Source organism: Marinobacter sp. (assembly GCF_041984545.1).
In the GTDB taxonomy this organism is placed as follows: Bacteria; Pseudomonadota; Gammaproteobacteria; order Pseudomonadales; family Oleiphilaceae; genus Marinobacter.
In genome coordinates, this window is record NZ_JBHIXV010000030.1 from 1 (window position 1) to 50,741 (window position 50,741).

General features: G+C 59.6%; 45 protein-coding genes. 14 read left to right on the plus strand and 31 right to left on the minus strand.

All coding sequences use genetic code 11. The features are described from left to right. Window positions 1–362 (plus strand): transposase (locus ACFC20_RS13545; RefSeq protein WP_375193483.1); only part of this gene is annotated, 362 nt, incomplete at its 5' end. A gap of 156 nt (window positions 363–518) precedes the next feature. Here the strand turns inward: ACFC20_RS13545 and ACFC20_RS13550 are convergent. From ACFC20_RS13550 to ACFC20_RS13575, 6 genes are all read right to left on the minus strand, one after another. After that, entirely contained in the window at window positions 519–1,229 is a 711-nt protein-coding gene (locus ACFC20_RS13550) for an amino acid ABC transporter ATP-binding protein (protein WP_375193517.1), read from the minus strand. A 92-nt stretch (window positions 1,230–1,321) separates the two neighbouring features. Then, window positions 1,322–2,407 carry an amino acid ABC transporter permease gene (locus tag ACFC20_RS13555; RefSeq protein WP_375193484.1) on the minus strand — a complete coding sequence of 362 codons (1,086 nt, stop codon included), beginning with the start codon at window positions 2,405–2,407 and terminating at the stop codon, window positions 1,322–1,324. Further along, window positions 2,407–3,594: an amino acid ABC transporter permease gene (locus ACFC20_RS13560; protein WP_375193485.1), complete on the minus strand. Its 1,188-nt coding sequence runs from the start codon at window positions 3,592–3,594 to the stop codon at window positions 2,407–2,409. Before ACFC20_RS13560 ends, ACFC20_RS13555 begins: the two co-directional genes overlap by 1 nt. 92 nt (window positions 3,595–3,686) lie before the next feature. Further along, on the minus strand, window positions 3,687–4,718 hold the full coding sequence (locus tag ACFC20_RS13565) for an amino acid ABC transporter substrate-binding protein (RefSeq protein WP_375193486.1): 1,032 nt from the start codon (window positions 4,716–4,718) through the stop codon (window positions 3,687–3,689). Between the two features lie 254 nt (window positions 4,719–4,972). Next, entirely contained in the window at window positions 4,973–7,336 is a 2,364-nt protein-coding gene (locus ACFC20_RS13570) for a PQQ-dependent sugar dehydrogenase (protein ID WP_375193487.1), read from the minus strand. Window positions 7,337–7,492: 156 nt separating this feature from the next. Beyond that, on the minus strand, window positions 7,493–8,263 hold the full coding sequence (locus ACFC20_RS13575; protein WP_375193488.1) for a ferredoxin--NADP reductase: 771 nt from the start codon (window positions 8,261–8,263) through the stop codon (window positions 7,493–7,495). A gap of 143 nt (window positions 8,264–8,406) precedes the next feature. Here ACFC20_RS13575 and ACFC20_RS13580 point away from each other — a divergent pair, with 143 nt between their 5' ends. Further along, window positions 8,407–9,291: a LysR substrate-binding domain-containing protein gene (locus ACFC20_RS13580; protein ID WP_375193489.1), complete on the plus strand. Its 885-nt coding sequence runs from the start codon at window positions 8,407–8,409 to the stop codon at window positions 9,289–9,291. Here the strand turns inward: ACFC20_RS13580 and ACFC20_RS13585 are convergent. Then, window positions 9,283–9,888, minus strand: a complete 606-nt coding sequence (locus tag ACFC20_RS13585; RefSeq protein WP_375193490.1) for a tRNA-(ms[2]io[6]A)-hydroxylase — start codon at window positions 9,886–9,888, stop codon at window positions 9,283–9,285. The genes ACFC20_RS13580 and ACFC20_RS13585 overlap by 9 nt on opposite strands. Window positions 9,889–10,146: 258 nt before the next feature. On the opposite strand from ACFC20_RS13585, the gene ACFC20_RS13590 reads away from it, so the two are divergent. After that, window positions 10,147–12,741, plus strand: a complete 2,595-nt coding sequence (locus ACFC20_RS13590; RefSeq protein WP_375193518.1) for a bifunctional aconitate hydratase 2/2-methylisocitrate dehydratase — start codon at window positions 10,147–10,149, stop codon at window positions 12,739–12,741. Window positions 12,742–12,811: 70 nt separating this feature from the next. Here ACFC20_RS13590 and ACFC20_RS13595 read toward each other — a convergent pair whose 3' ends face one another. From ACFC20_RS13595 to ACFC20_RS13670, 16 genes are all read right to left on the minus strand, one after another. After that, the gene (locus ACFC20_RS13595) at window positions 12,812–13,795 is read right to left on the minus strand and encodes a zinc-dependent alcohol dehydrogenase family protein (RefSeq protein WP_375193519.1); all 984 of its coding nucleotides are present in this window, start codon (window positions 13,793–13,795) and stop codon (window positions 12,812–12,814) included. A gap of 33 nt (window positions 13,796–13,828) precedes the next feature. After that, complete coding sequence (locus tag ACFC20_RS13600; RefSeq protein WP_228143545.1) at window positions 13,829–14,581, minus strand: sulfite exporter TauE/SafE family protein; 753 nt, start codon at window positions 14,579–14,581, stop codon at window positions 13,829–13,831. A 12-nt stretch (window positions 14,582–14,593) separates the two neighbouring features. Then, window positions 14,594–16,750 carry a TRAP transporter permease gene (locus ACFC20_RS13605; RefSeq protein WP_375193491.1) on the minus strand — a complete coding sequence of 719 codons (2,157 nt, stop codon included), beginning with the start codon at window positions 16,748–16,750 and terminating at the stop codon, window positions 14,594–14,596. A 2-nt stretch (window positions 16,751–16,752) separates the two neighbouring features. Beyond that, window positions 16,753–17,760, minus strand: coding sequence for a TAXI family TRAP transporter solute-binding subunit (locus ACFC20_RS13610; protein WP_375193492.1), 1,008 nt, complete (start codon window positions 17,758–17,760; stop codon window positions 16,753–16,755). Between the two features lie 242 nt (window positions 17,761–18,002). Then, entirely contained in the window at window positions 18,003–19,493 is a 1,491-nt protein-coding gene (gene putP, locus ACFC20_RS13615) for a sodium/proline symporter PutP (RefSeq protein ID WP_375193493.1), read from the minus strand. Between the two features lie 221 nt (window positions 19,494–19,714). After that, entirely contained in the window at window positions 19,715–20,494 is a 780-nt protein-coding gene (locus tag ACFC20_RS13620) for an AraC family transcriptional regulator (protein ID WP_375193494.1), read from the minus strand. 92 nt (window positions 20,495–20,586) lie between these two features. Next, entirely contained in the window at window positions 20,587–21,216 is a 630-nt protein-coding gene (gene tmk / locus ACFC20_RS13625; RefSeq protein WP_091986179.1) for a dTMP kinase, read from the minus strand. Next, window positions 21,213–22,289, minus strand: coding sequence for an endolytic transglycosylase MltG (gene mltG / locus ACFC20_RS13630; RefSeq protein ID WP_375183507.1), 1,077 nt, complete (start codon window positions 22,287–22,289; stop codon window positions 21,213–21,215). The genes tmk and mltG overlap by 4 nt, the downstream gene beginning before the upstream one ends. A gap of 4 nt (window positions 22,290–22,293) precedes the next feature. Further along, window positions 22,294–23,109 (minus strand): aminodeoxychorismate lyase, encoded by an 816-nt coding sequence (gene pabC, locus ACFC20_RS13635; protein WP_375183508.1) that lies wholly within the window; start codon window positions 23,107–23,109, stop codon window positions 22,294–22,296. A 7-nt stretch (window positions 23,110–23,116) separates the two neighbouring features. Then, on the minus strand, window positions 23,117–24,364 hold the full coding sequence (gene fabF / locus ACFC20_RS13640; protein WP_375193495.1) for a beta-ketoacyl-ACP synthase II: 1,248 nt from the start codon (window positions 24,362–24,364) through the stop codon (window positions 23,117–23,119). Between the two features lie 130 nt (window positions 24,365–24,494). After that, entirely contained in the window at window positions 24,495–24,728 is a 234-nt protein-coding gene (gene acpP, locus ACFC20_RS13645; protein WP_008174976.1) for an acyl carrier protein, read from the minus strand. A gap of 134 nt (window positions 24,729–24,862) precedes the next feature. Next, complete coding sequence (gene fabG / locus ACFC20_RS13650; protein WP_375193496.1) at window positions 24,863–25,606, minus strand: 3-oxoacyl-ACP reductase FabG; 744 nt, start codon at window positions 25,604–25,606, stop codon at window positions 24,863–24,865. Between the two features lie 18 nt (window positions 25,607–25,624). Continuing rightward, complete coding sequence (gene fabD / locus ACFC20_RS13655; protein WP_375193497.1) at window positions 25,625–26,563, minus strand: ACP S-malonyltransferase; 939 nt, start codon at window positions 26,561–26,563, stop codon at window positions 25,625–25,627. Between the two features lie 116 nt (window positions 26,564–26,679). Next, complete coding sequence (gene plsX, locus ACFC20_RS13660; RefSeq protein WP_375193498.1) at window positions 26,680–27,681, minus strand: phosphate acyltransferase PlsX; 1,002 nt, start codon at window positions 27,679–27,681, stop codon at window positions 26,680–26,682. Between the two features lie 43 nt (window positions 27,682–27,724). Continuing rightward, window positions 27,725–27,904, minus strand: coding sequence for a 50S ribosomal protein L32 (rpmF, locus tag ACFC20_RS13665; RefSeq protein ID WP_008174968.1), 180 nt, complete (start codon window positions 27,902–27,904; stop codon window positions 27,725–27,727). 99 nt (window positions 27,905–28,003) lie between these two features. Next, window positions 28,004–28,558, minus strand: a complete 555-nt coding sequence (locus tag ACFC20_RS13670) for a YceD family protein (protein WP_375193499.1) — start codon at window positions 28,556–28,558, stop codon at window positions 28,004–28,006. A gap of 140 nt (window positions 28,559–28,698) precedes the next feature. Here ACFC20_RS13670 and ACFC20_RS13675 point away from each other — a divergent pair, with 140 nt between their 5' ends. Next, window positions 28,699–29,316, plus strand: coding sequence for a Maf family protein (locus ACFC20_RS13675; protein ID WP_375193500.1), 618 nt, complete (start codon window positions 28,699–28,701; stop codon window positions 29,314–29,316). On the opposite strand, the gene ACFC20_RS13680 is transcribed toward ACFC20_RS13675, so the two are convergent. The 3 genes from ACFC20_RS13680 to rluC all read right to left on the minus strand — a co-directional run bounded on the left by ACFC20_RS13680 (window position 29,313) and on the right by rluC (window position 32,144). Further along, window positions 29,313–30,362 carry a S49 family peptidase gene (locus ACFC20_RS13680; protein ID WP_375193501.1) on the minus strand — a complete coding sequence of 350 codons (1,050 nt, stop codon included), beginning with the start codon at window positions 30,360–30,362 and terminating at the stop codon, window positions 29,313–29,315. The two genes, ACFC20_RS13675 and ACFC20_RS13680, sit on opposite strands and share 4 nt — an antisense overlap. A 76-nt stretch (window positions 30,363–30,438) precedes the next feature. Then, the gene (locus tag ACFC20_RS13685) at window positions 30,439–31,086 is read right to left on the minus strand and encodes an HAD family hydrolase (protein WP_375193502.1); all 648 of its coding nucleotides are present in this window, start codon (window positions 31,084–31,086) and stop codon (window positions 30,439–30,441) included. Further along, window positions 31,083–32,144 (minus strand): 23S rRNA pseudouridine(955/2504/2580) synthase RluC, encoded by a 1,062-nt coding sequence (rluC, locus tag ACFC20_RS13690; RefSeq protein ID WP_375193503.1) that lies wholly within the window; start codon window positions 32,142–32,144, stop codon window positions 31,083–31,085. Before rluC ends, ACFC20_RS13685 begins: the two co-directional genes overlap by 4 nt. Before the next feature lie 593 nt (window positions 32,145–32,737). Between rluC and rne the strand changes: the two genes are divergently transcribed. Both rne and ACFC20_RS13700 read left to right on the plus strand, forming a co-directional pair. Beyond that, window positions 32,738–35,956, plus strand: coding sequence for a ribonuclease E (rne, locus tag ACFC20_RS13695; RefSeq protein ID WP_375193504.1), 3,219 nt, complete (start codon window positions 32,738–32,740; stop codon window positions 35,954–35,956). A gap of 3 nt (window positions 35,957–35,959) precedes the next feature. After that, complete coding sequence (locus ACFC20_RS13700; RefSeq protein ID WP_375193505.1) at window positions 35,960–36,502, plus strand: YecA family protein; 543 nt, start codon at window positions 35,960–35,962, stop codon at window positions 36,500–36,502. Here ACFC20_RS13700 and ACFC20_RS13705 read toward each other — a convergent pair. Next, window positions 36,499–37,377 carry a PHP domain-containing protein gene (locus tag ACFC20_RS13705; RefSeq protein WP_375193506.1) on the minus strand — a complete coding sequence of 293 codons (879 nt, stop codon included), beginning with the start codon at window positions 37,375–37,377 and terminating at the stop codon, window positions 36,499–36,501. The two genes, ACFC20_RS13700 and ACFC20_RS13705, sit on opposite strands and share 4 nt — an antisense overlap. A 127-nt stretch (window positions 37,378–37,504) precedes the next feature. On the opposite strand from ACFC20_RS13705, the gene ACFC20_RS13710 reads away from it, so the two are divergent. From ACFC20_RS13710 to ACFC20_RS13720, 3 genes are all read left to right on the plus strand, one after another. Next, window positions 37,505–37,804, plus strand: coding sequence for a YciI family protein (locus tag ACFC20_RS13710; protein WP_091986211.1), 300 nt, complete (start codon window positions 37,505–37,507; stop codon window positions 37,802–37,804). 121 nt (window positions 37,805–37,925) lie between these two features. Continuing rightward, window positions 37,926–38,597: a TIGR04211 family SH3 domain-containing protein gene (locus tag ACFC20_RS13715; RefSeq protein ID WP_091986212.1), complete on the plus strand. Its 672-nt coding sequence runs from the start codon at window positions 37,926–37,928 to the stop codon at window positions 38,595–38,597. A gap of 4 nt (window positions 38,598–38,601) precedes the next feature. Continuing rightward, window positions 38,602–38,892, plus strand: coding sequence for a PilZ domain-containing protein (locus tag ACFC20_RS13720; RefSeq protein ID WP_375193507.1), 291 nt, complete (start codon window positions 38,602–38,604; stop codon window positions 38,890–38,892). A 55-nt stretch (window positions 38,893–38,947) separates the two neighbouring features. Here ACFC20_RS13720 and rraA read toward each other — a convergent pair whose 3' ends face one another. Then, window positions 38,948–39,427 carry a ribonuclease E activity regulator RraA gene (rraA, locus tag ACFC20_RS13725; RefSeq protein ID WP_375193508.1) on the minus strand — a complete coding sequence of 160 codons (480 nt, stop codon included), beginning with the start codon at window positions 39,425–39,427 and terminating at the stop codon, window positions 38,948–38,950. Between the two features lie 30 nt (window positions 39,428–39,457). After that, on the minus strand, window positions 39,458–41,830 hold the full coding sequence (ppsA, locus tag ACFC20_RS13730; RefSeq protein WP_375193509.1) for a phosphoenolpyruvate synthase: 2,373 nt from the start codon (window positions 41,828–41,830) through the stop codon (window positions 39,458–39,460). Window positions 41,831–41,988: 158 nt separating this feature from the next. Between ppsA and ACFC20_RS13735 the strand changes: the two genes are divergently transcribed. Further along, window positions 41,989–42,804 (plus strand): pyruvate, water dikinase regulatory protein, encoded by an 816-nt coding sequence (locus ACFC20_RS13735; protein ID WP_375193510.1) that lies wholly within the window; start codon window positions 41,989–41,991, stop codon window positions 42,802–42,804. A gap of 58 nt (window positions 42,805–42,862) precedes the next feature. On the opposite strand, the gene ACFC20_RS13740 is transcribed toward ACFC20_RS13735, so the two are convergent. Next, window positions 42,863–45,787 (minus strand): insulinase family protein, encoded by a 2,925-nt coding sequence (locus tag ACFC20_RS13740; protein ID WP_375193511.1) that lies wholly within the window; start codon window positions 45,785–45,787, stop codon window positions 42,863–42,865. A gap of 100 nt (window positions 45,788–45,887) precedes the next feature. Between ACFC20_RS13740 and ACFC20_RS13745 the strand changes: the two genes are divergently transcribed. The 3 genes from ACFC20_RS13745 (at window position 45,888) to ACFC20_RS13755 (ending at window position 48,987) form a co-directional block, all read left to right on the plus strand. After that, window positions 45,888–46,349 carry a hypothetical protein gene (locus tag ACFC20_RS13745; protein ID WP_375193512.1) on the plus strand — a complete coding sequence of 154 codons (462 nt, stop codon included), beginning with the start codon at window positions 45,888–45,890 and terminating at the stop codon, window positions 46,347–46,349. Window positions 46,350–46,462: 113 nt separating this feature from the next. After that, window positions 46,463–47,842, plus strand: coding sequence for a PEGA domain-containing protein (locus ACFC20_RS13750; RefSeq protein WP_375193513.1), 1,380 nt, complete (start codon window positions 46,463–46,465; stop codon window positions 47,840–47,842). Between the two features lie 53 nt (window positions 47,843–47,895). Continuing rightward, complete coding sequence (locus ACFC20_RS13755) at window positions 47,896–48,987, plus strand: response regulator (protein ID WP_375193514.1); 1,092 nt, start codon at window positions 47,896–47,898, stop codon at window positions 48,985–48,987. On the opposite strand, the gene ACFC20_RS13760 is transcribed toward ACFC20_RS13755, so the two are convergent. Further along, window positions 48,947–49,522 carry an NTP transferase domain-containing protein gene (locus ACFC20_RS13760; protein ID WP_375193515.1) on the minus strand — a complete coding sequence of 192 codons (576 nt, stop codon included), beginning with the start codon at window positions 49,520–49,522 and terminating at the stop codon, window positions 48,947–48,949. The genes ACFC20_RS13755 and ACFC20_RS13760 overlap by 41 nt on opposite strands. 205 nt (window positions 49,523–49,727) lie before the next feature. Here ACFC20_RS13760 and ACFC20_RS13765 point away from each other — a divergent pair, with 205 nt between their 5' ends. After that, a complete protein-coding gene (locus tag ACFC20_RS13765; RefSeq protein ID WP_375193516.1) occupies window positions 49,728–50,579 on the plus strand; it encodes a 6-carboxytetrahydropterin synthase in 852 nt (283 codons plus the stop codon). Window positions 50,580–50,741: the final 162 nt, after the last annotated feature.

Consider the following 50,741-nt stretch of genomic DNA (forward strand, 5'->3'; position numbering starts at 1 on the left):
TGTTGCCTCACAAGACCGTGAGCAACAAGGACCGGATGCACCTGTATGCGCGCTCCGGTTGCAATCAGTGCCCGCTTCAGACCCAGTGCACCAAGGCCGATCGACGCTGGGTCACGCGGCACTTTGATGAGCAGGCTCTGGAAACGGCGAGCAAAGCCGCGACACCTGAGCGGATGATCCGCCGGATGGCCACCGTTGAGCCGACCTTTGCCACACTCAAACGACTGCTGAACAACGGACGATTTACCTGCTGGGGTCTGGGTTCTGCCAGTAGTGAGTACGGTCTGGGTGTTCTGAGTTATAACCTGATGCGGGCGATCAACGTGTTGGGTGTGAAGGGAATGCTGGCAAGACTGGCTTGAGCTTGCTCCCAGCGCTTTTATTGTCTGGAAATACCAACGGACTTAAAACAAAAATGCCCCGGACGGTGTCCGAGGCATTTTGTGGGCCCGCTCAGAAGCTATGTAAATCGAGTTTTCACACAGCCTCATAGTCCCGGCTTTTTTTGTCTTCCGGCCTCAGTGCGCCAGAATCTGCTTGAGAAACTTCTGGGTTCTCGCTTCCTGCGGATTGTTGAAAAACTCGTGGGGCGGCGCCTCCTCAACAATCTCACCACCGTCCATGAAGATCACCCGGTCGGCCACGGTCTTGGCAAAACCCATCTCGTGGGTTACACAGAGCATGGTCATGCCGCTGCCGGCCAGCTCGATCATGACATCCAGAACCTCCTTGATCATTTCCGGATCCAGTGCCGATGTAGGCTCATCAAAGAGCATGATCTTCGGTTTCATGCACAGGGCCCGGGCAATCGCCACCCGCTGCTGCTGACCACCAGACAGTTGACCGGGGTACTTGCGCGCCTGGTCGGGTATCTTGACCCGCTCCAGGTACTCCATGGCCGTGGCCTCGGCTTCCTTACGGGGAATCTTGCGCACCCAGATTGGCGACAGGCAGCAGTTCTCCAGCACGGTCAGGTGAGGAAACAGGTTGAAGTGCTGGAACACCATGCCCACTTCCCTGCGCACGCTGTCGATCTGGCGGACATCGTCGGTGAGTTCCACGTCATCAACAATAATCTTGCCCTGCTGGTGCTCCTCCAGACGGTTGATACAACGTATGAAGGTGGATTTGCCGGAGCCCGACGGGCCACAGATAACGATTCGCTCGCCCTGCTCCACGGTCAGATTGAGGTCCTTCAGCACGTGGAAATCCCCGTACCACTTGTGCATCCCTTCCACCCGGATAATGTCCGGCTTCTTGCCCGCCTCACCCTGGGCAGACGACTGTTTTTCTGGGGTTTGTTCTGTCATTGGGTTACCCATCAGGTTTTGTGACCGGTGTCGAGTTTGCGTTCAAGGTTCTGGCTGTAACGGGAGATCCCGAAACAGAAAATCCAGAAACAGAAGGCCACGAAGACATAGCCCTCGATCGCGACGTTCTGCCAGGCCGGATCCGTTACTGTGGACTGTACCGTGCCGAGCACGTCGAACAGGCCGATAATCAGCACCAGCGTGGTGTCCTTGAACAGCGAAATAAAGGTATTCACGATGCCCGGGATGACCATCTTCAGGGCCTGGGGCAGGATAACCAGCCCCATTTTCTTCCAGTAGCCGAGACCGAGGGCATCTGCGGCTTCGTACTGGCCCCGCGGAATGGCCTGCAGGCCACCACGGATAACCTCCGCCATGTAAGCCGACTGCCAGAGCGTGATGCCAATCAGGGCGCGCGCGAGTTTCTCGAAATTGACGCCTTCCGGAAGGAACAGCGGGAGCATCACCGAGGCCATGAACAAAACCGTGATCAGGGGCACGGCCCGCCAGACTTCGATAAATACTACGCTCAGGCCACGGATAATCGGCATCTCGGAGCGTCGTCCGAGAGCGAGCAGAATGCCGATAGGCAGCGAGGCAAGAATACCGATGTAGGCCAGGATGAGCGTCAGCATCAACCCGCCCCACTTGGTGCTCTCAACAACTTCGAGGCCGAAGGTGCCGCCCGGGATCAGGAAATAGCCAACCAGTGGCAATCCCGTCATGCCGAAAATGCCCAGCCACTTGCGCCCCGGGAACCGCTCAATGAACTGCGGCACGAAGGCAATGGCCAGCAGCGCGAACATCACGTTCACCCGCCATTGCAGCTCATCGGGGTAGAAGCCGTAGATAAAGAAGTTCAGGCGCTGGCTGATAAACAGCCAGCAGGCTCCTGCCCCGGTACAGTCGCTGGCGTCCTGGCCGGTAAAGTTGGCCTCCAGGAACACCCAGTTCACCAGGGGGCCGACACTGGTGACCAGCAGATAGCCCACCGCAATAGTTAACAGGGTGTTGTACCAGGTAGAGAACAGATGCTCCCGCATCCACTTGACCGGACTGAGAGCCTTCTTGGGTGGTTTCATGGTTGACTCAGCCATCATCGCTCCTTAATCGCCACGGCCCGGTTATAGATATTCATGAACAGGGAGATTGTCAGACTGATGGTGAGGTACACCGCCATGGTAATCGCAACCACCTCCACTGCCTGGCCCGTCTGGTTCAGGGTGGTTCCCATGAACACGGCCACCAGATCCGGGTAGCCGATGGCCGTTGCCAGCGAGGAGTTCTTGGTCAGGTTCAGGTACTGACTGGTGAGTGGCGGAATGATCACCCGCATGGCCTGGGGGATAACCACCAGGCGCAGAGTGAGACCGTTGGGCAGCCCCAGGGCCTTGGCCGCTTCGGTTTGCCCCTTGCTCACCGACAGGATGCCGGAACGCACGATCTCGGCTATGAAGCTGGCGGTGTACAGAGACAGCGCCAGCCACAACGCGGCCAACTCGGGAATGATGGTAATGCCACCACCAAAGTTGAAGCCCCGAAGTTCCGGCATTTCCCACTGCAGGGGACTGCCTGCGGCAAAATAGGCCAGCATGGGCAATACCACCAGAATGGCGACCCCCACCTTGAAGGTGGGAAAGATTTCCCCGGTCGCCAGCTGCCGCTTTTTGGCCCAGATGCGGATGCCGACTACCGCGGCAATGGCCACCAGAAGAGCAAGCCAGACCACGCCGAATCCGTCCTGAGTGAGCGGCTCCGGTACGTACAGGCCCCGGTTGTTGAGGAACACCGTGCCGCCGACATCGATACTCTGTCTTGGCGAGGGCAGCGCGCCCAGGACTGCGAAATACCAGAAGAAAATCTGGAGCAGAAGCGGAATGTTACGGATGACTTCGATGTAGACCAGTGACACCTTGGCCACCAGCCAGTTGCTCGACAGCCGGGCCACACCGATGATGAAACCGAGAATGGTGGCGGCGACGATACCGAGAGCAGATACGAGGAGCGTATTGGTCAGACCTACCCAGAAGGTCCTGCCGTAGCTCATGGTGGCATCGTAGGGTATCAGGCTCATGATGATGCCGAAGCCAGCCGTCTCATCGAGGAAGCCGAAGCCTGTGCTGATACCCCTGCTCTCCATGTTGGCAAGGGTGTTGTCGACCAGGGTCCAGCCGGCCCAGAAGACCAGTGCAATGGCAACGACCTGGAAAAACAGTGCTCGTACGCGAGGATCGTACCAGGGCTTGGCGGCCGCTGGTTTGTTTACGTTAGTTGGTTTTTTCATGGAATGTCCCGAAAAGCGTCCCTGCAAATTACCTCATCAGAGATTGCGTAGCGCGCCCCGTCGAGCGGGGCGCGCCTGCGTGCTTTCAGGTCTTAGCGAACCGGCGGCGCATACATGATGCCGCCTTCGGTCCAGAGGGCGTTGATGCCACGGTCCAGGCCGAGCGGGGTGTCCGGACCCACGTTGCGGTTGTACATTTCGCCGTAGTTGCCCACCTGCTTTACGACCTTGTAGCCGTAGTCTGCCGGGAGGCCAAGCTTGGCGCCCATGTCACCATCCGTGCCGAGCAGGCGCTGGACGTTCGGGTTTTCCGATTTCAGCATGTCATCGACGTTGGCGCTGGTCACGCCCAGCTCCTCGGCGTTGACCTGAGTGAACAGAACCCATTTGACGATGTTGAACCACTGGTCATCGCCCTGGCGCACCACCGGACCCAGCGGCTCTTTGGAAATGGTGTTGGGCAGAATGACGGCGGCGCTCGGATCCTGCAGCTTGGAGCGCAGGGCTGCCAGCTGTGAACGGTCAGAAGTCAGCACGTCGCAACGACCTGCAGAGAAACCCTGAACGGTTTGCTCGGACGTATCGAAGACGATCGGCTTGAACTCCATGCCTTTGGCACGGAAGTAGTCAGAAAGGTTGAGCTCTGTGGTGGTACCTGCCTGGATACATACGGATGCGCCATCCAGCTGCGTGGCATCGGTTACCCCAAGGTTCTTCTTGATGAGGAAGCCCTGGCCATCGTAGTAGTTTACGCCGGCAAAGTTCAGACCCAGGGACGCATCACGGGTCAGAGTCCAGGTGGTATTACGGGAGAGCATGTCGATCTCGCCGGACTGCAACGCAGTAAAGCGCTCCTTGGCAGTCAGGGGCGTAAATTCAACGGCAGAGGCGTCGCCAAAAATTGCGGCTGCGACGGCCCGGCAGGTGTCTACATCGATCCCGGTCCAATTGCCTTTATCATCTGGCTGTGAGAAACCCGGCAGGCCGGTGGTGACACCGCACTGCAGGTGACCTTTCGATTTCACATTCTCAAGCGTGGTAGCGGCCATCGAGCTGGTTGCACCCAGTGCGCCTACAGCCAGAGCAATCCCCAGGGCAATCGATTTCGTCTTTCTCATTGTCATTTCTCCGAACATCTGTTGGTTTTTGCAACATGCTGGCTCAGCAATTTGCGAGCCATTCATCGCAACCAATTGATTTGTATTGTTTTTATCCAGCACTGAGTTCGTCCAGAAAGTTCTGGCGCCCGGTGAGTCGATAATTTGCACTCATACAGTGCCAGCCTGCGCCCGCACGCTCCCAAACGAAGCGACCTCGGGGCCAGTGCCCTATAAAGGTAGATCAAAGTTCGGAAACACAACCAGCTTTTTTCGGGAATTTATTCAGGAATGGCCGTTGAAGCCGGCTCCACGTAGGTTTCGACACGCTTGAGCCATCCCGGTAGCCACCGTTCCCGCTCAATGGGCGCCTCGGCATTGTCTGCCCTGCGGGTGAGCACACGGGCCGCCGCCTCCCGGAACTGATCCAGCGCGGTATCGGCCGGATGGCCAGACATGGCCAGCAACACCTGCAAAAGGCCCCAGCCCTCACCGTTGTAGCGCTCGGACTCGGCCAACCCCTCACCCTTGAAGTTGACATAGTCGATCAGGGCATAGACACCGCCGGGCGTCTCGCTGAGAGCAGCCACGCGCGCCGTCACCACGTCCGTTTTCGACTCCGGGGCAGCGCCAATGACCCGGCTCAGGGACTCCCTGGCCCGGTGATAGATAAATTCCGTCTGAACGGCCCGGGTCTTCATCAGAAATGCACGAAGATCCTCAACGCTCGCGGAATCCGATACCTGCAGAAAAGCGTCACGGTTGGGCCAGGGCGCATCAAACGGGCGAAGTTCAGCCAGCGACTCCGGCAGTTCGACGTTGCGCCGACGCATGAAATCTACCAGGGCAGGGAAGCTCTCCACAAACCGGCCTTCAACTGCGGCCGGATACCAGATGAAATGCCCGATACCCAGGGACGGAAAGGCCTCCCCGGCGTTCCAGTGAACCAGGCACCGGGTTTGCCCGGCGCATTCGTTCCGGAATATCTGCTCACCAATCCAATCAAGCTGTCCCGGCGACAGTGCCAGTTCGACTTCAGAGGACGGAACGTCGCTCCCTGCCAAAGGTGTCACCCGCAGCAATTTGCCGTCGGGGCTGTCCGTTAACAGGTACAGGGCGCCATCGGGCCCGGTGGCGACATCCCGGATACGGGCATCGAGCTCCCCGAAAAAAGTGCCGGCGTCGTTCGCCTGCAAGCGGTTCAGTGTCACCCGGTGAACATTCCTGGCCGCGAGGGCGCCTACCAGCAGGTCGCCCTGCCATTCCGGAAACAGATGCCCCCGGTAACGGGTCATGCCCGACGGGGCGATCGACGGGGTCCACTGCAGGAGCGGCTGCTTCATGCCTTCCCGCGCCGTATACGGGGTAATCATCGCCCCGGTGTAGTCGATGCCATAGCTGATAATCGGCCATCCATAGTTCTTGCCCGGCTCGATCACATTGATTTCATCCCCACCCCGGGGGCCGTGTTCGTGAGCCAGCAAAAGGTCCTCCTGGGCGTCGTAAACCAGGCCCTGAACATTACGGTGGCCGTAGCTGTATATTTCAGGAAGAGCCCCCTCGCGGCCAACAAACGGATTATCCGCCGGCGCCGAGCCGTCCGGATTCAGCCGAATGATCTTGCCAAGGTGGCTTGACAGTTTCTGGGCCTGCTCCCGGTAATCAAACCCGTCACCGAGCGTGACGATGAGGGTGTCGTCCGGTAGCCATACCATCCGGCCACCGTAATGGGCACTGCCCTCCTTGGCAGGCCTGGCGCGAAAGATCTCCACCACTCCGGTGAGCTGGCTTTGCTGCAACTGCGCCCTGGCAACGCACAGATGGTTGGCCGCTTCGGTGCCGCAGGCATAGGCCAGGAAAATCCGACGATCGTCGACAAAGTCTGGCGAAAGCACTACATCAAACAAGCCTGCCTGGGCACTGTTGAACACCGACGGCACACCCTTGATCGGCGCCTTCACCAGTTGACCTTCCGGCGTGATCCGGCGCAGCCGCCCTGCTCTCTCGGTCACCAGGGCACCGCCATCCGGGAGAAAGGCAACGGACCAGGGGTGCTCCAGACCCGAGGCGACGGTCTCTACCTGGTAGTCTTCAACGACTTTCTGGGCTCGGGCAGTGTCGGTAAACCCCAAGGAACCCAGCACCAGGGCGCACGCCACGACTGGAGACACAGCGCCCCTACGTGGCCTTCTGGTTGCGGCCAGCCTCACAAACAGCCAACCTGCCCACGCAGCTGTGAGCAACATGGCCAACAAGCCCGTAACCGAACGGGTTGCGGCAATCAGGGTCGGCATCGGCAGCAGCGCGTTAGTAATCGCGAAAGCAGTCCACAGACCGGCCGCCCCGGCAACAGCGTGCCCCGGGCCGCGCATCCACCCTGGAAGCCGGGTAAGTAAAGGTGCGGCAAGGGCCTGGGACAACAGGAAACTGGTGCCAAACAGGGCGGCATACAACGGAGCAAAATTCAGCAGGTCATGCAATGTGGCGGTCCAGCGCGCCTCCAGACTGATGGCTACCCCGAGATTCTGCAATGCCAGCAGGTTGAACTGGGTCTGGACCACTGTTCCGATCAATGTGCCGGCCACCCATGCAATCAGGAATGCGATGATGACAGCCCCCATCCGCGAGCCCATTCTCTTTACCACTAATGCCTCCTTGTTGCCTTTCCGCAGGTACACGCCGTGTCGCCATTGGTACAGTCAGACCGCACCAAGGCCCGCGCCATCCATACAAGCATAAAAAAACCGGAGCATCACGCTCCGGTTTATTGATTATGGGGTTATGGCCTCGAGAGAACCCGTTTACTGTTCCACAAAGGCCCGCTCGATCACATAGTGCCCCATCTTGCCGCCCCGGGCCTCTTCAAAGCCCATGTCGTTCAGGATGGCGCAGGTATCCTTGAGCATGCTCGGGCTGCCACAGATCATGAAGCGGTCGTTTTCCAAATCAAAATCAGGCAGACCCAGGTCTCGGGTAATCTTGCCGGTCTCCATGGCATCGGTCAGCCGGCCCTGGTTACGGAACTCTTCCCGGGTGACGGTCGGGTAGTACACCAGCTTGCCCTTGACCATATCGCCAAAGTACTCGTTTTCCGGCAGCTCTTCGATTTCCTTCTGGTACGCCAGCTCGGAGACATAGCGAACGCCGTGGGTCAGGATCACCTTGTCAAAGGCCTCGTAAACTTCCGGATCCTTGATAATGCTCATGAAAGGCGCAAGGCCGGTGCCAGTGCTGATCAACCAGAGGTTCTTGCCGGGCAGCAGGTTATCGAGAATCAGGGTGCCGGTTGGCTTGCGGCTCACCAGGATTTCATCGCCCACCTGGATTCTCTGCAGACGCGAAGTCAGCGGGCCGTCCTGAACCTTGATCGAGAAGAACTCCAGTTCCTCCTCGTAGTTGGCACTGGCGATACTGTAGGCACGCATCAGCGGCTTGCCGTCGGTTTCCAGGCCAATCATGACAAAATGGCCGTTCTTGAAACGAAACCCGGGGTCCCGGCTCGTGGTAAAGCTGAACAGGGTGTCGTTCCAGTGATGGACGCTGGTCACTTTCTCTTTGATCAGGTTGCTCATGTAAACCTCTTGCCTGTTCGTTGCGCTGTTACGGCGACAGTTTCAATTTCAGATTGCGTCTAGTGTAACCCGGCATTAACCTATCGGGAAAATGGGATATTCTCATAACCTTATTCGAGCGAGCCGATATAGAGCGAATCGTTATGAAATACAGTTTCCGACAGCTGGAGGTGTTTCTCGCAGCGGCCCATTTCCAGAACATTACCCGGGCCGCGGATTCCCTTGCCATGTCGCAGTCAGCGGCCAGCAGCGCCCTGAAAGAGCTCGAAAACCAGTTCGACATCCAGCTGTTCGATCGGGTCGGCAAACGACTCCAGCTCAATGAACTGGGCCGTCTCTACCGGCCGAAGGTCGAAGCAGTGCTCGCCCAGGCCAACGAACTGGAGCAGGCCCTCAGTAAACACACCGAAGTGGGTGCCCTGAAGGTTGGCGCCACACTCACTATCGGAAACTATCTGGCCGTGGGTGTCATGGCCCAATACATGAATACCCCTACCCATCCACGGGTGTCGCTGGAAGTGGCGAATACCAGCACCATCGCCCGGCGGGTCAAGGATTTCGAGCTGGACATCGGGTTGATCGAGGGGGAGCTGCAATCGCCCGAGCTGGAGGTGATACCCTGGCGAGGTGATGAGCTGGTGGTTTTCTGCTCACCCACTCACCCCCTGGCCGCAAAAGGTGCACTGACCGATGAGGATCTGGTGGAGGCAACCTGGATCATGCGGGAACCGGGGTCCGGAACCCGTCAGAGCTTTGAACGGGGCATGCACGGCCTGCTTCCGGATCTGAACGTATTGCTTGAGCTGGAGCACACTGAGGCCATCAAACGCGCTGTCGAAGCCGATCTGGGTATCGGCTGCCTGTCCGAAGTGGTGCTGGCCGATGCGTTCCGACGGGGCAGCCTGGTACCGCTGTCGGTACCCGAGCACCGCCGTTTCGACCGCCAGTTCTATTTCATACTGCATAAACAGAAATACCGGAGCGCCGGGATTGACGCCTGGATCGACCTCTGCCGGAACCTAGGCTAACGGCCCGCTATGAAACCGGAACTCCGAATCCGGCGCCTCGATCAGGGCCCGCTCCAGTTCGAGGAAGCGCTGCACACGTCCAGTCACTGACTCGCCCGCCGCCTGCTCGGCGAGAGTCAGGTAGTCCCGGTAATGCCGGGCCTCCGACTTCAGCAGGCTGGTGTAAAACGCCGCGAGCGTGTCATCCAGATGTGGCGCCAGCGCCGCAAAACGTTCACAGGAGCGGGCTTCAATAATCGCACCGACCACCAGAACGTCCACCAGGCGCCCCGGATCTTCGGTGCGAACCTCCTGGCGAAGTCCCGCCGCGTAGCGCGAGGGTGTGAGGTGGCCGTATTCCACGCCCCGCTTCTTCATGATGGCCAGCACCTGCTCGAAATGCCGAAGCTCTTCCCTCGCCAACCGGGACATCTTGTTGAGCAGGTCGGTGTTATCAACGTACCGGTACATCAGACTCAGCGCAGTGGAGGCCGCCTTTTTCTCGCAATGGGCGTGGTCAATCAGCATCAGGTCCTGGTTTTCCAGGGCATTGTCGATCCACCGCCGGGGCGTTGGACAGGGCAGGAAATCGTGAATGTCTTGCAGGGCCGCGTTCATATCGTTGACTGATTCATGGAATGAAAGCCGGGGAGTATACCGCAGGTAGCAGATTGGTCCGACCACTGTCCAACTTAACTTTATAAGGGGTTTCCTATAGAATGCAGCGCCAGATCAAGGAGTCTCTGAATAAATCCTGAAACCCCATCGGTGATTTGAGGCCTTATTCAGAGGCTCCTGCGGCCTTTTCGCCACAAAACTCCCGCCGGGCTCCATGCCCACGGATGCGGGACATACCAACTGATGAGGGTCCATATCGTGTTAGAAGCCTATCGTGAACACGTTGCCGAACGTGAAGCCCTGGGTATTCCTCCCAAGCCCCTGAATGCCGAGCAGACCGCAGCTCTGGTGGAACTGCTGAAGAACCCGCCCGCCGGCGAAGAAGAAACGCTGGTATACCTGCTGGAAAACCGCATTCCGCCGGGCGTCGACGAAGCCGCTTACGTGAAGGCTGCCTTCCTGACTGCCGTTGTCAAAGGCGAGGCCTCTTCTCCGCTGATCAGCAAAGAGTACGCCGTCAAGCTGCTGGGCATGATGCAGGGTGGCTACAACATCGCGACTCTGGTCGACCTGCTGGACAACAGCGAACTGGCCGAACTGGCCGGTGAGCAGCTCAAGAAAACCCTGCTGATGTTCGATGCCTTCAACGATGTGAAGGAAAAGATGGACGCGGGCAACGACGTTGCCAAGGCAGTGGTTGAATCCTGGGCCAACGCCGAGTGGTTCACCAACAAGAAGAAAGTGCCCGAGAGCATGAAGATGGTCGTGTTCAAGGTAACGGGTGAAACCAATACCGACGACCTGTCCCCGGCTCCCGATGCCTGGTCCCGCCCGGACATTCCCCTGCACGCCCGCGCCATGTACAAGATGGAGCGTGACGGCCTGAAGCCGGAAGAGCCCGGCGTTACTGGCCCGATCAAGCAGATCGAGGAAATCCAGTCCAAGGGTCTGCCGGTCGCCTTCGTAGGCGACGTGGTTGGCACCGGTTCCTCCCGTAAGTCTGGCACCAACTCCGTGCTGTGGTACTTCGGCGAAGACATCCCGGGCGTACCCAACAAGCGTGCTGGTGGCGTGTGCATCGGCAACAAGGTAGCCCCGATCTTCTTCAACACCATGGAAGACGCCGGCGCCCTGGTATTCGAAGCCCCGGTTGACGACATGAACATGGGCGATGTGATCGAGATCCGCCCGTACGAGGGCAAGGTTCTGAACGAGGCCGGCGAAACCATCTCCGAGTTCAAGTTCAAGTCTGACGTGATCCTGGACGAAGTTCAGGCCGGCGGTCGTATTCCGCTGATCATCGGTCGTGGCCTGACCAACAAGGCCCGTCAGGCCCTGGGCATGGGTGCCACCGACATCTTCCGCCTGCCGAAGGATCCGGAAGCCGGCGACAAGGGCTTCACCCTGGCCCAGAAGATGGTTGGCAAGGCCTGTGGCCTGCCGGAAGGCAAAGGCGTTCGCCCGAACACCTACTGCGAGCCTCACATGACCACCGTGGGCTCCCAGGACACCACCGGCCCGATGACCCGTGACGAGCTGAAGGACCTGGCGTGTCTGGGCTTCCAGGCCGATCTGGTGATGCAGTCGTTCTGCCACACCGCCGCCTACCCGAAGCCGGTAGACGTGGAAATGCAGCACACCATGCCGGACTTCATCCGCACCCGTGGCGGTGTGTCCCTGCGTCCGGGCGACGGTATCATCCACTCCTGGCTGAACCGCATGCTGCTGCCGGACACCGTAGGTACCGGTGGTGACTCCCACACCCGTTTCCCGATGGGCATCTCCTTCCCGGCCGGTTCCGGCCTGGTGGCGTTCGCGGCTGCCACCGGCGTAATGCCGCTGGATATGCCGGAATCGGTTCTGGTGCGTTTCAAGGGCGAGATGCAGCCGGGTATCACCCTGCGTGACCTGGTACACGCGATCCCGCTGTACGGCATCAAGCAGGGCATGCTGACTGTTGAGAAGAAAGGCAAGATCAACGAATTCTCCGGTCGCATCCTGGAAATCGAAGGTCTGGAGCACCTGACCGTCGAGCAGGCGTTCGAGCTGTCTGACGCCTCCGCCGAGCGCTCCGCCGCCGGTTGTACCATCAACCTGTCCGAAGAGTCCGTGGCCGAATACCTGCGCTCCAACATCGTGATGCTGCGCTGGATGATTGCCGAAGGCTACGGCGACCCGCGTACCCTGGAGCGTCGCGCCCAGCAGATGGAAGAGTGGCTGGCCGATCCGAAGCTGATGCGCGCCGACAAGGACGCCGAGTACGCCCACGTGATCGAGATCGATCTGGCCGACATCAAGGAGCCGATCGTGTGCTGCCCGAACGATCCGGACGACGCCAAGTTCCTGTCCGAAGTGGCTGGCGACAAGGTGGACGAAGTGTTCATCGGTTCCTGCATGACCAACATCGGTCACTTCCGTGCCGCAGGCAAGCTGCTGGAACAGCACAAGGGCCCGCTGAGCACCCGTCTGTGGATGTCTCCGCCCACCAAGATGGACCAGCAGCAGCTGATGGAAGAAGGTTACTTCAACACTTACGGCACCGCCGGTGTGCGCACCGAGATGCCGGGCTGCTCCCTGTGCATGGGTAACCAGGCGCGAGTCGCTCCCAAGAGCACCGTGCTGTCCACCTCCACCCGTAACTTCCCGAACCGCCTGGGCGATGGTGCCAACGTGTACCTGACCTCTGCGGAACTGGCAGCCGTGGGTGCGGTTCTGGGCAAACTGCCCTCTCCTGCAGAATACATGGAGTACGCCAAGGACCTGAACAGCATGTCGAAAGAGATCTACAAGTATCTCAACTTCGACCAGATGGAGGATTACACCAAGAAGGCGTCTGAGGCCAGCGTGGCCTGAGCACCGCCCTCAAGGGTATGACTTCATGAAAACGCCAGCCTCCGGGCTGGCGTTTTTCGTTTCTGGAGGGCTACCGTTCCAGCAGGATCTTGCCCATGGCCTGTCCCGATTCCAGGTGGCGATGGGCTGCGCCAATCTCGGTAAACCGGAACCGCCGGCTGTCGATCAGCGGCCGCACCTTGCCCTGCTCCAGCAGATCCTGCATGGCCTGCAGCAGCCTTGGCTGGTCATCCATGCCAACGCCGTGCAGCAGGGATATCGAACGGAAGATTACGTGCAGGGTCAGACTCTTGGAGTGCATCTGGGTGAGATCATGGCTTGAGCGGGTATTGATGGAGCACATCCGCCCGTTGACGCCGGCGGCCTCGATGGTCCGATCCAGGTTTTGGCCACCAACTGTGTCGAACACCAGGCTGAAGCCTTTGCCGTCGGTCAGGCGCTGCCGGTAGCCTTCCACCGACTCGTCCTTGTAGAAGATGATGTCATCGGCACCCAGACGGCGGGCCTCCTCCGCCTTCGCCTCGCTAGAGACCGTGGTGGCAACCCGTGCGCCCAGGTATTTGGCAATCTGGATCGCCATATGGCCGACGCCACCGGTACCTGCGTGAATCAGGGCATGTTCGCCCGGCTGGAGCTGGGCACGATCCACCAGAGCGCTCCAGGCCGTCAGGAACACCAGCGGCACGGCGGCGCATTCGCTCAAAGGCAGGGCTATGGCAGGTGTTCGCCGGGTCAGCAGCCGTACATCGGCAACCATGTAGTCTGCCAGGGCACCCTGCCACTGGCCAACGCCGCCGGCACAACCAAATACCTCGTCGCCCTCGGCAAATCCGGTAACGCCGGGTCCTACCTTGTCGACGATGCCCGACACATCGCCATTGAGAATGGCGGGCATGGCGGGTCCGGTTTTGACAAGGCCCGAGCGGATCTTGGTTTCAAGGGGATTGACGCTCGAAGCAACGACCTTGATGCGGACCTGCCCCTCAGCCGGCTCCGGGGTCGCGACCTCACGTTCAACGAACACTTCCGGCCCCCCGAACTGTTCAATAACCATCGCTTTCACAGTGTGCACCTCATCAGTTGGCTATCAGTAGAAAATCAGTCTCACCAGTATGGCGGCCACCATGATCAGGGTAATGATCTTCACCCATCGCGCGCCCTGTTTGCTCATGTTTACCCGGGTGGCGATAAAGGCACCGGTGACGTTTCCGGCCGCCAGAGTCAGCCCCATGCCCCACCGCACCTGATCGTTAATGGCGAACACCAGCAGTGCCGCAACGGTAAAGGGCAGAACAATAGCCACCTTGAGTACGTTCACCTGGCGCAGATCGATCTTGAGCATGTGGTACAGCACCACGATGAACAGCACGCCCACGCCTACCTGGATGAACCCCCCGTACATCCCGACGAAAAACATCGCCAGATAGACCACAGGCGTCAGACGCTCCGTGGTCAGTGGTCGAGTATCCAGTGACGGCTGGGGCAGCAGCATGAATACCGAAGCGCCGATCATCGCCGTGATCAGAACCGCTTCGAACACCGCATCCGGCACGCCACTGGCAATCCAGGCCCCAAGCAGTGAGCCCAGGATGGCGGGCACGGCCAGATACAGGCTGACCATCAGGTTGCCATGGCCCATGCGGTAGAAACTGCCGACTGCGGTAATGCTCTGCAGAGTGATGGCGACCCGGTTGGTGCCGTTGGCTACCTGGGGAGGCAACCCCAGGAACATCAGCAACGGCAGGGTCAACATGGAACCGCCGGCAGAGAGAACATTGATAAAGCCGGCGACGCCACCGAGCGCCAGGAGTGCCAGAACCTCATAGAGAGTCAACGTCATGGAAGGATTCCGTTATTCAGCCGCCAGCGCAGAGGGGCGGCGCCCCTGGCGACTGCTCCAGATGAAGGCGACGACAAACAGGGCCAGGCCAGCCAGGTCCAGAAGAAGCTGACCATGGGGCCAGAGCATGAGCAGCCCCACTGGGAACATGAGCAGCCGAACGACCGGATGCAGCGGATGTTCCAGATACCCCTCAAGGCCGGCAACGATGGCGTAAATGCCGAACAGGGCAAAACAGAAGACGGTCAGCATCTGCTCGAAATCGCCGGTGATCAGCGGTGAATAGGCGAACAGCAGCGGAACAATGTACAGCCCCTTGGCGAGCTTCCAGGCCGTGAAGCCTGTGCGCATCTGCGGCGTACCGGCAATGGCGGCAGCCGCAAACGCGGTCAGGCAGACCGGCGGGGTAACGTTGGAGTCCTGCGACAGCCAGAAAATGATCATATGCGCCGCCACCAGCGCCATCGACAGAGTGGCTGGCGAGAGCGCCTGCTCCAGCAGCTGGGTACTGAAGGTGTCGGGCACCAGTGCCAGGAGCTGGGTTGCGGTCGCCCGGTCCATGGGCGCTCCGAGCAACTCCATCTTGTCCGGCGCCACCAGCATGAAAATGGACCTGGCCTGCTCCGGCAAATTGCCGCTCATGATCAGATCGAGCAATTGGCTCTGGGCAATCAGCTGGTAGATGGCCGGTGCCGAGAGAGTTGCCAGCACAATGTAGGCCGCAGTAACCGGCAAACCCATCCCGAGAATGAGCGATGCCAGCGCCACCAGCACGATGGTCACCAGCAGGCTGCCACCCGCCCAGTCGGTGATCATGATCGAAAAGGTATTGCCGATGCCGGTGGTCGAAACCACCATCACGATCAGGCCCACGGTAATGAGCAGGATGGCGGTGGTGGTGATATTCCGGGCCCCCATCATCAGCGCTTCGAGTATGTCCTTCACGCCCATGGGCTTGCTCGAAAGCCAGGACGCCACTATCACCGACAGGATGGCGATGCCGGCCGCATAGGTAGGCGTGAAACCGTACACCAGGGCACCCACAAGAACAAAAAGCGGTAACAGGAAGTGCCATCCATCTTTCAATACGGTCATCAATGAGGGCGAATTGTCATCCTCGAGTTTGACCGCGTGGCTGCGCTTGGCTTCGATTCGCACGAACATCGCCACCGAAAGGAAATAAAGCAGGGCCGGCAGGGCGGCGACCGAAATAATCGTGAGGTAGGACACCTGGGTGTACGAAGCCATGATGAACGCGCCGGCACCCATGACCGGAGGCATCAACTGCCCCCCGGTAGACGCTGCCGCCTCGATGCCAGCGGCGAAGCGCGCCGGGAAACCAGCCTTGCGCATCAGTGGAATGGTAATCACGCCAGTAGATACCGTGTTGGCGACACTGGAACCGGACACGGACCCCATCAGGCCCGAGGAAAATACCGCCACAAATCCCGGGCCGCCGGTGAATCGCCCCGCGGCGCAGCGGGCCAGTTCAATGATGAAGTCCCCTGCCCCTGACTTCACCAGAAACGCCCCGAACAGGATGAACATGAATACGTAGGTCCAGGATATACGGGCAATGGACCCCAGCATGCCCTGACCACCGAGGTAAGAGCGGAAAAGCACCGTCTCCCAGGTCAGCCCCGGGAAGTTGAAAATGCCATCCACGTATTGCCCCCACCAGGCCACGTAGGACAGCGCCGCAATGCAAAGCACCGGAATGAACCAGCCAACGGTCCGTCGTGCGAACTCCAGGATCAGCAGGACAGACGCAATTGAAACCACCCAGTCGGCAGTGTTGAAGTTAACGCCGCGCTGGTAGAGCGCACTCTCAAACAGGATCAGATAGGCGGCGCATCCCAGAGCCGCGAGCCCCAGAACAACATCCACCCCGAGAACAAGCCGCTGCCCGCCGGGCGAGCGCATCCGGAACATGGGGGTTGTGAGGGCGCAGATAAGCCCGAACAGCCCGAAATGAAGCGCGGAGGTCCACAGCTCCGACAGGGTGGAGACTGTATTGAAGTAGAGATGAATTAACGAGGTGGCAACGGCGACCACAAAGATCACCGGCCCGAGAAGCCGGTGATTAATCCGTTCCGTGGCGCCATTGGCACTCTCGTCGCGGATCCCCTTGATTCCGTCAGGAGATCCACTGTCTGGTGAGTTGACCACGCCTATTCCGCAATCAGTCGCTCAGGAATGGTCAGACCCTGCTCACGATAAAAGCGGGCTGCGCCCGGGTGCAGGGGCATGGGAAGACCCGCAATGGCCTTCTCAAGTGCCATGGCCTTGGTGGCCGGGTGAATATTGTTCAGGAAGGGAAGATTGGCATAGATCGTCTTGGTGATCTGATACACATCTTCCTCCGGAACGTCCGCGCGCACTGCGAGGATATTCGGCTGGGCAATGGTGTTGATGTCGGCTTCCTGATTCGGATACGTGCCTGCAGGAATTGTGTACGGCGTCCAGAGCTCAAAATCGCTGTTTACCTGGGCCAGTTGCTCGGAGGTGAAGTTCAGGGTGGTAATTTCCCCTCCCAGATTGGCGTAGGCCCTGGTCACAGCCGATGCCGGAACACCTGCGGGAATATTCATGCCGTCAATGTTGCCATTCTGCATGGCATCGGCGCTGGGACCATAGCCCAGGTATGCAATATCCACCTGCTCCAGATCAACGCCCAGTTTACCCAGGATGAAGCGGCCAGAGCCCTCGGTTCCAGAGTTGCGGGCACCAATGGAGAAACTCTCGCCATACAGGTTGGTCATATCGGAAATCGTGCCGCTTTCCACCATGTTGTTGCGAACCACGAAATGCTCAACGTTCTGCCAGAGCATCGAAACCGAACGCAGATTCTTGTAGGCCTTGGGTACCGGACCGGTACCGTTCCAGGCGTAGGCGCCGTACAGGCCCTGGAGAATGCCAAACTGGATCTGCCCTTCGTCCATCAGCTTCAGGTTTTCACCGGAACCCGCCGAACTGATGGCCGACACAGAAATGTTGGTCTGTGGCTCGAGCTTCACCTTTACCAACGTGGAGATGGCAACGCCCACGGGATAGTAGGTACCGCCCGTTGTTGCCGTGCCCATCACATAATTGCCTTCGGCGTGCACCGCCGAAGAGAACGAGACGAGGGTTGCCGTCAGCGCCCCCAAGGTTGATTTCACAAACCAATTGGTTTTCATAACTCTTTGTCCTCTCGCCGTTATTTTTTTTGTAGCCCAGAGCTAACGGCAATAAATGTAGCGTCTGGTTCAGACCGCTACCAGCAAAAATCTCTCTATTGCGACCATTGGCTATACCCAGGGTACTCGCAACCGACCTTCGTAAACGAGAAAACCCCCGCCTTGAGAGCGGGGGTTTTCAATGACACCGATGGCGTCTACAGGTGTCCGGTGTCCGAGCCCGACACCGGACAACCGCTTGGTTACCGGCTGATCGCCTGGTATTCGCCAGCGTCCTCAGTAGCCAGACTGACCACCATGATGGCAATCCAGGCGGCAATAAAGCCCGGAATGATCTCGTATACACCGGGACCACCCATAAACTCGCCGTTCCAGCCGAGGGAGATCCAGATCATGACAGTCACTGCACCCACCACAAGGCCGGCTACCGCGCCGGCACCGTTGGTGCGCGGCCACATCAGGGACAGGATGATCAGCGGGCCGAAGGCGGCGCCAAAGCCTGCCCAGGCGTTACTGACCAGCGCCAGGACCTGGGAATCCGGATCGGACGCGATCACCGCAGCCACAAGACCAACCAGCAACACGCAGACCCGACCAACCGTCACACACTCGCGATCCGTGGCTTCCTTACGCAGGAACAGGCGGTAGAAGTCCTCAGTCAGGGACGACGACGACACCAGCAACTGGCTGGAAATGGTACTCATCACTGCCGCCAGCAATGCCGCATAGAGGAAGCCGGTAATCAGCGGATGGAACAGCAGATCGGACAGAATGATGAAGATGGTTTCCGGATCGGCGATGTCCATGCCGTTGCGCACCGCGTAGGCCCGACCGAAAATACCCAGCGAAATCGCACCGACCAGAGAGATCAGCATCCAGCTCATACCGATGTTCCTGGCCACCGGCACGTCCTTCAGGGTACGGATGGCCATGAAGCGGACAATAATGTGCGGCTGACCGAAATAGCCAAGGCCCCAGGTGACTGCCGACAGCCAGCCAATAAACGTGAGCCCCTCCGTCCATGACAGCAGCGTTGGGTCCACTTCATTAAGAGTCTGGGATGCCTGGGCGAATCCACCGCCGCCCTCGCCAAACAGCACAACCGCCGGCATGATCACCAGCGCCAGCATCATGATGCAGCCTTGCACGAAGTCGGTCATGCTCACCGCAAGGAAGCCACCGACGACGGTATACGCCAGAACCACACCCAGGGTGATGATGATACCGGCCGCGTAGTCACTCAGACCGCCAAAATTGAAAATGCCGGCAAACGCGCTTTCAAACAGCTTGCCACCAGCAACCAGCCCAGAGGCGGTGTAGACCGCAAAGAACACGACAATCACGATGGCAGACACCGTTCGCAGCGACAGTGCCTTGGTCGGAAAACGGTTGGCAAGAAACGACGGTATGGTAATGGCATTGCCGTAGTGCACCGTCTGCTCCCGCAGACGCGGCGCCACCAGCACCCAGTTGAAAAAGGCACCCACCAGCAGGCCGATACCAATCCACGCGGATCCCAGACCAGACACGAACAACGCACCGGGAAGACCCAGCAACAACCAGCCACTCATGTCGGAAGCACCGGCAGACAAGGCTGCCACCTTCGGACTCAGGGCCCGACCACCGAGCATGTAATCCTCGGATGACGACGTCGATCGACGCATCGCAAAAATGCCGATGGCGATCATGAGCGCAAAATACGCAAAGAGACTTATCCAAACACCAATAGCCATAGAGCTCCTCCGGTTTAATGAGTCGGATTGCGATCCGCTCGCCAAGCACAGTGCTGGCCGGGAAGCCAACAGGCTGCACTGTTCTTCTTGTTTACCTGATTTCCGTCCAATCTGGAGCGGGAGATCCAAGCGCTATACGTTAGTACCACCTTCTTTTTCGGGCTTACGAAATCCTACGATTCTTTTACACAATCCTACGGGACTGGCGTTCCACACCCGCCTCAAGCGGCTCGCTTGCCCGCCTGAAGCCTTGAGGGCGTGGTTCCCTTGTATTTGCGCAACGCATTGGTCAGGGCACTCTGGGACGAAAACCCGGTTCGGTAACTGATTTCGGAAACGGTCAAAGAGGTGGTAGCAAGAAGTTGGGCGGCCTGGTCCAGCCTCGTGTGCAGAAGAAACTGGTGAGGCGTGATGCCTGCCGCTTCCCGGAACACTTCGTGGAACCTGCTGACACTGAGACACGCCTCACCCGCCATGTCTTCAACCGTAATCTTCCGATGCAGGTTGTTCAGGATAAAGGACCGGATAGCCTCAGGGCTGACGCCATGACGATTGGAAGACAGGGCCTGGCCGCCGGCGATTCTGTCGGCCATGCAGTAGAGGACGCTGGCAGCCAGATGCTGCTGGAGCGTGGTGTTTTCGGGGGCGCGGTTGAATTCACTGGCAGTGAACTGAACCAGGCTCTGAAGGCGACTGTCCATGTGCAGGGTGCGGGGCTTCTCGAACACCCGCATCATGCGTTCATAGTCTGCATGGGCCGGCGTATTGATGGCAGGTGCCAGGGGGTCGAGGTTGATAACAAGAACGTGGTTACCGGCATTGCCGCAGTAGTCGTGGCGTGCCTCGGTGGGTACAAAGATGGCCTGCCAGGTATCCAGCAACGCGCCGGTGCCATCGACGCTCAGTTCAGCTTCTCCCCGAACCCCGACGACAATCTGGTGATGCTCATGCCGGTGCCGATGGGCAGCAATGGGAAGTTTCAGGAGCTTTGCGTTAACCATGTAACTGCCGGCTGTTAACTGAGAATGTACATCAATTAAAGCAGAACATTAAAAAAAGTGCACGGAAGTGGGCAAAATCGGCCGGGAAATCCTCAAATTCCGGCAATACGGGAGAAAAACCCGGAAACGTCAGACGACACCTGCTCGAGTGGACGGTTTGCGTCGATTACCTGATACCGGTCGGGCGCGTCGGCGGCTCGCTGGCGATAGGTATCCCGTATCCGCTGGAAAAACGCGAGATCCTCCTGCTCGAACCGGTCCAGCTCGCCACGGTTCCGGGCTCGGGCCATGCCGGTTTCCACCGGTGCATCCAGGAGAATGACATGATCCGGACGTACGCTGCCCTGCACCAGTGTTTCAAGCAGCGCGATGCGCTCCGAAGACACGCCGCGACCGCCTCCCTGGTAGGCGAAAGTGGCATCGGTAAACCGGTCGCAGAGTACCCACTGCCCCCTGTCCAGGGCCGGCAGGATCCGGGTATGCAAGTGCTGGGCTCGGGCGGCAAACATCAGCAGAAGCTCAGTGGTCTCATGAACCGCTTCGTCTCTGGGCGCCAGCAGCAGCTCACGAATAGCCTCCGCCATCGGCGTACCACCCGGCTCCCGGGTGACGAGCACGTCCACGCCAGCGCTGCGAAGCGTACTGGCAGCGTTGGCCAGCTGGGTGGACTTGCCAACGCCCTCGGTACCTTCAAAGGTAATGAACAGTCCTCGCTGATTCACCCCGCGCCCCCTTTGTCCTTCTCCTCGGAAGCCGCTTCCTCGGGCGCCGGGGACGAGCGATAGTCGTCACGCCGATTGAGCTGGAACTCGCGCACCGCTTTCTGATGCTCGGCCAACGTGCGCGAGAATTTGTGGGTGCCATCACCACGCGCCACGAAATAGAGCGCATCTCCGTCGTCGGGGTGAAGAGCAGCGTGTATGGCTTCCCGGCCCGGCAGGGCGATGGGTGTAGGCGGCAACCCGTCGATCCGGTAGGTGTTGTAGGGGGTGTAGGTGCGCAGATCCCGTCGTCCGATCCGGCCCTGGTAGCTGTCTCCCATGCCATAGATCACTGTCGGATCGGTCTGCAGGCGCATGCCCTTCTGAAGGCGACGGACGAACACGCCCGCAACCTGCTCACGCTCGTGCGGGGCTCCTGTCTCACGTTCTACGATTGACGCCATTATCAGCGCTTCGTAGGGTGAGTCATAGGGCAGCCCCTCTTCCCGTGCCGCCCACTCCTCGGCCAGAACCTGCTCCATGCGATTGAAAGCCCGCTTGAGCAGCTCGAGGTCCGACCCGCTGCTCGTGTACGCGTAGGTATCAGGGAAGAACCGACCCTCAGGATGCTCACCCTCGGCACCGACCGCCGACATGATCTGCTCATCCGTCCAGTCAGTGGTCACTTTGTTCAGTCGGTCGGCGCGGGCAAGGGCCTGACGCATGTCACGGAAGGTCCAGCCCTCGATAAACTGCACGTACCAGTGCTTGGTATCGCCCGAGACCATGATCTTCACCATCTCTCTGGGGCTCATGCCATCGAGAAACTCATAGTCTCCGGCCTTGATCACCGACTGCTGCGGGTAAAGACGACCGAATACCCTGAGCCAAAGTCGGTCCGGCACCAGGCCTTCGGCTTCCAGCCGGCCAGCAACCTCACTGAAAGTGGCGCCCTGGGGAACGTTAAACAGCACGGGTTCTTCCAGCGCTACCGGGCGTTCGAGGCTCTGGAGCCCCTGCCACACCCAAAGACCGGTTCCGGCCGCGGCCAGCACCGCGACACTGACGCAGGCAAGCAGTAACTTCTTGATCAAACGATTATTCCAGTATTTCGAGAGGATTGAAGATTGTCGCAAGTCCGCTGTCCACAGGCAAATCGTGTCCAGCAATTGTGCGAACCGGAACCACTCCGAGCACACTGTTGAGAAGGAAAAGGCCCTGGCATTCCCGTCCCAACACATCGTCCGTGGTGACCGGCCGCTCCACCACCGATTCACCCCGGTACCGCAGCCGCTCGAGCAACCACTGCCGGAGGACGCCGGCAACCGCCAGGCTGGCCGTTGGCGGCGTCACCCAGGTGTCGTTATGGCGAAGCAGGATATTGGTACGGGTTCCCTCCACCAGGTGACCGTCCCGGTCTGACATGATCACCTCAAACAATGGTTCGGTGATATCTGCCGCCGCCATCACCTGCTCAAGACGCCCCAGGGATTTGATGCCAGCAAGTAGCGGGTTGACGGTCAGGGGAATGCGTGAAAAGTCGACAACTACGCCCTCAGGCCCCGGGGTTGGCGGCAGCGGAGACGACTGCACCATCAGGTTGGGCTGCATGGCAGAGTCGGGGCGGTAACCCCGACCGCCACTGCCCCGCGTGAGCACCAGTTTGAGCACCCAGCCTCCCCGATACCGGGCATGGAGGCGCTCAACAGCCTCCGAACAGACCCTTGCCAGATCACGGTGGGCCACCGAAATGCCCAGACGGCGGGCGTCCCGGACCATCCGCTCAAGGTGACGGGACAACAGCACCCCCTGCTGTCCCTCCATCCGGATGGTTTCGAACAGGCCGTCGCCGTAGGCTGCTCCCCGGTCATCGGCCGGCAGGCCACTCTCATCGGCCCAGATAAGGCGGAACACGAGTTGCTTAGTCCTCGAAGCGTCGGAAAATCAGGGTTCCGTTGGTACCACCGAATCCAAAGGAATTCGACAACGCCACGCGAACGTCTGCAGCGCGACTGGTGTGGGCAACCAGGTCGAGGTCACATCCCTCGTCCGGGTTATCCAGATTGATCGTGGGCGGAAGCACTCCGTCCTGGATGGCCAGCACCGAGAAAATGGCCTCCACGGCGCCGGCGGCACCCAACAGGTGACCGGTCATGGACTTGGTGCTGCTCATGGCCAGTTTGTCGGCATGACTGCCGAATACCTTCCTTACAGCCGCCACTTCCGCGACATCCCCCACCTGGGTGGAAGTGCCATGGGCATTGATGTAATCAACCTCTTCTGCCTTGAGACCGGCGTCCCGAAGGGCATTGGCCATGGAACGGGCCGCGCCCTCACCGTCCTCCGGGGGAGCCGTGATGTGGTGGGCGTCGTCACTCATACCGAAGCCAACCACTTCGCCGTAGATAGTGGCACCACGACGACGCGCATGTTCGAGATCCTCGAGCACAACTACGCCGGCGCCATCGCTCAGGACAAAACCGTCCCGATCCCGATCCCACGGACGACTGGCCTTTTCCGGCTCATCGTTACGGGTCGACAAGGCCCGGGCTGCGGAAAACGCCGCCATGCCGGTGCGGGTGGTAGCCATTTCGGAACCGCCGGCGAGCATAACGTCGGCATCGCCGTAGGCAATGGTGCGGGCGGCATAGCCGATGTTATGGGTGCCGGTGGTACAGGCAGTCACGATGGCAATATTGGGACCGCGGTAGCCGAAGCGGATCGCAGCGTTCCCGGAAATCATGTTGATGACCGAGGCCGGCACAAAGAACGGTGACACCTTCCGGGGCCCGGAATTATCCATGGTGATCACGCTCTTTTCGATGTACTCGAGGCCGCCAATCCCGGAACCAATGGCGATACCCACTCGCTCCCTGTCCAGTGCGTCGAACGACTCCAGACCGCTGTGGTCCACCGCCTGCTGGGCAGCAATCAGACCATAATGAATGAAAGCGTCGAGCTTTCTGGCGTCCTTGGCAGACAGGTAGGGCTCCATGTCGAGGTCCCGAACTGCCCCGCCAATGCGGGTGTTGTAGCCAGATGCGTCAAAACGGTCGATCATTCCGATCCCGCTGCGCCCCGCCTTCACCTCTTCCCAGGACGATGCCACATCGTTTCCAAGTGGAGACAGCATGCCCATGCCTGTAATGACAACTCGCCGTTTGGTCATAACCCCTTGCACCTGATCTTGTCCGTGTGTGTCTGAAGGAAGATTGAACCGGATTTCCGGGCAATAAAAAAGCCGTCCCTCGCTGTTTCACAAGGACGGCTTTTTGCCTGGCTTGCTTGAATGCAGAGTATCAGGTGTGCGCGACGATGTAGTCGATCGCGTCCTGAACACTCGTCAGCTTCTCGGCTTCCTCGTCCGGAATCTCGGTTTCAAATTCCTCTTCCAGTGCCATGACCAGCTCAACGGTGTCCAGTGAGTCAGCGCCAAGATCCTCTACAAAAGAAGATGAGTTCTGAACCTCGGACTCTTTAACGCCCAACTGTTCACAAACGATCTTCTTCACGCGCTCTTCAACTGTACTCATAATGTCCTCACTTTGTGTGTCAACCAAGCAACTTTCGTGCTGCCAGTTTAGTTTAAACCCTACCTGCAAACAAGCAGGGACTCTGTCAAACATGTTGTGCGACAAGGAGTTGCGCACAGCCCCCGCTTCGGGAGCTATCCCATGTACATCCCGCCGTTCACATTGATGGTTTCACCCGTCACGTAACCGGCTGCATCCGATGCCAGAAAAGCCACCACAGCGGCAACTTCTTCCGGCTCACCGAGACGACCCGCAGGTATGATTTCCAGCATAGCCTCACGCTGCTTGTCGTCCAGTTTTTTCGTCATATCCGTGTCGATAAAACCGGGCGCCACGCAGTTTGCGGTGATGCCCCGATTCGACATTTCCTTGGCAAGACTGCGCGTGAAGCCCTCGACACCGGCCTTGGCGGCGCAGTAGTTGCCCTGTCCGGGATTGCCCATACCGGCAACCACGGAACTGATATTGATGATCCGGCCCCACTTCGCCTTGGCCATGCCCCGCAGCACCGCCTTGCTGGTACGGTAGACGCTGGACAGGTTCGTTTCCAGAACCGTGGCCCAGTCGTCGTCTTTGAGACGCATCAACAGGTTATCCCGGGTGATACCTGCGTTGTTGACCAGAATCAGCGGCGCGCCGGATTTTTCCGTCAGTTCCTTCAGCCCGGCCTCGATACTCGCCGGATCGGCAACATCCATGACCATGCCGTAGCCTTTGAACCCGGCCGACTGCAGGTCGTTGGTAATGGTCTCGGCGCCTGCGGCGCTGGTGGCAGTGCCAATAACTTCGGCGCCCTGTTCGGCCAACGCCCGCGCAATGGCCTTGCCAATGCCGCGGGTAGCGCCTGTGACCAGAGCCGTTTTACCTTCCAGAGACATGAATCACTCCCTTTCGTTTCAGGACTGGCCAAAGGCGTCCAACGCCTTGGCCAGCGAATCCGGATCTTCGATGCTGTGTACCGCCAGAGAGCGGTCAATGCGCTTGACCAGTCCCGCCAGGACCTTGCCAGTTCCACATTCCACGGACACTTCCACGCCACTGTTGACGAGGGCTCGCACCGAATCGGTCCAGAGCACCGGAGAATAGAGTTGTTTCAGCAGGTTGGCCTTCAGTCTAGCCGATTCCGTCTCGGCTGCGGCGTTAACATTCTGTATAACCGGGATGACAGCGTCGTTAAAGCGAACCTCGTCCAGCGCCTTGGCCAGCTCCTCGGCTGCACCTTTCATCAGGGCGCAGTGGGAAGGCACGCTGACCGGAAGGGGCATGGCTTTACGGGCACCCTTCTCCTTGCAGGCCTCCACCGCGCGGTCGACAGCGGCCGCGGAGCCGGCGATAACAACCTGCCCGGGCGCATTGAAATTGACCGCCGACACCACGTCACCCTCGGACGACTGCTCACAGGCGGCAATCACATCGCCATCCTCTAGCCCCAGAATCGCGGCCATTTTGCCTTCGCCAGCCGGAACAGCGTCCTGCATCAGCTCGCCACGAAGGCGAACCAGCTTCACCGCCTCAACAAAATCCAGGCTCTCCGCAGCAACCAGGGCGCTGTACTCGCCAAGACTGTGACCGGCAACAAAATCCGGCTTGCCGCCGCCCGCCACAAACCATTGACGCCAGAGCGCGACGCTGGCTGTCAACAATGCAGGCTGGGTAACGGCGGTTTGGTTGAGTTCTTCGGCGGGGCCTTTCTGGCATACCTGCCAGAGATCGTACCCAAGCACGTTGGAGGCTTCACCGAAAGTACGGTCGATGATCGGCCAGGCTTCAGCGGCCGCCGAAAGCATGCCAACCGATTGTGACCCTTGTCCGGGAAAAATAAAGGCTGATTTCATAAGCGGAATCTTATCGTCATTGAGGGGTTTCGTGAGATTAGCCAATAGTACAAGTTAGGCCAATTATCCGCGAATGACTCGCAGAACCGCGACAGACTTTAGTCTCAGGGAAAGAATCAGAGCATGAGATCGTCAAGACGCTCATTGATGCGACGGGGGACTTCCAGTTCGACCTCCCGAACCGCCTGACGGATGGCCGACAGCATCGCCCGCTCGTTGGCGTTGCCATGGCTCTTGATCACCACACCCTGGAGACCCAGAAGACTGGCGCCGTTGTGGCGTGAAGGGTCCATCAATTGCAGGAGCCGGCCTATGATCGGCCTGGCCAGCAGGCCCACCAGTCGGCCGTAAAGATTGCGGGTGAACGCCTGTTCCATCAATTCAATCAGCAGGCCGGCGACACCCTCACCGGTTTTCAGCGCAATGTTGCCAACGAAACCGTCGCACACCACCACGTCGGCCACATCCCGGAAGAGATCGCTGCCTTCTACATAGCCGATATAGTTGATGGAGTCGCACTGCGCGAGCATGTGCGAGGCCAGCCGAACCTGTTCATTGCCCTTTATCTCTTCTTCGCCCACGTTCAGCAAAGCAACGCGGGGCTCAGCCTGTCGGCAGATCGCCGACGCCATCAGCGACCCCATCAGAGCATACTGGTAGAGATTCTCGGCCGTGGAATCCACGTTGGCGCCGAGATCCAGAACATGGCAACGCCCTCTGAGCGAAGGAATCAGCTTGGCAATGGCCGGCCGCTCGATGCCCGGATACATCCGTATCAGGCTGCGACCAAAGGCCATCAGAGCGCCCGTGTTTCCGGCGCTGACACACCCCTGGGCTTCGCCATCCCGAACGAGCGCCAGAGCGATGGCCATGGAGGAATTCTTTTTGTGTCGGAGGGCGTGGGAGGGGCGCTCGTTCATGCGAACCACGTCCGCTGCTTCCACAATACGGATTCTCGCGTGCCCCTCACGCAACAAAGCCTCAAGCTCACTCCGGATACCCACCAGAATGATGCTCAAGGCTTCGTTTTCGCGCACCGCCTGAAGCGATGCCGCAACCACCACGGCCGCCCCGCGGTCGCCACTCATGGCGTCAATCGCGATGGTGACGGGTTTCACCGTTCTGCCATCTGATTCCGGGCGACTCATATCGGCAACGAGCTTACTCGTCGCGCGCTTCGATTACCTGCTTGCCACGGTAGAAACCGTCCGGAGACACGTGGTGACGGCGATGAACTTCACCGGTAGTTGCGTCAGTGCTCAGAGCAGCAGCGCTCAGTGCATCGTGTGAACGGCGCATGCCACGCTTGGAACGGGTCTTGCGATTTTGCTGTACAGCCATGGTTATGCTCCTGACCTGTTGTCGTAAACGTTGTGCCACCCGGAGGGCGGCCTGTATTCCTGGATTCGATGCCTGCCTTGAACCGGGGCAGACCTCTTCCTAATGCTTCGTCTTTTTCAGATCCGCCAGAACGCTAAACGGATTGTCGCCGGATTTCCTCGCTGGCGCAGCGGCCTCGCCTTTCGGCTCAAGGGTCTCCAGCGCCTCCCTTGCGGGACAATCACTCCGCTCATGAAGCGGAAACGCCGGCAACACCAGCAGCAGTTCGTCTTCGACCATCGACCAGAGATCGGCACTGAAATCTTCGGTCAGAAACGGCTCCAGCTCTTTAGGCAACTGCTGCGCCTGTTCGTCGCTGGTCACAAGACCAAGCACGAAACTGGAACTCAGCATCGCTTCCATGGGTCCCAGGCATCGCTGGCACTCCAGCTGCACCGGGGCCTCCAGCTCGCCCTTCACCATCCGGCGACGCTCTCCGTCCATCGTGAACGAGAGTCTTACCCGGCACTGGGCACCTTCCGGTAGTCCGAGAACCGCTTCGCGGAAACGGCCAAGCCCGCTGAGGGGAACCATTCCCTCCAGTGTGCTGTTATTTTCCGCCAACCTGTAAGGATCAACAGATTTGGGCAGCTCGGCGAGTGACGCGTTTGACATAGGCGCGCAATTTTAGGGGCGCAGCCCTCGGCTGTCAAAGACTTCGTTGCTTTTTGGCGGGGCTTTCCAGACAGATAGGTGTAATTTACGATAACACCCGCAAATGTTTGCCAACACCGCCATCAAAAGGAACCCGCGCCATGCGTCCCAAGCCACTCCTGCTGGCCTCGTCCTCTCCTTACCGGCGGGCTCTGTTACAACGGCTGGAACTTCCATTCACCAGTGCCAGCCCGAACGCTGACGAGACCCCGCTGGACGGCGAAACCGGAGAAGCGCTGGCTCGGCGACTGGCTGAATCCAAGGCTCGGGCACTGGCAGACCGCTTTCCCGGACACTGGATCATCGGGTCGGATCAGGTCGCCTGCCTGCCGGACGGCACAATACTCACCAAACCGGGCAACCATGAACGGGCGGCGGAACAGCTCCGCCTGAGCAGCGGGCATCCGGTGCTGTTCCTGACTGGCCTTGCCCTGCTGGACGCCGATTCGGGAAAGCTCGAGCGCCTTTGCGAACCCTACCAGGTAAGATTCCGGGACCTATCCGACAGGGAAATCGAGGCCTACCTGGCGCGGGAACAACCTTACGACTGCGCCGGAAGCTTCAAGATGGAGGGACTGGGCATCACCCTGTTCGACGCCCTTGAAGGCCGTGACCCCAATTCCCTGATCGGGCTGCCCCTCATCGCCCTGAATGAAATGCTTTGCCGCTGGGGCCGGAACCCTCTGCTCGAAGACCGGCCAGCGGAAAATACCCGTTAGCGAAGCTCCAGGCGAGACTCGACCATCTGACTGGCAAAACCTTCACCAAAAGCCACGCCCAGTTGATCGACGATGTCCTGGAAGGGAGACTTGCGACGGCTGTAGTCAACCAACTCTTCCTGACCGATGATCTGGCGGGCCACATGTGATGCGCTGCCGAGGCCGTCAACCAGACCAAGCTCCACCGCCTGCTCACCACTCCATACCAGACCGCTGAACAGACGCTCATCATCGGCCAGCCGATCGCCCCGGCCCTGCTTCACTGCCTCGATAAACTGCTCATGAGTACTTTCCAGAACGCTTTCCCAGAACTGCACCTCGTCTTCGTTGACCGGTGAGAAAGGATCCAGGAACGCCTTGTTCTCCCCGGCGGTGTACAGGCGACGATCCACACCCACCTTATCCATCACACCGGTAAATCCAAAGCCACCCGAGACCACACCAATGGAACCCACCAGACTGGCCCGATTCGCGTAGATCTCATCGGCCGCAGCGGCAATATAGTAGGCGCCAGAGGCTCCGATGTCTGAAATGACCGCATACACCTTTTTGTCGGGATACTCTTCGCGCAGGCGCTTTATCTCGTCATAGACATATCCCGACTGTACCGGACTGCCGCCGGGACTGTTGATCCGCAGAATCACAGCCACCGACTGCTCCTCCTCGAAGGCGCTGCGCAGGGAGCCGACTATATTGTCGGCGCTGGCCAACTCATCGGCGGCGATGGTGCCGTTGATTTCTACCAGGGCGGTGTGTTTACCGGTGACCGCATCCATGGATTCGCCCAGGGGAAACCGCAGCATGAACAGCAGCGCGAACAGGTACCCGAAGGTCAGCAGCTTGAAAAAGATCCCCCAACGACGACTGCGACGCTGCTCGGCCTGCAGCGACATCACCAGTTTTTCAATCAGCCGCCAGTCGCGGCCGGACTCCGGCGGCAGGTTCGGCGACTTGCGCCCGAACAGCGGCTTGCTTTCCTTCTCATTTCCCGGTTCGACAGGCTTGTCGCCCCAGTCTGCGGGCTTGTCCGATTCCCAGTCACTCATGCGTGCATCCTGTTAACAACACTCTACCCTTAACAACCGTCGACCCGGCGGCCAGCCGTCTGACGACAAGGCAATCTCAAAGCCCCAGCACTTTCCGCAGTTCGGGTACCGATTCGACGATGGCATGAGGATCGTAGTCGCCGAGCACATCGCGCTTGTGGACACCCCACTCAACACCAATGGAGGGCATGCCAATGCGCTTCGCCATCTCCAGGTCGTAGCGGGTATCACCGATCATCACAGCATCCTCAGGCTCAATCCCATAGAACTGCAGGATCTCCCTGAGCATGGTCGGATCGGGCTTGGAGCGGGTTTCATCCGCGCACCGGGTGATCTCGAAATGTCCCCCCAAACCGCTGGACACCAGCGCCGAATCCAACCCGCGGCGACTCTTGCCGGTGGCTACCGAGCATTGCCGGCCCGCGTTACGGAGATCTGCAACCACGTCTGCCATGCCCTCGAAGACGTTCTGCGGCGTGGTCACCTTCTTGAAGAAATAGCCAGCGTAGCCTTCGCGGATCCGGTTCATCTCCTCCCGACTGATCCCCGGATACAACTTCTCCAGCGCCTCCACCATGCCAAGGCCAATAATGTCACGGTATGCCTCCCGCTCGAGCGCCGGATACCCCAGGTCGGTCGCCGCCTGGTGCAGGCTATCGGCGATGTGCTCGACCGAATCCACCAGGGTCCCGTCCCAGTCAAAAATTACCACTCTGACGTTCATGATCTGGTTCCTTTCGAGCGCGCCTCGAGCTTCTCAAGCACGCTATTGAATGCTTCGTCGTAGGGCGCCTCCAGCCGCATAGGCTCGCCCGACACCGGCAATGTGAATTCAAGGACGCGGGCATGCAACATCAGGCGCTGCCCACCTACCGCCCGGAATGCCTTGAGGCTGACATCATCCATATACTTGTCGTCGCCCGCAATCGGATGACCCACCTGGGCACTGTGCACACGGATCTGGTGGGTACGCCCGGTAATCGGCGAGGCCTCCACCAGACTGTAGCCCTGGTAGCGGGCCAGACAGCGAAAAGTGGTCAGGGACGGCTTGCCGGCGTCGTCGACCCGTACCCTGCGTTCACCGTTCGGCATTTCATAGCGGAGCAGCGGCGCCTCCACCCGGTCCACTCCATCGGGCCAGCCCCCGGACACCAGCGCATGATAGACCTTGCGAATGTGCTTGCGGCGCAGCTCATCCTGCAGGAAGCGCAGGGCCGAGCGCTTCTTGGCGACCATCACCAACCCCGAGGTGTCACGGTCAAGACGGTGCACCAGTTCAAGGAACCTGGCCGATGGCCGGGCCGAGCGCAGCACTTCGATGAGCCCGAAGTTCAAGCCGCTACCACCATGCACCGCGATACCGGAGGGCTTGTTCACCACCAGCATCTGATCGTTCTCGAACACCACGGCAGCTTCCATCACCCCCTGCACGCGGGACCCAGGCGCCACGGTTTCCGGCTTCTGCTTTCGGGTCACCGGCGGAATCCGTACCTGATCCCCTGCCTTCAGGCGCGTATCAGGCCGGACCCGCCCCTTGTTGACGCGAACCTCTCCCTTGCGGACCACCCGGTAGATAATGCTTTTGGGCACACCTCGCAACTGGGCCAGCAGAAAGTTATCCAGGCGCTGCCCCTCGTTGTCTTCGTCAACCGTGACCCACTGAACGCCCTGACGAACCTCCCCGCCTTGAACAGGAGCGCCGGCCCCCTTCGACCGGGAAGTGCCGGAGGACTTATCAGCGCCGGATGTCGGCGAGTTCGGGCGCCTGGATTTGGGGGACATGCTTAACCTTAAGTGGCGATTTGAATACAGGATTGAACGGCTGCCTGAATACTGTTATATTCCGGCGTGCTCTGCCGTTTGTCTACGGCCTGACCAACTCACGTCAGAAGCCGGAGCGGCAGAAGTATACCGACACTATTCGAGAGTTTGAACGCCGAGCACCCAATCACTACCGGGAACGGCGAGAGAAGAACTCCCGGAGGACCAGGCCAGATCCCTGAAAGACTGCTGCCTGTACCCGGGAGATGGAAAACACGCGGAAAACCGCGGGCGACATCGCGAAGAATCATTGCCACCCAGGGCCGGGCCGTCCAGCATACGAATACGACGTGAGACCCAGGCACCTGAGTGAACCTGACATCGGATAACATGCGTCAACAGACACGAACCTTACACGACCTCTCCCTGCCTACAGGCAGCCGGACCGTCGGCGTTGGTCTCAGACCGAAAGGATCAATCCCCGAAAGGGTCTGATTCGTCTGGCCGCCGGTCCGCCCCTGATGTGACGGGGCCCGCGGCACGCACATTCCGCTTCGCTGGTGCGAACCCCTCCGGTTTTCTGTCAATTTAAACGACAGGAACGATTTCTTTCCATGAAGAGAATGCTCATCAATGCAACTCACCCCGAGGAGTTGCGCGTTGCCCTGGTCGATGGCCAGCGTCTGTTCGACCTTGATATAGAATCCAGCTCCCGCGAGCAGAAGAAAGCAAACATCTATAAAGGCCGCATTACCCGCGTCGAGCCCAGCCTGGAAGCCGCCTTTGTTGATTTTGGCGCCGAGCGCCATGGCTTCCTGCCGCTCAAGGAAATCTCCAAGGAGTACTTCAAGAAATCCCCCGGCCAGATTGAAGGCAAGATCAACATCAAGGATGTGGTCTCCGAAGGCCAGGAAGTAATCATCCAGGTCGACAAGGAAGAGCGTGGCAACAAGGGCGCCGCCCTGACCACGTTCATTTCTCTGGCCGGCCGTTATCTGGTGCTGATGCCCAACAACCCGCGGGCCGGCGGCATCTCGCGCCGTATTGAAGGTGACGAACGGTCCCAGCTGAAAGAAGCCATGAACGATGTCCAGGTGCCGAAATCCATGGGCATCATCGTGCGCACTGCAGGCATCGGCCGTACCACCGAAGAACTGCAATGGGATCTCGACTACCTGGTGCAGTTCTGGGAAGCCATTACCCAGGCCGCCGGTGAGCGCAAGGCCCCGTTCCTGATCCACCAGGAAAGCAACGTTATCATCCGTGCCGTACGCGACTACCTGCGTCAGGACATCGGCGAAGTACTGATCGACGCCAACGGCGTGTACGAAGACGTTCTGAATTTTGTTCGTGCGGTCATGCCGACCTTCGAGAACAAGATCAAGCTCTACAAGGACGAGATTCCGCTGTTCAGCCGCTACCAGATCGAAGGCCAGATCGAAACCGCCTTCCAGCGGGAAGTGAAACTGCCTTCCGGCGGCTCCATCGTGATCGATCCCACTGAGGCCCTGGTTTCCATCGACATCAACTCCTCCCGGGCCACCAAGGGCCAGGACATCGAGGAAACCGCCCTTCAGACCAACCTGGAAGCCGCGGAAGAGATCGCCCGCCAGCTGCGCCTTCGGGATATGGGCGGCCTGATCGTGATCGACTTCATCGACATGACCCCGGCCAAGCACCAGCGTGAAGTGGAACAGAAGATGCGCGAAGCGCTGGAAATCGACCGGGCACGGGTCCAGGTTGGCAAGATCTCCCGCTTCGGCCTGCTGGAAATGTCCCGCCAGCGCCTGCGCCCGTCCCTGGGCGAGACCCGTAGCGAGGTGTGCCCCCGTTGTGAAGGCCAGGGCACCATCCGTGGCATTGAATCCCTGGCGCTGAGCATCATGCGCCTGATCTACGAAGAATCCTCGAAAGACAAGACCGGCGAGGTCCGGGCCGTGGTGCCTGTGTCCGTGGCCACCTTCCTGCTCAACGAAAAGCGCAAGCAGCTGGCCGACATTGAGGCCAGCCAGGAAGTGAACATTGTGGTGGTTCCTGTTCCGCACATGGAAACGCCGCACTTCGAAATCATCCGGATGCGCCAGGACGAAACCACGCCCGAGCACATCTCCAGCCACCAGGTCGCCCAGGAATACAGCGAGCGCGAAGAGGAAATCTTCGAGGCACCACCGGCGGAGAAACCGGTTCGTGAACAGGCGGCCGTAAAGGCCATCCGCCCGACCGCACCGGCTCCGGTACCCGCCGCTACCAAGGCCGAGGAAACAGCAGAGCAGGAAGAAGGCCTGTTCCGCCGGCTCGGGCGCAAGATTGCCGGATTCTTCAACGGCGAAGAGCAGACCCAGGGAGAAAAGCAGGACCAGGGCCGCAACCAGCGCGACGAGCGCCGTAACCAGGGCCGCCAGGACCGTCGTAAGTCCCGGGTTGCCCGTGGCGACGACCAGCGCTCCGGCGGCAACCGCAGTGGTAACGACCGTCGCCAGGGTGGCCAGCAGGGCCGCGGCGACGACAACCGCAACCGCGGGCGCGGTCGCAACGACGACCAGAACCGCGGCAACCAGAATCGCCAGGGATCTGATAACAAGAGCTCTGATAACAAGGGTTCGGACAACCGTAATGACGGTAAAGGCGGCGACAACAAAGGCTCTGAAAACCGCCGCGACAATCGTCGCGACAACCAGGGCCGTGGTCGTAACAAGCCGCCCAGGGACCAGAAAGACAACCGCGAGCAAAAGGACCAGGCCCAGCAGGACAGCGCTGCGAAATCCGGCGCCGCCGACAAGTCTGGCTCCGACGACAAGCGCCGCAAGCCCCGTCGTCAGCGTAACCGCGATGGTTCCCCTTCTGAAGCTCCGGCGTCCACTCCGGCCGACCGCAAGGCGGCTCGCAGCGAGAAGCACCAGAAGGACACCCAACCCGAGAACGGTCGTGACGCCAGCAAACAGGAACTGAAGAACGAGCCGTCACAGCAGGTGGCCGCCGAGAAGGCGCCGGAAAAGGTCGAAGCCAAGGCGGAGCAGCCTCAGAAAGAGAGTGCCACCTCCGGCAACAAGCCTGAGCCCAAGGCTGAAAAGACCGAGAAGCCTGAACCCAAGCGCCAGGAAACCACCGAGTCGTCAACACCCAAGACCGACGAGAAGGCCGCCGAAGCCAAGGGCCAGTCCGCCGAAAAAGCACCGGCGAAAGACAAAGAGCCGTCAGCTCAGGTAGAGCCTTCAACTGGTAAAGAACCTTCAGCCGCTAAAGAACCTTCAGCTGATAAAGCACCTTCGGCCGAGCAGAAGCCGGCGAGCGATCGTCAGCCGTCAGAAGAGAAAAAGCCGTCTGCAGACAAAAAGCCTGCAGTAGAGCAAGAGCCTTCGGCGGATAAAGGACCTTCAGCTGGCAAGGAGCCCTCAGACGGTAAAGAGCCATCAGCGAGTAAAGAGCCCTCAGCTGGTAAAGAGCCGTCAGCCGGCAAAGAGCCGTCAGCGGAGAAACAGCCGTCGTCAGGCAAGGAAGCCGCTCCGGCCAAAACCCCGGCTGAGGCTGCAAAGCCATCTTCGCAGCCTGCATCTGCTGCCGAGCAGCAACCCGCCAAGACCGAGAGCCCTGCCAGGCCGGCGGTAGAGGCACCCAAAGCGACGCAGGCTGAGCCGGCGAAAGCCAGCAAGGCTTCTGAGCCTGAAAAAGCCGCCGAGCCCAAAGCCGAATCGTCGAAGGCTGCGGAATCCAAGGCTCCGGAAGCACCGGCTGCTGACGTACCTGTCACGCCGGGAAGGGCCTACAACGACCCGCGTGAAGTGCGCAAGCGCCAGAGAGCGGCGGAAGAAGCCAAAAAGGCCGGGAGCAACTGACCGATGTTATCGAACGCCGACATTGAAGCGCTGGAAGACATTCTGTTCGCCGAGCCATGGGGCGATGACGCCCTGGACTTCTTCGGCTTCCACGGGGTTGTCTGCGCCAGCGTGGTCGGCCCCACAGAACTGGGTGCCGAGGAGATCTTCCGGTTGGCAACGGGGACAGACAATGTCCCCGACGCCGGCATCCCGGAGGTTTTCCAGCGTTGTGCCGAGCAACTGGCCCGGGATATGGCTCACGCCCTGGACATGGGCCAAACGCTTGAACTCCCGGAGCCAGAGGACGGTGACCCGATGAACGCGCTGGAAAACTGGTGCGCAGGCTTTGTGGACACCTTTCTCGCGCATGAGGAAGAATGGCTCGAGGCTGCCAGCGAGGAAGAGGCCGCGGATCTGATGGTACCCATGCTGACGCTGTCAGGGTTATTTGACGACGAGGACTTCCAGAAGGTACGCAATAGCGACAAGCTTTCCCGGCAGATGGCTGACGCTATCCCGGACTCACTGACCGACCTTTACCTGCTCTTCCACGCGCCGGACTAAGCCGTCGCCGCTGTCTGAACAGGCTGCCTGAAACTCTGCCAGACCGGCGCAAGCCCGTCTGGCATTTTCATGATACGCCCCAGTTCGCACCAGGGCGCTCCCGGAAAGTGAAAATCGCTACCCTGGGACGCCAGCAGTTGTTCTTTCCGGCATAACTCCGCAAGGAAACCAAGGTCTCCGCTCGACTGGCCGGAGGTGGACACCTCCAGTGCTCGCCCCCCTGCCCTTCGAAAATCGGCGGTTAGTTCCCGGAGTTTGGTCGCCGTCAGCTGGTATTTGCGCGGGTGAGCAAGCACCGCGATTCCACCGGCAGCGTTGATCCAGTTAACGACTTCCGACAAATCCGGCCAATAGGCTTTTACATCCCCCGCCTTGCCCGTCCCCAGATAGCGTTTGAAGGCCTGAGCCGCGTTACGCACCACGCCCCGCTCCACCAGAACCTCGGCAAAGTGGGGTCGCCCGGGGACATCGCCCCCGGCCCTGACGGTCGCGCGATCAAGAAGGTCCGGCACCGCCAGCTTTTCCAGCCGGGAGGCGATCATCCGAGCCCGGGCCCAGCGATTGTCGTTCTGCTGCTCAAGCGCCGCCAGTAGCCCGGGGTCGGCCGGGTCAAAGTCGAGCCCGACGATGTGAATCGTGCGGCTCTTCCAGAGGCAGGATAACTCCGTCCCCGGAATGAGCTGGATATCATGTGTCCGGGCGGCAGTAGCCGCTTCGGACAGCCCGCTGATGGTGTCGTGATCGGTCAGCGCCAGGTGGGTCACACCTTTTTCGGCCGCGCGAGCCACCAGCGCGGCCGGCGAGAGTGCACCGTCCGATGCGGTGCTGTGGCAATGCAGATCAATGCACAAAACCCGGTCTTGCGGTATAGTCACGTGACATCCTGAATCAGTGGCGTATCGATGAAGTAGCCTGCCCTTGCAGTCTACCAGCCATATCTTCACCGCACGACCGCTGATCGATTCCTCGTAGCTTTGACAGAATGTCTTTTCGGAGAGCTGAATGTATTACGCGATTATCAGTGAAGATGTCGAGAACAGCCTGCCATTGCGACAGCCTGCCCGACCCGCTCATATTGAACGCCTGCAATCCCTGAAAGCGGAGGGGCGCCTGCTGGTTGCCGGCCCGCACCCCGCCCTGGACACGCCTGAGCCAGGTGATGCAGGTTTCACAGGTAGTCTCGTGATTGCTGAATTCGACTCACTCGAAGACGCCCGGGCCTGGGCCGATGCAGACCCCTATGTGGAAGCCGGGGTTTACGAGAAAGTCACCGTAAAACCGTTCAAGGCCGTGCTGCCGTGAACAGCGACGCCCGCATGAGCGGATTGTAATGATGGCCCGCTTGCACAGGGCGACATCTGTGACAGAATTGCGCCTTTGATCAGGCTCCGATTTCAATTGCAGATTTCAGGGAACGTAACCAGTGACGCTTTTTCGCCTTGCCATCATTGCTCTGCTAACCGTATCGTCCGTCGCCGTGGCCCAGGCCAAGACCGTCTGGGTTGACGACCAGCTGTATCTCCCTGTCCGGTCGGGCGCCGGTTCCCAGTTCCGTATTATCGAGAACGCCGTGCCAAGCGGTACTCCCCTGGAGGTGCTGGAAACCTCCGATTCCGGCTACACTCTCGTGCGCACGCCGAAAGGCACTGAAGGCTGGGTTTCCAGCCAGTATCTGAGCGAGACGCCCATCGCCGCCGATCAACTCAGGACGGCCAATCGCCAGCTCGAGGACACCCGGGCGGAACTTGCCCGGGTCAAGGAACAGTTGAGCGAGGTGGTTAACGAGCGTAATGCTCTGGAGAGCGCGGAGAATTCGCTCTCAAACAAGTCCCAGGAGCTTCAGGAAGAGCTCCAGCGCATCAAGAGCATCGCGGCGGACTCCATCAACCTGGAGCGCCGTAACCGGGAGCTTCGGGAGGAAAACCAGCGTATCCGCAACGATCTCGAAGTGCTGACGGCTGAGAACGAACGACTTGAAGCCAGTAAAGAGTACGATTTCATGCTGCTGGGAGCTGGCCTGGTGCTGGGCGGCGTGCTCTTGGCGCTGATTATCCCCATGCTAAAACCAACAAGAAAGACCGACAACTGGGCCTGATGCCATGAAGGACTATTCGGAAAAACGTGATTTTCACCGCATGCAGGTGAACTCGGAGATCGAGATCACTGACAGTCAGGGCAATCAGTTCAGGGGCGTGTGCCGAGACCTGAGCGCCACCGGCATGCAATTGTATGTGGATCGTGAAATTGCACCAGGCGAGGAACTCAAGACCGTCCTCCACCCCAGCAGTGACCAGTTTCCTCCCCTGGAAACCGTCTGCGAGGTAATCCGCTGCGAGCCAGAGGGAGACGGATTCCTGCTGGGCACGAACATCAGCGAAGTCACACGCTGAAATGAAAAGCGGCGGCCAATGGCCGCCGCTTCTGTATCCGGGATCCGGAAACCGCTTAGACCAGCGGCTTCTCGGAAACGATAATGCCGTTGTTGTCGGCGTACACGTAGTGGCCCGGATGAAACGTCACTCCGTGGAAGGTCACCGGCACGTTCAGGTCACCCAGCCCGCGCTTTTCACTCTTTCTCGGATGGGTGCCTAGCGCCTGAACACCCAGTGCGGTATTGCCGATTTCGTCAACGTCGCGCACACAACCGTAAATGATCAGGCCGGCCCAACCGTTGTTGGCAGCCTTCTCCGCGAGCATGTCACCGAGCAGGGCGTGGCGTTTTGAGGCGCCACCATCCACCACCATCACACGGCCGTTGCCCGGCAGACCAACCTGCTCCTTCACCACGGAGTTGTCCTCAAAGCACTTCACGGTCACGATTTCGCCGCCAAACGCCTTGTTGCCACCGTAGTTATTGAAGCCTGGCTCAACCACCTGGACTTCCGGATACTCGTCGCAAAGATCCGGGGTAATAATCTTGGTCACGTTGCTGCGCTCCTTTTCCTGCAATTGGACTCAGTCGATCTTTTCGTCGGCCAGGAAGAACCAGGTATCCAGCACCGAATCCGGGTTCAGGGAGACGGTATCAATACCCTGCTCCATCAGCCACTTGGCCAGATCCGGGTGATCAGATGGCCCCTGGCCACAGATGCCAATGTACTTACCGGCTTTCTTGCAGGCCTGAATCGCGTTGGACAACAGTACCTTGACGGCCTCGTTACGCTCGTCAAACAGGTGCGCGATGATGCCGGAGTCCCGGTCGAGACCCAGGGTCAGCTGAGTCAGGTCGTTGGAGCCGATGGAGAAGCCGTCGAAGTGTTCGAGGAACTCGTCCGCCAGCAGCGCGTTCGCTGGCAGTTCGCACATCATGATCACACGAAGCCCATTGTCGCCTCGCTTCAGTCCGTTCTCCGCCAGCAGGTTCACCACCTGCTCTGCCTCACCGACCGTACGCACGAACGGAACCATAACCTCGACATTGGTCAGGCCCATGTCGTTGCGAACCTTTTGCAAGGCACGGCACTCCAGCTCAAAGCAGTCCCGGAAGGTCTCGGAGATATACCGCGACGCGCCTCGGAAGCCCAGCATCGGGTTTTCTTCGTCCGGCTCGTACAGGGTGCCGCCAATCAGGTTGGCGTATTCGTTGGATTTGAAATCCGACAGCCGCACGATCACCTTCTTGGGCGCGAAAGCGGCAGCCAGTGTGGAAATCCCCTCCACCAGCTTGTCGACGTAGAAATCCACCGGCGAACTGTAGCCCGAGATCCGCTTCTCGACGGTTTGCTTTATGTCCCGGGGCAGGCCGTCAAAGTTCAGCAATGCCTTGGGGTGCACGCCGATCATCCGGTTGATGATGAACTCCAGGCGGGCCAGGCCTACCCCTTCGTTCGGCAGAGCCTGGAAGTCAAAAGCGCGGTCCGGGTTGCCCACGTTCATCATGATTTTGAACGGAATATTGGGCATGGAATCAACGGTGTTCTCGCGCAGCTCGAAATCCAGGGCACCCTCGTAGATCATGCCGGTGTCGCCTTCGGCACAGGACACCGTGACCTCCTGGCCGTCTTTCAGCAGCTCGGTGGCATCGCCACAGCCAACCACCGCCGGGATACCCAGTTCACGGGCAATGATCGCCGCGTGGCAGGTACGGCCGCCGCGGTCGGTCACGATGGCAGACGCTCGCTTCATGACCGGCTCCCAGTCCGGGTCGGTCATGTCGGTCACCAGCACGTCGCCGGCCTGCACGCGGTCCATCTCCTTGATGCTGGTGATGATCTTCACCGGACCACTGCCAATCTTGTGGCCGATACTGCGGCCTTCCACCAGCACCTTGCCGGTCTCCTTGAGCAGGTAACGCTCCATGACGTTAGCCGCTGCCCGGCTCTTCACGGTCTCAGGGCGGGCCTGAACGATGTAGATCTTGCCGTCATCGCCGTCTTTGGCCCACTCGATGTCCATCGGGCGCTGGTAATGCTTCTCGATGATCATGGCCTGGCGCGCCAGGTCTTCCACCTCGGCATCGGTGATGCAGAAGCGATTACGGTCGTCCTGCTCAACCTTCACGGTTTCCACAAACTCACCCTCGCCGGGGCTGGTGTGGTAGACCATCTTGATGGCCTTGCTACCGAGATTACGGCGCAGCACCGCCGGGCGACCGGCTTCAAGCGTCGGCTTGTGCACGTAGAATTCATCCGGGTTCACCGCACCCTGCACGACGGTCTCACCCAGGCCGTACGAGGCGGTAACAAAGACAACGTCGCGGAAGCCAGACTCGGTGTCCAGGGTGAACATTACGCCGCTGGCCGCGGTTTCACTGCGCACCATCTTCTGGATACCGGCCGACAGGGCCACCATCTTGTGATCAAAGCCGTGGTGCACCCGGTAGGAAATGGCCCGGTCGTTAAACAGGGAGGCAAACACTTCCTTGACCGAAGTGCGCACCTGCTCAAGGCCCACCACGTTCAGGAAGGTTTCCTGCTGGCCGGCGAACGACGCGTCCGGCAGGTCCTCAGCAGTAGCGGAAGAGCGTACAGCAACGGCCATGTGCTCATTGCCATCCTGAAGCTGGGCGAAGGCCTCTTTCAGGGCGTTTTCGAGGACGTCCGGGAACGGAGTATCAACAATCCATTGGCGAATCTGCGCGCCGACCCGGGCCAATTCGTTAACGTCGTTGATGTCCAGAACGTCCAGGGCGTTGTCGATGCGCTCCTTGAGGCCATCGGTGGCGAGGAATTCACGATAGGCGTGTGCCGTGGTGGCAAAACCACCCGGAACGGTAACACCTGCGTTGGCGAGATTACTGATCATTTCGCCGAGAGAGGCGTTCTTGCCGCCCACCCGATCAACGTCGGACATTCCCAGGTGATCAAACCAGATAATGTAATCTTCCAAAGCACGTCTCCCTTGAATCTGTGTAGCAAAGAGCAAACCGGGCCAGCGATATAGAGCGGCAAAGCAGGCAATATCCACTGCGGAGTCTCGAACTTGGCGTGTATGATACTGTAACCTGCGGAAATTACCTAGGGCACAAAGGAACTGGACTTCACAGCATGAAACGCACCGCTTTCTTCATTTCTGACGGCACAGGCCTCACTGCCGAGGCCCTCGGGCACAGCCTTCTGGCCCAATTTGAAAAGATCGAGTTCGAACGGATCACCGTTCCCTACATTGATGACGAGGACAAAGCCCGGGAGATGGTCAAGCGCATCACCAAAGCCGCCGAAATCGACGGCGCCCGGCCGCTGGTCTTCGACACCATCGTAAACAGCGACATCCGTGACATCATTGCCACCGCTGACGGCTTCATGGTGGATATTTTCGGGACTTTTCTCAATCCCCTTGAGCAGGAGCTGCAATCCTCCTCGTCCTATTCCGTGGGCAAGTCCCATGCCATCAACAATGAAGGCAGCTACGAGCGTCGCATCAACGCGGTCAACTTCGCCCTGGACAACGACGATGGCGCCCGCACGCGGCATTACGATGAGGCCGACCTGATTCTGGTGGGCGCTTCCCGCAGTGGCAAGACCCCCACCTGTCTGTATCTTGCCCTGCAATACGGCATCAAGGCAGCCAACTACCCGATTACCGAGGAAGATCTGGCGGACCAGCAGATGCCGACGGCGCTGAAGCCCCATAAAGAGAAGATTTTTGGCCTGACCATCGACCCCGAGCGCCTGGCCACCATTCGCAACGAACGTCGGCCCAACTCACGGTACTCGTCCATTCAGCAGTGTATGCACGAGATTGAAGAGATCGAGCTGATGTATAGGCGTGAGCGGATTCCCTACCTGAACACCACCGCTTACTCCATTGAGGAGATTTCCACACGGATCATGGTGACAACGGGACTGAAGCGTAATCGTTGAACGGTTAGATGCAGCGTAAAGCAGGGCCGGATGGCGACGTCATCCGGCCCTGCGCCCTTTACAACTCTTCAATATCCAGACCCAGCGCTTGCACCCTGGTCCGGTTCTCGGGGCTGGTGACCACAGCCGTACTGGCCTTTTCCGGCACCAGCCAGGTGCCGGCCACGCGTTTGAGATCATCAAGCGTTACCGCCAACACCCGCTCACGGAAGCGGGCGCGCTGCTCCGGCGTGCGACCGAACAGCTTGTTGTGGAACGCGTGCCGGGCAGCGCCCGCCGGTGAGCGGGGCCGGTCCAGTTGACCGATGACGCCCAGAATGGATTCTTCCAGCTCCTGATAGTCGTGCTCGTTGGTATGCAACCACTCCAGGGCCTTGTCGAAATCCGCCAGCGTGTCTTCCAGCCGTGGATCCCGGTAGGAGAAGAAGCGGAAGGTGCCGTTCACACTGTCCTGTCCGGCGCCGCCACCATAGGCACCGCCTTTCTCGCGGATGGCACGGTGCAGGTAACCATTGCGCAGGAAACCACCCAGCACGGTCAGGGCCGCGGCGTCCGGATGATCCACGGGAACGGTGTTGTAGGCCTTAGCGCAGAAATTCACCTGGGTTGAGGTAAGCCACGCCTGACGGGTGGTGTAGTTAACCGGGTCCATCTTCCAGGCTGAGCCGGAGGCACCAGGTACATCACCCCAGGCCGACTTGAGGTCGTCTACCATGGCTGGCAGTTGCTCCTCCTCACCAATCACCAGGAACTCACGAACCTGATTACGGACCTTGTCATGAAGGGCCGCCAGTTTGTCGCACAGGGCCGACAACTCACCGGCATCCTTCAGCGCCCGATCCAGCGCCTTGGTGCCCTTGATACCGGCCAGCCCACCCAGGCGGAATGACAGCCAGGCGCCCGGGCTCATGCCCTGCGACGCCGCGCCCATGGCCAGGGCATGGCCACTACCAGTGACTGCCTGCTCCCGGCGAGCGCGAATCTGGGCGATGATCTCGCGGATCCGCTCCTGCTCGTCAAAGCGGGCGCTGGTACAGACATCCCGCAGCAGCCTGGTTAGGGGGCCGCGGTTCCGGGCCAGCGCCTTGCCGTTAAAAATAATGTAGCCGGAAAGGTCCTGCACATCGTCTATCCGGCCCTTGGCACTGAACGATGCACCAATACCGCCGGATTCCGCGGAAATCCGGTCCTGCATCTGCAGGTAATCCAGTTCTCCACAGCCCACCTCGGAGATCAGTGTGGTGTAATACGGCACCAGCAGCAGCTCTTCCTCGGTAAGCGCCGGCATCGGCACCACCACCTGCTCGTAGACCAGGCCGTTGGTACCCCGGGCATAGACCGTGGCGGCAATGTCACCGTCGTAACGGCCCTCGGGCTCGGGCATTTGCAGGGGCACGTCCGACAGATCCACCTTCGGAAGAATGGAATCGTCGTCCTTACGCATCTGCCGCTCTTCCAGCGCCTGTGCACGCTCGACAATCATCCGGACTTCGTCTTCGGTCAGCTCGGCCTTGCGACGGGCCAGAGCATCCCGGATCGCCGCCTGCCGGCGGTGCTCCAGTTTTTCGTCCGGACGGAGGGTCAGGGTAACGCGGTGCGGGTTTTCAAGGAGTTTGCGACGGATCAGGTCCGGCACGTACTGAGGATCACGAATTTTCTCACGCAGGTTCGCCAGCACCGGTTCGAGGTCCAGTAGCTCCACGGGATCGCCGCCATGCACCATTGGCGCGATCGCGCTCATGATCAGTTGCAGGCCATAGGGGAAGCTGTCGCCGGCAATCTCCCGCTGGTGCAGTTCCAACTGGTGCAGGATCGCCTCCAGCCGTTCTTCACTGACACCCTCTTCAACCACGCTCAACAGCGTGGATTCAATAAGGGCTTCCAGATCTTTCTGTTTTTCCGGCTCGCTGCCTTCGATGCCGCAGACGAAGGTCATTTCCCGGTTGGAATCCTCCAGGCCACACATCGGCGATGGCGCATGGCCCAGATCGGTGGTTTCCAGGGCACGCATCAGAGGCGAGGCGCTGTTCTCCAGAAGCACCGCAGAGAGCAGTTGGCCTTCCAGGTTCTCCTGGAGGTCGAAGCTGTGTCCGAGCAGCCAGCCCACCACAATGTGGGTCTTGTTCTCGGTGCCCTCGCCTTCATTCACCGCATAGCCCTGCTCTACGCGCACAGGCGCGAACAGGCGCTTCTCGTCCCGCACCGGGAGCTCTATATCCAGACGGTCGAAGCGCTTGAGTGCCAGCTCCTCGAACTTCTCATGGTGCTCCCGGGCCGGGATATTGCCGTAGGTGGCAAAAATCGCATTGCTCGGGTGGTAGTGATGACGATAGAAGCTGACCAGGTCCTCATAGCTGAGATCCACGATGTGGTCGGGCTCGCCACCACTGTTGTAGTGGTAGGTGGTTGTCGGGAACAGGTGGCTGCTCAGGTTCTGCCAGAGCTGTGAGGTGGCCGAACTCATGGCGCCCTTCATTTCGTTGTAGACAACGCCCCGATAGACCAGATCCGTGGAGGGATCCTCCGGCTTGTCGAACTCCAGGCGATGCCCCTCCTGGGCAAAGTCCAGCGGATCCAGCTTCGAGAAAAACACCGAATCCAGGTACACCGACAGCAGGTTGTCGAAATCCTTGCGGTTCATGCTGGCAAAGGGATAGGCGGTCCAGTCGCTGCTGGTAAAGGCGTTCATGAAGGTATTGAGCGACCGGCGGATCATCATGAAGAACGGATCCCGCACCGGGTAGCGCTCACTGCCACACAGCGCGGTGTGCTCCAGGATGTGGGCAACGCCGGTGGAATCCATCGGGAAGGTCCGAAGCGCAACGAAGAATACGTTCTCATCGTTGTCGGCCGCCAGGTGCAGATGCCGGGCCCCGGTTTTCTTGTGGCGATACTCCTCGACCTCAAGGTTGAGGGTCTCGATCCGGTGACTGCGAAGCTTCTCAAAGGCCGGATGAATTGCGTTGTCGATCACTGCAGCCATTCAATCTATCCTGTCTTTAAACAATTGGAGAATTGTAGGGTAACACGTAGTATCGACTATCATGCACCAGTCGAGTAGCCAGAAGGTACCCCGCCCACCCATGACCACACCCGTACCCGAATCGAGGGCCGTTGATGCCCCGGAAGTTGCCGCTTACTGGGCGGAACGTCGCCGCTATCTCGAACGCATCCGCAAGGTGCCGGAAATCCGGCAGCGGTTCTGGCGCGAAGTGGCCATCTACCTGCTGCGCCGCCTGCTCTGGTCGTTCGGGTTTTTCCCGGTATTCATCGCTTTCTGGGTGCCCTTCGTTCTGGCCAGTTTCAACCCGGTGGTAATGGCTTCGGACCTCATTCCCCTCCTGCAGGAGTTCGTCAACTCCAATCCGGAGGTCCAGGCCACCACCATCAGCACTCTGGTGATCGCATGGGCGTCCATCGGCTTCTTCTTCCTCGTGTTCGATTTTGTCCTGACCCCATTCCGATCGCCCTATCAATACGAGGCCGACGTGTACATGAGATCATGGGAGCAGCTCAACCATGACCAGCTTCCGGACAAAGTGTGATTTGGCCTGCATTCTCGTTAACTCCAGACACTTTCTGTTACATAAGGTTGCAATCACTGGTTAAGATGAAGCGGTAGACCGAATTCCAGAATGCAGGATCAAGGGGTTTCTCCATGGTCGATTTCAGACCGCTTCTGTTCATCAATGCCCTCGCACTCATGCTGCTGGTTACCGCCGGGTTTGCGTCGGTAAGGGATGAGTTTCGGCTGACGGAAACCCTTGAGGCACCATCTGTTAAGCAAGCCGTTGCCACCGCCACCGTTGTCGCCGCCACAGAGCTCCCGCCCAAAGCAGCCGAACCGGCGCCGGTAACGAATGCGAAAACCGTGGAGGATGCCCCGGCCACTACCAGCGTGAATTCCGGGGCAGATACCGGCGCCGGCAACGAAACTGCGTCTGCCGACCCTGGTCAGAACCCTGCCAACGCTCCGTTCACCATTGCGCCGATGCCGGATGAGCCGCAGATGCTGGCGGTTGCCGAACCCGCCAGCGCCATGACCACGCGCAATGATGCCGCTCCAGCCCCCCGGGAGCAGGGCAAAGCAACGCCCCCGCCCCCAACCACGGGCACCCTGGTGCTTCGATCGAACGTCGTGGGCGACGAGGTCACCATCAACGGCAAGACTTACGGCGCTACCCGCCTCGATCTGGAACTGGAGCCCGGAGACTACGATGTCACCATTGCCAAGCAGGGCTACCGGCCCTGGTCCCGGAAGGTCACCCTTGAGGCCGGCCGCGACATGACCCTGGTGGGTCAGCTGGAAGCCTACACCACGGTTAATTACCGGGACGGCACCTGGATTGGCGGCGTTAAGACGGGCGACGGCACCTACGAGAATGCTGACGGTCTGCGTTACGAAGGCCATTTTGTAGACGGTGAGTTTGATGGCGAGGGCACCGCCTGGTATCCGGACGGCAGCCGCTACGAGGGCGAATGGTCCGGGGGCAAGCGCCATGGCGAAGGCGTCTGGCGCAGTGCCGACGGCGCCCGCTATTCCGGAGACTTCCAGGACAACCAGTTTAACGGCAAGGGCACTTTAACCCTCGCCAACGGCGACATACTCACGGGCCACTGGCAGGACGGCCAGCTCAACGGCCACGGCTCTCTGACCACCGCCGACGGCATGTTGTATGTCGGTGGCTTTCGCAACGACGAATTCCACGGCAACGGCACCCTGACCTACCCTGATGGTCGCCATTACGAAGGCGAATTTTCCGATGGAGCGTTCCACGGTACCGGCTCTGAGGTGTTCGCCAACGGCAAGAAGTACGAGGGTCAGTACATTGAGGGCAAGTTCCACGGCAAGGGGTTGATCAAGAACCCCAATGGCAGTTCCATCGAAGCCACATTCCGACACGGAGAGCCCTACGGCCAGGTGCGCCTGACCACCGCGGCAGGGGAGATTTTCACTGCCCGCACCACCGAGCCCGGCGTCTGTTATCGGGACAAGAGCTACCGGGCCACCGAGTGCCCGACACTGGAAGGCTGGTAGACATTCACAGCCCGATGACAAACGCGTTTGCAGTAAACGATTGAGGTAGTGACATGGCGATCAAGAACGCTCTGCTGGTCGATGACTCCAAAGTGGCACGTTTTGCCCTGAGCAAACTGCTGGAGAGTCGTGATATGGAAGTCAACATGGCGGGTTCGGCAGAGGAGGCGCTGGACTTCCTGAACAGCCATGGCCGCCCGGACGTTATTTTCATGGATCACCTGATGCCGGGAATGAACGGCGTGGAGGCCACCAAGGCGATCAAGGGCAATCCGGAAACCGCCGGTATACCCATCATCATGTGCACCTCCAAAAAGTCCTCTACCTTCATGGAAGAGGCAAAAAATTTCGGGGTGTACAATATCCTTACCAAGCCGCCGCAAACCGAAGGGCTTATGGAAGTGCTGGACCAGCTTGCCAGCGACGTAACCAGCGGCACCCTGCCTGAACCACCGGCGCAGAATCCGGAACCGGCGGAGCAGGATGACTGGCTGAACGTTCCTGCGGATGCCTCGGTGGAACTCTCCCCCAAGCCTGCCGACAGCCTGGGACGTGCGAACACCCAGTCCAGCGTGGTGCCCCTGACCAGTGAACTGATCGAGCAGATTGCCCGCTCGGCCGTGAAAACCCACATCAACAACCGTCTTCACGAGCTACTCAGTTCCCTGTTCGACGAGCAGTTTGACCACCTCAAGCGCGCCCTCGACGAGACCCGCAGCAAACAGGAGTCTGCCATCGAAGAACGCCTGCAGGCGCTGACGGAGACCGTGGAAGAACGCACTCGCAATCTCCGGGATGATGTCGCCGCCGAGGTCAATCTCAACCTGGGCAGCGAACTGGCCGCCCTGAGAAAGGAACTGAAGAAGAACTCCGGGTTTACCAGCGAACACATGGCTGAACTCAAAGACCACATCACCAGTGTCCAGACTATCGACACGGAGTTCTGGCAAACCCTGCAATCCGAGGCCATTCAACAGGCCCACGAGATCTCGAGGGAAACCGCTGAAGACATCGCCCAGCGCACCATCGATCTGTTCGTGGCGCAGCAGCGCTCGGCCTCCTCGCGGGTTTACACGATCGGCCTGGCCGTCAGCCTGGGGATTTTCAGCGTCGGGATTGCCTGGCTTTCCGGTCTGTTTGGCTGAGCAGTGCCCTGACACTCAACCAATCCCCGGGGGTATCCACGTCCTCGTGAACTCCCGGGATCACGACCCGGGTTGCCTGCACTTCTGCCAGCAGGCCACCCGCACCCCGGTCCCCCTCCAGATCCATCACCAACGGCCAAAGCCACCGGGGCAGGTAGGCAGGAACGCCCGGCCGGTCGCCATAGTCCGCGGCGATGGGCTGATCCGGAAAACAGCGGGCCGCCTCGCCAAAGGCTGCCAGCGCGTTCAGATCCAGAAGCGGCTGGTCTGCCACCAGCACAAACACGCCCCTGGCCTGCGGCCCGACACTGCGCAGGCCCGCCTGCAGCGACGCCGACAGCCCCTCATACCACTCCGGCACCCGCAGCCAGGCCGACGGTTGCCGACGGCCACGAAACCGGATCAAAGGGTACCAGGCACCGCACAGCACCCGGACATCTGGACTGAGCACCCGCCCCTGGGCAATCGCAGAATCGAGCAGCGTGCGGTTGTCGGTATGATTTCGGGATGCCCCACTGGAACCCAGAGGTAACAACGCCTTAGGGCGTCCAAACCGGCGCGCTGCGCCGGCAGCCAGAACCAGTGTTGGGAATTGGTGATTTTGGCTGCGCCTGACGAGGTTCAGAATGGTCGTTCCGACGGTTAAAAAGAAATGAAGCCCTGGCCATTTGCCAGACTGCTGTATTCGGTGATTTTTGCTAGAATCCGCCCATCAATCAACCATACCCGCCGGAATTTTGATGAACCATCTGTTTGTAGACAACCTGACCGTTATCGATTTTGCCTACCTGGACCCGACCCGGGGCCTGGTGGGTGAAAGCTGGATTGCGGATGTGGTGCTCGGTGGTGAGCTGGACGAACAGGGCATGGTGTTCGATTTCAGTAATGTGAAGCGCACCATCAAACGGGTCATTGATGAGCGTGTTGACCACCGGCTGGTGATTCCCCGCGGGTATCAGGGGCTGTCCTGGAACGAAGAGAAGCCAGATACCTTTTCCTGGGCCCTCACCGACGGCAGCGAGATCCTTCACCGTTCACCGGATGAGGCCATTGTCTGGCTATCCGCGGACCGCGTAGTACCGTCGGCGGTTGCAGAATTGCTCGAACGCGAAATCAAGGCCGTACTTCCCGCCAACGTGACGTCCGTGGAAATCAATCTCCGCGAAGAGGAGATAGACGGTGCCTACTATCACTATGTGCATGGACTGAAGAAGCATCTGGGCAACTGCCAGCGCATCGCCCACGGCCACCGCTCACCAATCCGGATTGATCGAAATGGCCATCGGGATTACGACCTGGAGCGCCGTTGGGCGACCCTGTGGCGGGACATCTATGTCGGTTCTGAAGAAGACGTGGTGCGGCGTCACGTGGGCGAAGACGGTGTTCGGTATGTCACCTTCGAATACGAAGCGAATCAGGGCGAGTTTTCACTCGTTCTTCCAGAAGAGCGCGTGTACATGCTGGATACGGACACCACGGTAGAACTCATTGCCGCTCACATGGCGGACAAGCTCAAGGTTGAATTCCCTACTGACGGCATACGTGTGAAGGCTTTTGAGGGAGTGGGCAAAGGGGCAATTGCCGTCCGCTGACGGAAGGCGCAGCTCTCCCTTCCCGGAATCTATCAGACAGGCACAAAAAAACCGCCACGAAGGCGGTTTTTTTGATGGCTTTCCGGTGGACTAAACCGTCAAGCCGTATTGGCGTCCCCTAGGGGGTTCGAACCCCTGTTGCCGCCGTGAAAGGGCGGAGTC

Coding starts and splice junctions, on each gene's coding strand:
- ACFC20_RS13550 (WP_375193517.1), bottom strand. CDS start 1,229: ATGCACAAGTGGTACGGGGATTTCCACGTGCTGAAGGACCTCAATCTG.
- ACFC20_RS13555 (WP_375193484.1), bottom strand. CDS start 2,407: ATGGCTGAGTCAACCATGAAACCACCCAAGAAGGCTCTCAGTCCGGTC.
- ACFC20_RS13560 (WP_375193485.1), bottom strand. CDS start 3,594: ATGAAAAAACCAACTAACGTAAACAAACCAGCGGCCGCCAAGCCCTGG.
- ACFC20_RS13565 (WP_375193486.1), bottom strand. CDS start 4,718: ATGACAATGAGAAAGACGAAATCGATTGCCCTGGGGATTGCTCTGGCT.
- ACFC20_RS13575 (WP_375193488.1), bottom strand. CDS start 8,263: ATGAGCAACCTGATCAAAGAGAAAGTGACCAGCGTCCATCACTGGAAC.
- ACFC20_RS13580 (WP_375193489.1), top strand. CDS start 8,407: ATGAAATACAGTTTCCGACAGCTGGAGGTGTTTCTCGCAGCGGCCCAT.
- ACFC20_RS13585 (WP_375193490.1), bottom strand. CDS start 9,888: ATGAACGCGGCCCTGCAAGACATTCACGATTTCCTGCCCTGTCCAACG.
- ACFC20_RS13595 (WP_375193519.1), bottom strand. CDS start 13,795: ATGGTTATTGAACAGTTCGGGGGGCCGGAAGTGTTCGTTGAACGTGAG.
- ACFC20_RS13600 (WP_228143545.1), bottom strand. CDS start 14,581: ATGACGTTGACTCTCTATGAGGTTCTGGCACTCCTGGCGCTCGGTGGC.
- ACFC20_RS13610 (WP_375193492.1), bottom strand. CDS start 17,760: ATGAAAACCAATTGGTTTGTGAAATCAACCTTGGGGGCGCTGACGGCA.
- putP (WP_375193493.1), bottom strand. CDS start 19,493: ATGGCTATTGGTGTTTGGATAAGTCTCTTTGCGTATTTTGCGCTCATG.
- ACFC20_RS13620 (WP_375193494.1), bottom strand. CDS start 20,494: ATGGTTAACGCAAAGCTCCTGAAACTTCCCATTGCTGCCCATCGGCAC.
- fabF (WP_375193495.1), bottom strand. CDS start 24,364: ATGACCAAACGGCGAGTTGTCATTACAGGCATGGGCATGCTGTCTCCA.
- acpP (WP_008174976.1), bottom strand. CDS start 24,728: ATGAGTACAGTTGAAGAGCGCGTGAAGAAGATCGTTTGTGAACAGTTG.
- fabG (WP_375193496.1), bottom strand. CDS start 25,606: ATGTCTCTGGAAGGTAAAACGGCTCTGGTCACAGGCGCTACCCGCGGC.
- fabD (WP_375193497.1), bottom strand. CDS start 26,563: ATGAAATCAGCCTTTATTTTTCCCGGACAAGGGTCACAATCGGTTGGC.
- rpmF (WP_008174968.1), bottom strand. CDS start 27,904: ATGGCTGTACAGCAAAATCGCAAGACCCGTTCCAAGCGTGGCATGCGC.
- ACFC20_RS13670 (WP_375193499.1), bottom strand. CDS start 28,558: ATGTCAAACGCGTCACTCGCCGAGCTGCCCAAATCTGTTGATCCTTAC.
- ACFC20_RS13675 (WP_375193500.1), top strand. CDS start 28,699: ATGCGTCCCAAGCCACTCCTGCTGGCCTCGTCCTCTCCTTACCGGCGG.
- ACFC20_RS13680 (WP_375193501.1), bottom strand. CDS start 30,362: ATGAGTGACTGGGAATCGGACAAGCCCGCAGACTGGGGCGACAAGCCT.
- ACFC20_RS13685 (WP_375193502.1), bottom strand. CDS start 31,086: ATGAACGTCAGAGTGGTAATTTTTGACTGGGACGGGACCCTGGTGGAT.
- rluC (WP_375193503.1), bottom strand. CDS start 32,144: ATGTCCCCCAAATCCAGGCGCCCGAACTCGCCGACATCCGGCGCTGAT.
- rne (WP_375193504.1), top strand. CDS start 32,738: ATGAAGAGAATGCTCATCAATGCAACTCACCCCGAGGAGTTGCGCGTT.
- ACFC20_RS13700 (WP_375193505.1), top strand. CDS start 35,960: ATGTTATCGAACGCCGACATTGAAGCGCTGGAAGACATTCTGTTCGCC.
- ACFC20_RS13710 (WP_091986211.1), top strand. CDS start 37,505: ATGTATTACGCGATTATCAGTGAAGATGTCGAGAACAGCCTGCCATTG.
- ACFC20_RS13720 (WP_375193507.1), top strand. CDS start 38,602: ATGAAGGACTATTCGGAAAAACGTGATTTTCACCGCATGCAGGTGAAC.
- ACFC20_RS13735 (WP_375193510.1), top strand. CDS start 41,989: ATGAAACGCACCGCTTTCTTCATTTCTGACGGCACAGGCCTCACTGCC.
- ACFC20_RS13740 (WP_375193511.1), bottom strand. CDS start 45,787: ATGGCTGCAGTGATCGACAACGCAATTCATCCGGCCTTTGAGAAGCTT.
- ACFC20_RS13745 (WP_375193512.1), top strand. CDS start 45,888: ATGACCACACCCGTACCCGAATCGAGGGCCGTTGATGCCCCGGAAGTT.
- ACFC20_RS13750 (WP_375193513.1), top strand. CDS start 46,463: ATGGTCGATTTCAGACCGCTTCTGTTCATCAATGCCCTCGCACTCATG.
- ACFC20_RS13755 (WP_375193514.1), top strand. CDS start 47,896: ATGGCGATCAAGAACGCTCTGCTGGTCGATGACTCCAAAGTGGCACGT.
- ACFC20_RS13765 (WP_375193516.1), top strand. CDS start 49,728: ATGAACCATCTGTTTGTAGACAACCTGACCGTTATCGATTTTGCCTAC.